Here is a 57,671-nt window from a genome sequence, read left to right as displayed (position 1 = left end):
GATCATCCACCGGCTGCCAAAGAATTCCGATTTTGGGAACCGCGGCATGGCCTCCGGGTTCAATTTCCTCGAATCGTCCCGCCGCCGTAAGTTCCAATGAATGGAAAACCGGCACGTGATAGTCCTTGGAGAAAATCGGAATATTGACCTCGGCAAACCCAGCGTAACGCTGCCGGCTGCCGGACGAGGGAAACGATTGCGTGATGCCCGGCGAAAGTCCCGCCAGCGTCAGCGAATCCACCGAGGTATCCAAACCTTCATGGATAAATTCTCCCCCCACCGCGATTGAAATTGGCCCCGCCGGCAATTCCAGAAATTCCGGCGCCGCGATCACTTTGCCGTCGAAGCTCCACAAATCCGACGAACCTTTTTGGAACAAGGTTGCCGAGATCGCATTGAGGGTCGCTGGGGAATTTCCGCCCAGCCCGAAGTAATTGAACACCGGCACTGCGTTGCCATTTGCATCCGTCAGGGTGCTCAATGGCTGGCCCTGCGCATTCACCGCGCCGGTAGGGATAAGCGACTGGTTCAACGCCCCGCCATTGATGGCGTTGCGGGTCAGATAAAGTTGGTCCTCGCGATTGTAAGTTCCGCCCACTTCATAACTGTATTCCGGATTAATGAGGCCCTTGAAGCCGGTCGCCAAGTGATATGAATCAGACGTGGTATCGAAAACACGATTTCCATTCTCAACGAATCGCGTGCGGATATTTGGAGGATTGACCGGGCCACCCAGGTCCGTGGCAAAAGGATTGTAAGGATTGTTTGCCGGGATGACGATATTGGCTTGTTCGAGAAACGGTCCCGGCGCGGGTCCCAATTCCGATTCTGCTTCCGAATGCGCGTAGAGAAATGAACCGAACCAGGTCAGATGATTATCGAACATGTCGTGGTCCAGATTCAACGTCACGTTCTCCTGATCTTGTTTCAACATCGAATACGTGCCGCTTTGGGCGGCATTGAATAGCGGGTATCCATTATTCGCCAGCGAATTGGCCGTCGCCCCGAAAGGAATCGAACTGATTGGAATATAAGGCGCGAAACCCAGTTGCGCCGTCGCTGCCGCGTTGTACGCCGCCACCGAAGTGAATGGGCCGCCCGTGACCACCGGTGGCGTATTCAATCCCGCGCGATAACCCGGTGCGCCCGCCGCAAACGGAGAACCGGCCAAAATATAACTGCCATCCACATCATCCACGCGGCCGGGAAAGGTCGGGCTCGAATTGATTCCCACCGGAAGCAGGCCGGCCTTCTGCAACCCCTCCGGTGTGCTGTCAATGCGATCTTTTTCGAGCAGCGGATCGGTGTGATAATATTGCGCCCCCAGCACGACCCGGGTGTGGTCAGTGGTGAGTCCCATCACCACACTGGTTTTGTGCTGCAAAAATCCGCCGCTGGCTCCGTCCGTCGGAAAGCCCACCTCTTCGCTCGCTTCCACTCCGTTGTAATTCTTTTTGGTGATGATATTGATCACGCCGCCCACCGCATCAGAGCCGTAAAGCGAGGAGGCGCCGTCTTTCAATAGCTCGATTCGATCAATCATTCCTATTGGAATGAGATTGAGGTCCACGCCCTGCCCCTGGCTCAACGCGGAATTCGCCAGCCTGCGCCCATCCAGCAGGACCAGCGTCGGAAGGTTGCGGAACGCCGCGAATGATTCTCCCGTGCCTGGCAACTGGCCGGTGAAAATTGATTGGTTATTGTTCACGCGCCCGACCGCATTGGCCGACCCGACAAAGCCTGGGCTCAGTTTCATCAGCGTGCTCAATACATCCGTCGTGCCCGCCTTCTGGATGTCTTCGGATGTGATCGTCTGGAGCGGCGCCGGCCCAATGGTCTCGGAAGTCGGCGTCAATCGCCCCGTGACGATGACCTCCGGGAGCTTCGTTGGAATGTTGGTGGTGTCGGTTGTTGGCGCATTGGTCAACTGGCCGATTGCTGAATTTCCGGAGAGGAGTTGGACGGCCGCGCCTGCCGACAGAACACCACGCAAGGCGGCACGAATATTTTGCGGCTTCCTGTTTTTTCGATTCTTCATGGCAATGTCTCCCATGTTTCCCGCGCTGACTCACACGGACGGATTTCGCTGGCAACAACTTTTGGCATAGACAGATTAATTGGTTTACAGCGGTACTTCCTTGAACGTCCCGAAACGCTCACCACAGACAATGCGAAATTCCCGGAGCAAAAGTATCAGGTAATAAAAATCCGCGCCGGGCGCGCGTTTCTACCCGATGCCGTCAAATCGCGGCGAAACGGCCAGCTACTGGCTGGGATTTTCAATCTCCTCGTAAAGCCACGCGCGCGCGTAAGTCCAGTATCGCTTCGCCGTCGGTTCCGAAACCCCCAGCGCTCTCGCGGCCTCCAGATTTGTCATGCCGACAAAATAACGAAGTTTCACCAACTCGGCTTTGACACTGTCCACGGCGGCCAGTTTGTCGAGCGCATCGTTCACCGCCAGCAGCACGTCATCGTCCTTCTCCGAAACTGCGTCCGCCTCCAGAAAATCCACCCGCTGCTGTCCTCCGCCGTGGCGCGCCGCCCGCTTGCGCCGTGCTTTTTCAATGAGGATTCTCCGCATCGCCTCGGCTGCCGCCGCGAAGAAATGGGATCGCCCTTCCCATTTTTGATTTTCATCGCCGGTCAGGCGTATCCAGGCCTCATGCACCAGCGCGGTCGGTTGCAAAGTATGCCCCGGCGATTCGTGCGCCATCCGGTGAACCGCGAGTTTGCGCAGCTCGTCATAAACCAGTGGAAGTAATTGATCGGCTGCGTGGGGATCGCCCTGTTCCGCTTGCTGGAGGATGCGCGTCACGTCGCTCATGTGAGCGAAACGCAACCAGTTTTACATCCCGCACTCAAGCTTATTCATTCGATAAGAGCGCTTGAATCCGTTTCCTTGTCCTTGTAATCAAAGCTTGGCACCGCCCGCCTGCCCGGCAGTGGCGACTTTGCCGCCAATGAGGGATTGCGCCTCGCGCGCGAGGATGCGCACGGTCAGAAAATCCTGCCACTCGCGGCCAAGGTCACCGCTATCCACCGCGGGACATTGGCCGTTGATGATATTCTCGGCCTTGGCCAGGGAAGATTGCGCCTCGATGGGTTGTTTGAGTTCCTGTTGGGCCATCGCCTCGATCAGGTACGCGCTCGCCATGCGGTTTCGTTCGCGCTCATGGTTCCAGCCGGGGATGTCTTGCTGCGCGCTGGTCGCGAGTGCCTTGTCGCACCACTCGAGAGCGCCGTTAAATCGTCCCGACCGATATTCCGCCAACGCCTTCGTGAGTTGCCGCCAGGTGAGGTTCCAATCTACATAATCCGCCGCCGCCGCGAGGTCTGACAGCTTGCTCACCTCTTCGGTCTGTGAAGAGTCCGGAGGGGTGAGCAGCGAAAGCATGGCCACTCGTTGCGCGATCATCGGACCGTCTGGATTGACAAATCGTTCCAGCGCTTTTCGGCGGAGCCGCTCGTATCCATCCGCCGAACCTTCTTCAAGAAGTAAAGGAGCAAGTTGATACCATCCGGCAATCGCCGAAGGCTTCAATTCGATCACCCGGCTCAGGTCGCTGCTCGCGTCTTTCCATTTCCCTAATCGTGCCAGGACATTCGCACGCCCGGCATAGAGTTCCGCCCGTTGTGGCTGGCTGCTAAGGTTCTCGCCAAACTCGTCAATCAGGAGATTGCGCCCGAGGGTCGCATCCTCGGTCACATAAAGTTTTACTCCGATCCGGGTGCCGCCGTCGGCATCCTGACAATGCAAGGCGAGAACATTTCGGCCTTTTTTAAGCGCTGCCTGACCCGCCGTTGAACAGGGAACCAACACCTCCACGTCGCTCCAATCAACGGTTGGAGTCAGCAGCACTCCATTCAAATAGACTTGCGCATCCTCATTCCGATTGACGCGCAAGACCAATTTTCCCGCGGGAATTTCCGCAAGATCAAATTCCCTTCGCAACCATAGGTTGGTCAGCGCGGGCGCCGCACGCAGCGAACGGGTTGTATAAGTCGAATTAGCCACAAGCTCGGCGGCAGTGGCCCATCTTCCATCTGGAAAGGTAAAGGCCGCCCAGTTCGCACCCGGTGATTTGCTCGTGTAACGCCATGAGCCCGCCGTTGATCCCGCGTCCATCGGCAGCGGCGACAAGGAAGGACTCGCCAGCGAACACGCCAGCCCATCGGCGGTGAGTTGGGAAACCGCCAATGAGGATGACAGCGCATCGCTCGCGGGCAACTCGGCCGGGTCGAGTAACAAGGCTTCGCGAAATAAAGAAGGATCGTCAGCGAGTGCGCCTCGCCGGCGGATGACGTCATTCAGATGAGCGCGCACCAGAGTGATGTGCGGATGATCCGGCGGCAACAGCCGGGTGATGATATTGAGCGACGCGTTAAAAGTGGATTGCGCATTGGTGAGATCGCCCTGGTCCTGCAGAACGAGCGCAAGGTTGTTCAGGTACACACACCGAACCATGTCCGTGTCCGTATCCGTTCCGGTCGTGTAACGCAAAGCATCGCGGAACGCCTTTTCAGCGCCAGCGAGATCGCCACGGTCACGCAGCACCAACCCAAGATTGCTGGACGACTCGGCCAAATCAACGCCGTGGTCGCCGGGCAGTTTTTTGCGGATTTCCAGGCTCTGGCGAATCCGCGTCTCCGCTTCGGGCAGTTCACCCCGGGTCCACAATGTCAACCCCAGATCGTTGTAAGCCAGTGCCGTCCTTGGATCGTTCGCCGGCGCAATCTTTTGCCACAAACTCAACGCATCCCTTGAGGCCTGAACCGATTTCGGAAAATCCCCCTTGTCGCACAAAGTGGCAGCCAATTTTTGCAGCGACGTGGCCGTATTTGAACTTTCCTTGCCATAGACCTTTTCGTCCAAAGTGACGGCATGGGTCTGCATATCCACCGCTTTGGCATACTCGCCCAAATCCTGGTAAACCCCCCCGATCGTCAGGCACAAATCCGCTTCCACTTCGGGTTGGGAGGAAAGTTCGGTGCCCATGCGTCTCGCCGTCTGGTCCAAAATCTCCCGCAACATTTCCGTGTCGCGACCCTTCGCTTTTTCCGGGCCCACGCCCTGCAACATGTCCTGTAAAAAATGCGCGGTCTGCTGGCTTTTCTTCGCTTCCGTCAACGCCACTTTGTTCGCCTGTTTTTCTTTGAAAAACATGAAGGTCGAAAAACCCAGCCCGGCCAGCAGCGCCAGCAAAACGCTTCCGCCCGCCGCGAAAGCCGCCTTGTTCCGAAAAACCATTTTTTGCAGCCGGTACATTCCGCTGGGCGGACATGCACTCACCGGTTCGTTTTGCAGATAGCGCTTAATATCGGCGGCGAGGCCATTGGCCGTCTCATAACGCCGCGTGCGATCTTTCTCGAGCGCCTTCATCACGATCCAATCCAAATCGCCGCGGATCAGGGAAGTCAATTTCGCCGGTTCCATTTGCCGATGATTGGCCACTGTAGTGAGGTCCGCCTGCAACATCGTGTTCAGCCGCGTGGAAGGCCGCAACGGCTCCCTTTCGCGAATCGTCCGCCGCATTCCGTCCAACCCCGACTGCATCAATTCCTTCGCGTCAAACGGCGTCTTGCTCGTCAACAACTCGTACAGCAGCACACCCAGCGAATAAATATCGCTGCGGGTATCAATATCCAGCGCGCTCATCTCCGCCTGCTCCGGACTCATGTAAGCGGGCGTCCCGATGAACTGCTCAAACATCGTAAAAAGCGTTTTGTCCGTCAGCTTTTGCTCCGTCGCCTTGGCAATGCCGAAATCTATCACCTTGGGAATCGGCACACCGTCATGCAAAGCGATCAGAATATTCGAGGGCTTGATATCACGGTGAATGATGCCTTTTTGATGCGCATGCTGGATCGCCTGGCACACTTTGATGTGAAGATTCAGGCGTTCGGTGGTCGAAAGATGATTCTGGTCACAGTAATCCGTGATCTTGATCCCGCGCACCAGTTCCATCACGAAGAACGGGCGGCCGGCTTCCGTCGCACCCGCGTCCAACACCTTTGCGATGTTCGGATGATCCATCAATGCCAGCGCTTGCCGTTCGGCTTCAAAGCGGGCGATGACATTTTTGGTATCCATCCCCAACTTGATCACTTTCAACGCCACCCGCCTCCGGACGGGCTCCTCTTGTTCCGCCATGTAAACGACGCCGCATCCGCCTTCCCCAATTTGCTGCAGAAGTTTATAACGGCCGATTTTGTCTCCCGCCTTTTCCGTCGAAGACAGAGAGATTCTCACCGTGGCATGAGGTCCCGCCGCGGGCAACGGCATCGGCTCCGCTATCGGCAGGGTCGAGGCAGGTTTCTCCAGAAATTCGCCCGCCTTCTCATGGGCCTTTACCAGCGCCTCGATGCGTTTTCGCAACCTGGGATTGCCCGCGCAAACCTCGTCCAAATGCTTCGCGCGCTGCTCGGCGGGCAATTGGAGGGTGGAGATGAAAATCGCTTCTTCGTGCTCGCTAGGATTGCTCATGGCCTATTAATTCTTTTTATTATCCTAGTAATGCGAAATAACGAGCCAAAAAGGATCAGCCGTATCGAAAAAATAACTGATCCATTCGCCCCTGGAATTGCGCATTGACTGTTGAAGGTCTGCGGTCGGTTTTGACCGCGGAGTCGGCCAAAAAAAAACCAAACCAAAAAGCTATGAGCGACTACAAATTCTCCTGCAGCCATTGTGATCAACACCTAAGCTGTGACGACAGTCTGTGCGGCCGGCAAATTCAATGTCCGACCTGCAACCATCTCATCCGCATCCCTTTGAGCGACACCAATTCGGCCTCCAGCCACAAAACCGTCCAGTCGGGCCGCACTTGGGATACTTTTCTCCCTAATCAATACCCAAAAACCTAGAGCTTGTATTTAATTTTATCAGCGGGCTAAAAATGAGTTCCGCGCAAAACACCAAGCTTTCCCGAAACATCACCGAATCATTTTCGCGACCTTCTTCAAATCGGCGATGAACAGCTTCAGTTGCGCCTTGCGATCATTGGGGTTGGGAGCGCGAAGAATGGAGGAAGGGTGAACGGTGGCAACCGCTTTTTCCGCCAGCGCGGTTTTAACTAATTGACCGCGGCTTTTGCTCACGCGAAAATCTTTTTCCAATAAAGCCTGCGCCGCCGTGGCGCCCAGGCAGACCAGTATTCTCGGCTGGATCACGGCGAGTTCAGCTTCCAACCACGGGCGGCAGGCCGCGATTTCCCCGCCGTTGGGTTTTTTATGAAGGCGCCGCTTTCCCGATGGCTCCCATTTGAAATGTTTGACCGCATTGGTGATGTAAATTTGACGGCGATCAATGCCCGCCTCGGACAGCGCCTGATCCAATAATTTTCCCGCGGGCCCGACAAATGGCCGACCCGCCAAATCCTCGTCGCTGCCCGGTTGCTCGCCGACAAAAACGATTGTGGCAGCTTTAGAACCTTCGCCAAAGACCGTTTGCGTTCCCCTTTTCCATAAGTGACACGCCCGGCATTCGCGCGCGGCTTTTTGCAATTTTGGAATTGTCGGCGATGGCGGAATCAATTCTTTGACAGGAGTTTCACGAGTTTCATCCGCGAGATTTTTCATATAGCTAAGGCAAGCTATTACCAATCTGAAAAAAATCCACCGTGAGCTGGTTCAATGAAAATCGTAGGAACGGCTTCCCTCAAATACACTCGCATCCAATCTTTTATTAGCGGCCCATCATTTCAAGGTGGATATAGCCTTCTATTTACGGGCTTCTACAGGGGTTTTAGAAGTGGTGGCTGGAGCCGGAATTGAACCGGCGACACAAGGATTTTCAGTCCTCTGCTCTACCGACTGAGCTATCCAGCCACACTGCCGCGCGAACGTGAATTCACGCGGACGGGCATATTACGCTTCCCTTCGCGCCGATTGCAAGCTCCTTCGTGCAATTTCCAACTCACCGGTTTGCCGAATCACGCAATATTAATTTCTGCAGCGCGGCTTGCTGTTCCGGGGTCGTGGCGTAGGGCAAAAGTTGTGTCTGATCAGCTGGCCATTGGCCATCGTGCGCCGTTCGAAACGCAGCGAAAACCGGATTCATGGCATCGCTGATTTCCTGATGCAGAAAATCCGTGCTGCCAAGACCGTTTGGACCAATGCCGTAACGCGTATCGAACACATCATCCACTGCCGCTTTCTGCGTGATAATCACGTCCCCACCCATCCCCAGGCTCTTCACCGTACTGGCTGGCGCGATTTCCCACTCCTGCAAAATAGAGTTGTCCATTGGCGAACTAAAATACGTTTGCAACTGGTTGATGTCCGCCGGAAATTGTTGTTCATTATCTTTCATATAAGCCGTCAACGCCTGCTTCAACATACTCGCAGCTTTGTTCTGAGCCTCCCCGCGAAGCGCGCTGAAGGCGATGCGATAATCCGTATCGCTATTAAGATTCCCCTTCACGGCATTCAGCCAATCCTGGTCGGTGAGAAATTGAAATTCCGGGATCCGAGCGTTGGGAGTTTGCTCCAATTTTTGTTTGAGCTTGTTCACTTTCACGAGCCATTGCCGCGCCGTCGCATCGGTCGAATCATTCGCCGCGGCCCGCAGCTGCGTGACTTCCCCGCGCAATTTCAAAAGCTCCGCATCACGAGAATTCGTTTTCGTTCGGTCATTCGCGGCCAATGACGAGGCCAAACGATTCGTCGCGTCGGCGAGTGATTGGCCCAACTGCTGGACCTGGGCCGTGAGCAACGATTGTTGTTGTTGCAGTTTTTGGTTTTGGTCGCGCAGCCGGAAATTTTGTTGCGCCTCAAATATTCCCCCGCCAACGGCGGCAATCAAGGTTGTGGTGACGATGGCTTTTTGAAATGTGGTCATAACGATGGCTTTAGTGGCGGCGAGAATTGCCGCCGTGGTGATGGTGGTTCCTGAAAATGCGGTTGAAGAAATCATCGCCGCCAAACCAGCCGGCGCGGCTTGCACGGAATGAACGGAAACCGCTCCCGCAATCGCCACGCCGCTGAGCACGACGCCGCGTTCGGCAAAAAATTTCCGCAACTTTTCAATCGCGCGCGTCACGCGTTTATGCGCCGCGTCCTCGCGTATGCCGAGAGTGGCCGCTGTTTCCGGGCCGCTTTTATTTTGGTAGAATCGCAAAACAAGCAACGCGCGATCTTGTTCCGATAATTTTGACATGGCGGTTTCCAGATGCGGCGAAAGTTGGGCCCAGGCAGCGGCGGCGTCGTTTTCATTCAAGGTGGATTGCATATAGGCCTCTTGTTCGCGCGCGTGGCGGCGTGCATTGGTGCGAAGCAACCGCGCGGCAGTGAAACGGGTTGTTTCATAAAGCCAGCCCGGCAGCAATGTGCCGGCGCGCAACCCGCCGGCTTTGCGCGCGAGCAGAATGAAGACCGCTTGCGTGACATCCTGCGCGTCGCCGTCATGGCCAGTGCAACGGCGCGCGACAGAATAGACCAGATTGACATGACGCCGCACCAATTCCGCGAAGGCCGCCTGGGAATTATTCCGGGCAAATTCCCGAACGAGTTCCATGTCTGATATATCTGGCATCTGCTGAATTATCTCCGCTGACGGAAAAAGTGGACAAACTTTTTTTGAGTTCTTATTTCCGGATCGCCGCAACTTGCCGTATAGGCTTTGCACCCCGCCGCAATTTGTCGGTTCAATTATTTATTCAAAGCCGCGGTTTCGCTTGGGGTATTCATCCAAAAAACCGGCCTGCTTCTTATGCACAAGGCACTTATGCGCGCGGATTCACTATTCTTAATTTGCCATTTTTACCTTGGCACAGGCCGCGCTAAATATCCCGGTGGGCCGGACGTTGTGACGCCCAATAACCAAAAAAATTATGAACAAAATTATCTCTCTGGCTCTGCTCGCGGGCGGCATCGTGCTCATCATCATCGGCATCAATTCGAGCAACTCCTTTGGCTCGGATGTTTCCCGATTCTTCACCGGCTCACCGACCAACAAAGCGATTTGGCTGCTGATTGGCGGCGTGGTTGCGGCGGTTGCCGGTTTGATCGGCACTTTGCGCGGCTCGAAAGCATAATCTAATTACCAAAAATTTTGCCGTCATTTGGCGGCATCAACCAAAGGAAGAACCAGTATGAATACCACGGAAGCAAAAGGCGATTGGAACATCGTCAAAGGCAAGATGAAACAAAAGTGGGGCAAGCTCACGGACAACGACCTGCAATATAGCGAAGGCCGGGACGAGGAATTATTTGGCCGCGTCCAAAAGGCTACGGGTGAAACCCGAGAGGCGGTCGAAAAAGCCTTGAAAGACGCCGGCTTCAAGAAATGCAACTGCTGATTGGTTGCGCTGCGCGGGTAGTCCGGCTTTGAATCCGGCGCCCGCGCTTTTTTTATTCCAGATTGACGATTCCGTTTGCGATCGCAAATTTCGTCAATCCGGCGACGCTATGGATGTTCAACTTGGACATCATCCTTTCGCGATGCGTTTCCACGGTGCGGACGCCTACGCCCATCTTGCTTGCCATTTCCTTGTTGCTTTGTCCCTCGGCGATCATTGCCAGCACTTGCCGTTCACGATTTGTAAGTTTTACCGCCGTTGGTGATTGTTCCGCGCCCGTCTCGGCCAGATATTGGTTCAACACGATCTGGTTGATGTCGGGACTGAAAAAGGGTTCGCCATTATCCACCGATTCGATTGCGCGCAGCACGTCCGCCGGGGGCGCGTCCTTGAGCACATAACCTTGCGCGCCGGATTGGATGATTTGCAGCACCACGCTTTTGTTCGTGTGCATCGAGAGAATCAAGACGCGCGTGCCCGGAAATTCCTTGCGAATCTGTTTTGTCGCTTCCAAGCCGTTCAACTTCGGCATGTCCACGTCCATCAAGACGACGTCCGGCGAAAGCTCCTTGACCTTGGCCACGGCTTCGAGCCCGTTGACCGCTTCATCTATCACTTCAAGATATTCAACACCCGAGAGCCACGAGCGTATTCCTTTCCGCACCACGGGATGATCATCCGCCAATAACAATTTTATTTTTTTCTTCCGTTTGTTCATGGATACGGTCTGCGCCAGGCATTTGCGAAAAGGTCGCAACATTCAGTTGGCTAAATCCATAGTTCATATTGCCATCCGACAAAGCAATCAAAAATTGGATGCTGCGCCTGTTCATGCGTATATCGGCAGCCTGCGGTTAAAACTTTAATCAGGCCCGCGGGTGCGCCTCGTCGTACGCTCGCTTCAACCGCTCCGTCGTCAGGTGCGTATAGACTTGCGTAGTCACGAGATGCGCATGGCCGAGCAACTCCTGAACGCTCCGCAAATCTGCGCCCGCGTCGAGCAGATGCGTTGCGTAACTGTGGCGCAACTTGTGGGGCGTGAGCTTGGGATCGAGCCCTGCCATCGCCAGATATTTTTTCAAACGTGTCTGCAAAATTCGCGGTGACAGTTTTCCCGCCGCGCTGGTTTCCGCGACGAACACCGGCGCGTCTCCCGCCGGCGCTTGCTCCAGCAGCCTCCAATAATTTTTTATCGCCGTCAGTGCCGGTTCGCCGATGGGCGAGGTCCGCTCCTTCTTCCCCTTCCCCATCACGCGTACCGACTGCTCGTTCCAGTCCACGTCCGACGCTTTCAGCCCGCACAATTCGCTGATGCGCAAACCGCACGAATAAATCGTCTCCAAAATCGCCACGTCGCGATAACACGCGCTTGCGGCAATCGGACGCCCTGCTCCTTTTTTTTTCGGTTGCTCCAAAACTTTCAATGGCGCGCCCAACAAGTCGAGCATTTGCTGGGCGGTCAAAAATTTCGGCAGCCGTTTCTCGAGTTTTGGCAGTGAAAGATTTTTGATTGGCGATGCCTTCACGGCACCATGCCGGATGAGAAATTTATAAAACGTCCTTAACGCACAAAATCGCAGTTGGATCGCCGCGCGACTGAGTTTGCCTCGTCCGAGGAACCGCACGTAGCCGCGAAAATCATCCCGCTGCAACGCGCTCCAGTCCGGCGACTGCTGCCGCTCTTCGCGAAGCCACCGCTGGAATTCCACCAACGCCTGCCGGTAATTGCGTTGGGTGTAAATCGAAGCGCCGCGGTCCGTCGCGAGGTGCGCCAGGAATTTTTGGATTCCCTGGTCAACCGCCGGAGGATTTGATTGAGGTTCCGCTTTCACGCTCAGAAGTAAAGCGGCGGCGCGCGTCAGCCCTCGCCCTCGCGCGGCGGAAACTCGAACGAAACTTTGCCGGTTTTATCCATCACCAGATACGCGGGGAACGGACGCCCGGCCTTGGAAATAAATTTTTCGAGCAAATCCGTCTTGCCATTCGCCAGTAATTTTTCCGCCTGCGCGTGGTCAATCGGCTGCTGCAAAAGTTCCTTGCTGATCTTCTTGAACTTGCACGGCTTAGCGTCGAGTTGCGAATTCTCGCAGATGTAACCCTCTTCCGTATCGAATACTCGCCCGCCGCACTTGGGACATTTGCCGACGACTTCTTTGCCGGTGAAATCAATTTTCGGCATCGGCTCCTTCGGCGCGCCATCTTTGCCTTTGCCCTTCTTTTCACGCGGCGCAAATTCAAAGGCCGTCCCGCCATCCTTCAAGATTAGCCGCGCCTCGAATTTGCGATTATTTTTCTTCGAGACGAAACCTTTCAACAAATCCGTCTTGCCTTCGGTCAATAATTTCACCACCTGCGCGGGTTCAATGGTCTGCTGCAAAATAATTTTCCCGGTCGTGAAGGTGCAGGTCTTGTCCGGGCCAACGGCCTTCTCGCAGACATATTTCATGCCGGTGTCGAACACGCGCGAGCCGCACTTCGGACATTTGCCCAGCGGCTCCTTGCCCGTGAAATCCACCGGCGCGGCGGCCTCGCCATCCTTCGACTGGTCGTTGCCGAAATCGAATTCCGGTTTGAATTCCGGCCCCATTTTGATGATCGCCGCGAAGGGAAAACCCTGCTTGCTGCGGAAACCCTGCAACGGGCCCACCTTGCCGAGCTTGATCAGTTCTTCAACTTCAGAAATTTCCAACTGCCGCCCCGCGACGATTTTCCAAAGCGCAAAATCACATTTCTGGCACTGGAATTTTTTATAATTTTCCAGAATCTCGCCGCCGCATTTCGGGCACGGCACATTCAGCTTGCCGTAATCGCCCGGCACGGTGTCGCTCTCGTGGCTCTTGGCTTTCGCCACGATGTCCCGCGTCGCATCGGCGATTTCCTGCATGAACTGATCGCGCTTCATTTTGCCGCGCGCCATCAGGTTCAATTTGAATTCCCATTCGCCCGTCAATTCCGGCGAGCACAACTGCGGGATCTGCAATCCGCGCAAGAGCGTGATGATCGAGAACGCTTTCGCGGTCGGCTGCAATTCGCGGCCGTTGCGCAAAACATATTTCTCGTAAATCAAACCTTCGATGATCGTCGAGCGCGTCGCGGGCGTGCCGAGGCCTTTCTCGATCATCGCCTCGCGCAACTCCTCGTCCTCAATCAATTTGCCCGCGCCTTCCATCGCGCCGAGCAACGTCGCTTCCGAGAAGCGCGCCGGGGGTTTGGTCTGCTGCCCCTGGACTTCGATGTTCTCGGTCTTCACCGATTCGTTCGCCTCGACGGCCACGAGCGTCGGTGTTTCGTCGGTTTCCGCGTCGCGACCATAGACGGTCATCCAGCCGGCATTGACCATCACGCGGCCTTCAGTCTTGAATGGCTCACTCTCAACACGGGTGATGCGCGTCGTGACCAAAAATTCTGCCGCCGGATAAAACACCGCGAGAAACCGTTTCGTGACCAGGTCGTAAAGTTTCTGTTCAGGCTCGGTCAAATTCTTCGGCGGCGGTCCGATGGGGATAATCGCAAAATGGTCCGACACTTTTGCATTATTAAATATGCGCTTGTTCGGCCTGACCCAGTCGGACTTCAAAATCTGGTCGGCGAACGTACTGTAGCCGGTGGCATCCGCCAGCGTGGCCATCGTTTTCTTAACGGTCGCTACGTAATCTTCCGGCAACGCGCGCGAATCCGTTCTGGGATAGGTCAGGACTTTGTGCTTTTCGTAAAGTGCTTGGGCCAAGCCGAGCGTGTTCTTTGCGGAATAGCCGAAACGACCGTTTGCCTCGCGCTGCAAACTGGTCAGGTCATATAATAATGGCGAAAGCTGCGTCGCGGGTTTGCTTTCCTCGGTGACGATGCCCGGTTTCCCGAGGCATTTTTCACGAATGGCATCGGCGGCATTTTTGTTCCAGAGGCGTTCGGCGCGCTGATGTTCATCACCTTCTTTTTTCTCGCGTGAAAATTTTTCGTCGAACCAGCGTCCGGCATATTGCCCGGCCTTCGCGCCGAAGGTTCCGTGGATTTCCCAGAAATCGCGCGCGACAAATTTTTTGATCTTCTCCTCGCGCTCAACCAAAATCGCCAGCGTCGGCGTCTGCACCCGGCCCACCGTCGTCAGATGAAAGCCGCCAGTCTTTGAATTGAACGCCGTCATGGCGCGCGTGCCGTTGATGCCAATCAGCCAATCCGATTCCGAGCGGCACGTCGCCGCATCCGCCAGCGGAATCATGTCCGCGTCTGTGCGCAGATGCTCAAAGCCGTCGCGGATCGCCGCCGGAGTCATGGATTGCAGCCACAGGCGCTGGATCGGTTTTTCCACGTGCGCGTGCTGGATGATGTAACGAAAAATCAATTCGCCTTCGCGCCCGGCGTCGCAAGCGTTGATGAGTGAGTCAATATCTTTGCGCTTGATGAGCTTCGTGAGCACCTTCAACCGCGACTCGGTTTTCTCGATGGGCTTGAGATCAAAGTGCGGCGGGATGACGGGCAGGTTCGCGAAGGTCCACTTGCCGCGCTTCACTTCGAATTCGTCCGGCACGGACAGTTGCAGTAGATGGCCCACGGCGGAAGACACCACATAACGGTCGCTCTCGAAGAAATCTTCCGATTTCTTAAAACCTCCCAACGCCTTGGCGATGTCGCTGGCGACCGAGGGTTTTTCCGCTATGATCAATGCTTTTCCCATTTTTTAAAATCTTCCGCGCATGCTTCCGAACCGGCTTTCCCTTCCAACCCTATTTATTTGAGTGTGGGAAACTGGCGTAAAAAAGGCCGAATGTCAACCGGCCATCCCAATCAAAATTTTTTCGGCTCGTAAAAATGCGCTGGTTTAGTCAACGCAGACGTAACGCCTCTTCGATCATTTTGGATGCAAATCTTTCCGTTATTTTAATTTTTAACTGACTCCAATCGTCCGACGTCCCTGAACGGTCACCTGTCCCCGCGCCAATGCCGCAATCGTTTTTGGGTACAACGTCCGCTCTGCCTCCTGGATGCGCGCGTGCAGCGTCGCCGGGGTGTCGCCATCCAGCACGGGGACGGTTTGCTGGGCGAGAATCGGCCCGGTGTCCACGCCCTGATCCACGAGATGCACGGTCACGCCGGTGACTTTCACCCCATAATCGAGCGCCTGTTTCCACGCTTCGAGCCCGGGAAACGACGGCAGCAGCGCCGGATGAATATTCACCACCCGTTGCGCAAACGCCCGTAAAAATTCGCCCTTGAGTATCCGCATGAATCCCGCGAGCACAACCAAATCCACTTGCGCCGATTGCAACGCGCCGATAAATGCCTTCTCCGCGTCTTCATCCAGTTTCGTGCGAAATTTCCCCGGCGAAATAAATTGCGCGGGAAGCTGCCGTTCGCGCGCGCGTTCGAGGATCAAGGCGTCCGCCACGTCGCTGATCACGACCGCCACTTCCGCGGGAATCGCGCCCGCCGCGCACGCGTCCGCGATAGCCACAAAGTTCGAGCCTTTGCCTGAACCCAGCACACCGATCCGAAATGTTCGCCCATCGCCCATACGCTTCTCATACAACGCTCTCCCGCCACTGACAACAGGCAAAAATATTTTGTCGCTGTCCGCCCCATATATTAATGCATCAAAATCTTGGACATCCGCGGCGTGTCCGTGTTTCATGTGCGTATCCTTATGGACGAAACGAACTCATTGATCGAACAGCGCAAGGCCAAGCTCGCCGCGCTGCAAGCGAAGGGCATCAACCCTTTCGCCAATAAATTTACCCCGACCGAAACCTGCGATGGCGCCCGCTCCAACTACGTCGAGAACCGCGAGGTCGCCATTGCCGGGCGCATCACTGCGCACCGCGAAATGGGCAAGAGCATCTTCATTGACGTTCGCGACCAAAGCGGTCGTGTGCAGGTCTATGCGCAAAAACAGGCGCTGGGCGATGAGCAATTCGACATTTTCAAACACCTCGACCTTGGCGATTTCATCGGCGTCATCGGCACGATGTTTACCACGAAGACCGGCGAGCCTTCGGTTAAGATGGCGTCGTTTGTTATTCTCGCGAAAGCTTTGCGCCCGCCGCCCGGCAAATGGCATGGGCTTGAAGACACCGAGATTCGCTATCGCCAGCGTTATCTCGACCTGATGGCGAACGAGGAAGTTAAGAATACGTTTCTTAAACGCAGCGCCGTCGTGCGGGAGATCCGCAATTTTTTCCATTCGCGCGGTTATGTCGAAGTCGAGACGCCCATGATGCAAAACATCCCCGGCGGCGCGGCGGCGGCGCCGTTCGTCACGAAGCACAACGCGCTCAACTGCAATTTTTATTTGCGCATCGCCATTGAGCTTTATCACAAACGCCTGCTCGTCGGCGGCATTGATAAGATTTTTGAGATCGGCAAAAACTTTCGCAACGAAGGCCTCTCGCGCAAACACAATCCCGAGTTTACCATGCTCGAGGCGTATCAGGCTTACGGCGATTACGAGACGATGATGGAGCTGGTAGAGTCGTTAGTGACACATGTCGCGGAAAAAGCCCTTGGAACATTGATAATCTTACACGCAGACAAATCTGAAGCTATCGGAATCCTTCAGACGCTTCTTAACAACCTAGATAAATTCGCGACAGAAACAAATTCTAAAGGGGTTGAATCTTCGCACTTAGGAGCTTTAACAGAACTACGAGAATGGTTGAAAGACATTATTGCACAATCTCGAGAAGAACCATTCAATGATTGGGTTCAACGGGCAAATGTATATTTAAGTGAGCAAATACGAGCGCAATACTTCATAATTGCGGATTCATTAAACTGGAAACTGACCGAATGGTCATTAAAGTCTTTCGACCAAATATCAAATAATTATAAAAATGCCATTAATAGATTTGATGCGCTATCAAAGTCCAAAAAAATCGATCTTAAAAGACCTTGGCGTAGAGTAAGATACAAAGACCTCGTGCGCGAAAAAGCGGGGGCCGATTGGTTTGAGATTTCTCCCGAAGCCCGCAAAGAACGCGCCGTTACCCTTGGCGCGGAGATCGGAAAAGAATACGAAGACTTTGAAGTTACCGGCGCGATCTTTGAAAAACTTATTGAGCCGACTTTGATCCAGCCGACGTTCGTCACGCACTTGCCCAAGGAACTCGTGCCACTCGCGAAACTTTCGCCTGACGATCCGAGCACGGTGGAAGTTTTTGAATGCTGCATCAATGGCCAGGAAGTTGCGCCCGCGTATTCTGAACAGAACGACCCCGTCGAACAGCGTGAACGCCTCGAGCATCAGGCCGGCGGCGAGCAGCAAAAACTCGATGAAGATTTTCTTGTTGCTCTCGAACACGGCATGCCTCCCGCGGGAGGCATGGGCATGGGCATAGACCGCCTCTGCATGATGTTGCTCGGTCAGGAAAGTATCCGCGATGTCATCTTGTTTCCGCAGATGAAGCCGAAATAATTTTTAGCCACGGATTGAACACGGAAGAAACACTGATTTTTGGGAAGAAAAAGAGCTAGTATTCCCTCGCTTTTCTCCGCGCCTCCGTGTCTCCGCGGTTAAAAATCCGTCACGAACTCGCGCTCGTATATCGTTTGATGGATTGACGCCAGCCCCACTCTGATACGCACCAGCATACTCCGCACATCGCCACCAGCAAGAGCATCGGCTTTGGCGAACTGATTTTTTCCAGCAGCACGCGTACCGGCACGTTTGAAACCAAAAGCATGGGAATCGCGAAGGTGAAAAACGCCTTGAACAATCCGCCGAAGGCCTCGTCCGGCATGCGCGCGATGTTGAATAAATTGTAATAGCCCCAGACGATTCCCTGCGCGCGCACCGTCCAAAAACTCAGCCCCGCCAGCAGGAACATGAGCGAATAATGAATCAAGATTCCCGCAATGCACAGCAGCAGAAAACTGGCAATCTGCATCGCGCCGGGGACGACATGGAGTTTGTGCAGGCAAAACACCATGATCGCAACGGCTGAGGTGGCATTAACGAATCCGCCGAGGTCCACTTGCCGCAAGGAAATGATGAAGCGCGGGTTCACCGGCAGCAGCAAAAGAAAATCCAGCTTGCCCGTCCGCACCATCTCGGAAAGGTTCGTGCAGTTCACGAGAAAGAACGATTGAAAAATCTGCTGGATGAAATGGCTTGCGCCGACGAGCAGCACGACTTCCCATTTCGTCCAGGTGCCGATATTTTCCGTGTGCAAAAAAATCACGCCGATGAAACTGAGTTGCAGGCCGAACCAAAGAAATTCCACAAGCAGCCAGAGGAGAAAATTCGATTTGAAACTCATCTCGCGAGCGACGGAGTTTTTCCAGAGCGCGCCGTAGATGCCCAAATATCGCCCCAGCGAATTCGCTTCCATCTGCGCTACCTTTGTTTCGTCGTTCGCCATGCTCATCCATTGTTCAACCGCCCACCGCCGAGTAATGCCGGATGCCGCGATACCACGCGACGCGCGCGATCAAATACGCCAGCACCACCCAGCCAAATTGGATGATCAAGCCGCGCACGAGGGCATCGCCGGTGATGCGTCCCATATATATACTCACGGGAAAATACATTTGATACGGAAACGGCGTGAAGGCGAGGACGTGTTGCAAACCCACCGGCAAAATATCCAGCGGAAACAAATGTCCGCTCGCGATGTATTCAAACGCGAACAGGATGAAAATGAAGGTTGAGACTTCGAGCACCCAAAACGCCAGCATCGCCATCGCGTACGAGGTGAAAAATTGCAGCAGCCCGGTCAAGCCGACCGACAGGAAAAAACAGAACACATTGGCCGGCTCGGCTGGCAGCACGAAATATTTTCGGAGGCAAAAAATAAAAATTCCCAGCGGAATTGCCGCGACCATCATGTAGATGAGCCGGCTCGAAAAAAACAGGCACAGGCGGTAATTGAGGTAATTGATCGGTTTGACCAGGAATTGGCTGATGTTGCCATCCTTGATGTCGGCGGCGATTTGCCAGTCGTCCTCGCTGACCGCCGTGAGCGCATCTACGACGGTGATGATGAGATAATAGGACGTCATTTCCGCCAACGAATAAGCGCCCACGTCCGCGCCCGCGGGTTTGCTGGCATAGACCGCGCGCCAGAGATAAATCGTGGCCAGCAGCGGCACGAAGCCGAACACGGTGCGAAACAGAAAATTCACCCGATAGGTCAGGTTGTTCTGTATGCCGATGTTGAGGACGTGCCAGTATTTTTTCACAAACGCGTGCGCAAGTTACCACAAGGCCGCCGCGCGCGAAAACAAATCTCACTCGCGCGATGGATTTTGTTTGCGGAGCTTCCATCGCGTAACTAGCTTTTAATGGTCGGTTGTGAGGGCGCAACGCCACTTGAATTGAACTTGAACCTGAAATCGTTGAACTTGAAAACCTATGAGCAAAACCCCGCTTACGCCTGCCGAGCTGAACGAGTTGGTCGTGGGACTGAACAAACTAGCCCATAATATCTGGTGGACCTGGGACCAGGAAGCACAGGAACTGTTCCAGGAATTGTCGCCGCGCAGTTGGCAAAATCTCTATCACAATGCCGTCGCCGTCTTGCGCGAAGTTTCGGTTTACGAATTGCGCGTCCGGCTTCAGGAAGCCGATTTCTGCGGACGCGTCCGCCGGGTGCTGGATAATTTCAATGCCTACATGAACGACCAAAACACCTGGGCGCAGCAGCACGCGCCCAGCCTGTTAAAAAATCCGGTCGCCTATTTTTCCGCGGAATTCGGTTTTCACGAAACGCTTCCCATCGCCGCCGGCGGTCTCGGCATCCTTGCCGGTGACCATGCTAAATCGGCCAGCGACCTGGGCCTGGGTTTTACGGGCATCAGTTTGTTTTATCGCGAAGGTTATTTCCAGCAAGCCATCAACCAGGACAACTGGCAGACGGAATATTACACGCTGCTCAATCCGAAAAATCTTCCGATCGAGCCCGTGCTCGATGCCAAGGGTGAACCGCTCCTGCTCACGGTGGATATCACGATGACGCAGGTGTTCTTCCAGGTGTGGCGCGTGAACGTGGGGCGCAATCCGGTGTATTTGCTCGACACCAACCGCCCGGAAAATCCGCAGCATTTCAAGGACCTGACCTTGCGCGTTTACGGCGGCGACAGTACCACGCGCATCATGCAGGAAATTTTGCTCGGCATCGGCGGCATCCGTCTTTTGCGCGCGCTGGGTTTGCAGCCGGCGGTGTATCACATGAACGAAGGCCATGCGGCATTTCTTACTCTGGAATTGATGCGCGAAAAAATGGCCGAAGGCAAAAGCGCCGCGGACGCCCTCGCCGAGACGCGCAAGCAATGTATCTTCACCACGCACACGCCGGTCGAGGCGGGGCATGATCGCTTCACGCCAGACTTGATGGATTACGCGCTGCATAAATACGCAAGCATGCTCAAGCTGCCTATGAAGGATTTGCTTGCGCTCGGCCGCGTGAATCCCAAGGACGAACACGAACCGTTTTGCATGACGGTGCTCGCGTTGAAAGCCTCTCGCGCCGCGAACGGCGTGAGCGAGTTGCACGGCGAAGTCAGCCGCCACATGTGGCAGCCGCTTTATCCGAACGTGCCCGTTGAGCAGGTTCCGATCGGCCATATCACCAACGGCATTCATTTGCTCGGCTGGATGAAAGGTCCGGTGCGGCGTTTCTGGAGAAGCAAGCTCAGCCAAACCGCGGCGGGCGGCGCTGAAAGTGGCTCGGGTGATACCACGCGTTTCTGGCAGGGAAATGCGGACACGAGTTGGGACAAGGCGATCAATTCACCGGAATTGTGGAAAAAACTTCTCGATCCGACATTTATTTCCGATGAAGAACTTTGGGCGTTGCGTTATCGCCTCCGCCGCGAACTGATCGAATTCACCCGGCGCCGGCTCGCCATTCAGGGCCAACGCAATGCGCAAGGCGATTTCATTGCACTTGATCAACTGCTCAATGCCGACGCGCTCACCATCGGTTTCGCGCGCCGGTTCGCGACTTACAAACGCGCGCCGCTGATTTTCCAGCAACTCGAAAATATCGTGAAGCTCGCGCGCGACCGCCAGCGTCCGATTCAATTCATCTTCGCGGGTAAGGCGCATCCGCGCGATGACGATGGCAAGCGTTTCATCCAGCATATTATTCACCTCAGCAAATTCAGCGATATGCAGGGGCATCTGGTGTTCATCGAAAACTATGATGTGCACGTCGCGCGCCAGATGGTTTCGGGCTGCGATATTTGGCTGAACAATCCGCGACGGCCACTTGAAGCTTCGGGCACCAGCGGCATGAAAGCGGGCTGTCACGGCTGCCTGAATTTGAGCATCCTCGATGGCTGGTGGCGCGAAGGCTACGACGGCACGAATGGTTTTGCCATCGGCACGGATTCGAATTCTGATTCCGTCGCCGAGCAGGACCGCGTGGACAGCGCGAATCTTTATTCCGCGCTCACCGAGCAGGTCATTCCAACCTTCTTCGACCGCGATGCCGAGGGCCTTCCGCGCAAGTGGATTCAAATGATCCGCCGCGCGATGGCCACGCTGGTTCCGCAATACAGCACCCGCCGCATGGTCAAGGAATATACCGAGAAATATTATCTCGTGAAATAGGTTAGCCACGGATGAAACACGGATTGAACACCGCTAGAAAAGATATTTGGTCATTCCAATCTGTTTTTAAATCAGTGTTTCATCCGTGTTCAATCGGCGGATAAGCAAGTTGTCGCGCTTTCGTCTTTCCTGATTTCTTAATTGGGTTAAGTTGGTTCGTGGTGACCGACATCAAATCCATTAGCGCCGACGGTTTGCGCGCGCGTTTCGCGGACTGGAAGCAGCCCGCCTATCGCGTCGCGCAACTGCTCGAATGGCTTTACGTCCATCGCGTCACGAGTTGGGATGCGATGACGAATCTGCCCAAAGCCTTGCGCGACTTGTTGCGAAAAGAATATTCGCTCAACACGCTCGAACTGGTCCGCAAACAAGGTTCGCGCGACACCACGCAAAAATTTCTCTGGCGTCTCCACGATCAATCGCTGATCGAGAGCGTGCTCATCCCCGCGAATCCCGCGCTTTACGGCGAAGCGAGCGACCGCCATACGCTTTGTGTCTCGACGCAAGTCGGCTGCGCGTACGGCTGCAAATTTTGCGCGAGCGGACTCGAAGGGTGGAAGCGCAACTTGCAGGTGTACGAAATTGTTGAACAAGTTCTCGCGACGGAACGCTGGCATCAGGCGGAAGAATTAAAAATTAAAAATGCAAAATTAAAAAACGCGGAAGCGCCGCCGGCTGAACGCCTCGTCAATAATCTTGTCATCATGGGCATGGGCGAACCACTGGCGAATTACGACAATCTGCTCGCGGCCTTGCGCATCCTCAATGCGCCGTGGGGCGGCGGCATCGGTGCGCGCAAGATCACTATTTCAACGAGCGGACTCGTGCCACAGATTCGCAAGCTCGCGGATGAGCCGTTGCAATTTCGCCTCGCGATTTCCCTTCACGGCGCCACTGATGAGACGCGCAATAAAATCATGCCGGTCAATCGCAAGTATCCTTTGACTGAGTTGACTGCTGCTTGCGAGTATTATCAGCAAAAAAAAGAGCGCATGATCACGTTGGAATATATTCTCATCGCGGGAGTGAACGATGGCTTGGACCAAACGAAACCGCTCGGCGAACTCGCGCATCGCCTTCATGCGAAAGTGAATTTGATTCCGTATAACAAAGTTGAAGACCTCGACTGGCAGCGTCCCAGCGAAACCGTGCAGGAAGAATTTTTGGCCGCGCTCGAAGCGCGCGATGTGACCGCCACTTTGCGCCGCGAGAAAGGCCACGACATTGACGCCGCCTGCGGCCAGTTGCGGCTCAAGACGGAGCGCGAGTTGGCAATCACAGGTTGAAATTGGGCGCGACTGAAATTACTCTGCGTCCGTGATTGCTCTGATTGACTACGGTTCCGGCAACTTGCGCAGCGTGCAAAAGGCCCTTTTGAAAGTGGGCGGCGATGTCCACGTCGTGCAGCGTCCGGAACAATTAAAAGATGCGCGCGCGGTGGTGCTGCCGGGAGTGGGCGCGTTCGACGATTGCCTCAACGCGCTTCAGCGCCAGGAAATGCTCGAGGCTTCGCGTGAATTTATCCAGAGCGGGCGGCCCTTTCTCGGAATCTGTGTCGGCTATCAGGCGTTGTTTGAGAAGAGCGAGGAGTTCAACAGTTGCGCTGCGGGCATGGGAATTTTCGGCGGGAAGGTTGTGCGTTTCACCGAGCAATCCGGCTTGAAGATTCCGCAGATTGGCTGGAACCAGATCGAGATTGCGCAACCGGATTGTCCCTTGTTCAAGGGCATTCGCTCAGGCAGTCATGTCTATTTTGTCCACAGTTTTTTCCCGCAACCGACGGACTCAAGCATCATCGCCACGCGCACGACTCACGGGCAGACGTTCGCATCCGCCGTTTGCCGCGATAATGTTTTCGCCACGCAATTTCATCCCGAGAAAAGCCAGGCGGTCGGACTGCAATTATTAAAAAATTTCGTAGAGTTTGCTGGGAATTAAACCTCCCCTGTAGCGGCGGACTATGATCGCCGAATCCCCATCTTCATTCACTATCCAACCCAAAATTGTTCAGTATTAGTTTGTTGCTGGTGTTTTTTATACCAGCGTGGTTCTATTTTGATATGCCATATACTGAATTTGATGACCCATCGCCAATAGCCGGGTCGGAACAATTCAAAGAGGCGTTGCGCGCTGTCCGTGACAAAGTTCCTGATATGATTCCCTTTGCAAAAATGCTTAGAGCCCATTGCCAAGCCCCTAGACACACCATTACTGCGTCCAAGCTCGCAGAGGAAGTTGGCTATCCAAATTATTCTTCCGCTAACATGCAGTATGGCATTTTGGCTCACCACGTCGCCGATGTACTCCATTACGCGCCTAAGCCCGTCAAGTCAGGTGAGCGCCACTGGTGGCGTACGCTGGCTTATGGCAACGAGGAAATGCTGCATAATGAGAACGGGCATTACGAGTGGATTATGAGACCGGAACTTGTTCAGGCTTTGCAGGAATTAAATTGGGCGTGAAAGCTGAGCAGCGAAATTTTTTGAGATTTGTTCCTCGCGGAAATTATCGCGCCGGGTCTATTAAATAACAATTTTAATGGCCGTTTCACCTTCACTAAAAGCTCGTACAAAATTGAAAATCAAATGCCCTTGTGAGAACTGGCCTTCTCGGCTATGCTGTCTTTGCATTAACAACAGTCTCACCTTGTTAATTCATTACGGATCAAAACAACCAAACTATAGATAATATGGCCTACGAACTACCTCCTCTGCCTTATGCGAACAATGCGCTCGAACCGCACATTGACGCTGCGACGATGGAAATCCATCACGACAAGCATCACAATGCTTATGTCACCAATTTGAACAAGGCGATCGCCGGCAAACCCGGTCTCGAAAGCAAGACCGTCGAGCAACTCATTTCCGCGCTCGACAATGTCCCCGATGATATCCGCGCCGCGGTGCGCAACAACGGCGGCGGCCATTTTAATCACTCGCTGTTCTGGAAGATGCTCGCCCCGCACGCCGGTGGCGCGCCGACGGGAAAATTGGCCGATGACATCAACGCCGCTTTTGGCAGCCTCGAGGTGTTCAAGCAAAAGTTTGAAGCCGCGGGCGCTTCCCGTTTCGGCAGCGGCTGGGTTTGGCTGGTCGTCAACGGCGGCAAACTTGAGATCGCCACGACCGCGAACCAGGACAATCCGGTCATGGGCAAAACCATCGCCACTTGCGAAGGCAAACCCATTCTTGGCTGCGATGTCTGGGAACATGCCTATTATTTGAAATACCAGAACAAGCGCCCGGATTATTTGAAGGCGTTTTGGAACGTGGTGAATTGGCCGGAAGTCGCCCGCCTCTACGCTTCGTAAGAAACTATTTTCGACACGGCGCGTCGTGCACAACGGCGCGCCGTTTTTATTTACGTGGGCAAGTCTTCATACACCGCGCGGATTTTTTCGATACCGTGAATCGCTTCCAGCCGTTTCACGATGAAATGACCACGCGCCATGTCCTGAAAGTGATCTATGAACAGCACGTTCACCAGTCCGCCACCCGCCGCGCCGATCACTGGGACCGCCTTCGCCGCGAGTTCTTCGGATACCACCACGCCAAAGCGGGACGCGATGGCATTGACGAGGCGAATGAGCGCTGGGGCTGCCGCGTCCACCGTGCCTTTTTCCACGAGATAATTTGCGGCGTCCGCCACGGATTTGGTCAATGCTGCACGCGTCATCCAATAGACACTGTCGGCGGCGTTGTCGCTTGAAGTGCGTCCGCCGAGCGCAAAAACTTCCAGGCATTCAAGCCGGGTTTGAAGTTGCGAAATATCATGACCTTCACTGCGCGCGATGTCGGCGATGGAGCGCAACATGATCGCGGTGGATACCGGCAACTCGACCGGCAACGCCGCGAGGCCGAACGCACCGCCGATTCCGCCCGACGCGCCGATCAATAGCTTGTGAAGTTTCTCCCGCGACTTGCGCGGCTTGCGATTGCCGAGGCTCGCGACAGCCACTTGCAGCGATTTCATCAATGCCGATTTCGTCGCGCGGTTGACGATGTTCGACCAACCGGCGGGCAGCAACGCGAAACCTTTTTCGACCGGACCGCCGAGGAGATTTGCCATGCGAATTGTGAAGCCCGGATGTTCAAGCAACGATTTGGCGGCCTGCAAATCTTTCAATTCAGCGCGCGTAAGCGAGTGCATGACTGGCGGCTTGTCCATTGCCGGAACATGCCACCAATTTGCGCAAGGCTCAATGCGCAAAGTGCGGCTCTCTGCGTGCCAATTCCATTATTGGAAAGTTTTTCCGTTCTGTTATATTGATGGCTGAATGAATTTAACTACCGTGCCCGTTGAGATTGGCGATCCCATCAATGCCCGCATTCTTGCTGTTTCCGAAGACAAGCTCCAAGGTTTCCAGCGCGATCCGTTCGGTGAAATTTCCCGTTTGTCGGGCGTCGAGGTTCCGATTGTCATCGAACGCATTCAGGCGATGGTCAAGGCCGGCATCATTCGCCGCGTCCGCCAGACGTTGATGGCGACCAATCTCGCTCCGGGCGCGCTGGTTGCGTGGCAGGTTCCCGCTGAAAAACTCGATGCGGGATTCGATTACTTGTTTCAGAATGATCCCTTTTCCGGCCACGTCGTCCTCCGCTCCGCCGATCCCGCGACGCCCGGTTCCAATTACAAACTTTGGACGACGTTGAAAGTGCCGCAGGGTTTTTCGATGCAAAAGCATGGGGAATTTCTGGCGCAAAAAATCGGCGCGGAACATTTTCTTCTTATGCCGGCCAAGCGACTTTTCGCGCTCGGCGTCGGCCACATCCGCCGCCGCGGGATGTCGCCGGGCAGCAAGGCCGACGAACTTGCCGAGGTCATGGATGTCAACGTCGTGAAGTTGAACGAATCCGAGTGGCGCGTGCTCACCGCCTTGAAGCGCGAATTCGATCCCGAGGAAATTGTCGAAAACATCTGGCAGGCGCGCGCCGACGAAGCCGAAGTTTCGCTCGAGGAATTTTGCAAGATCGCGGACGACTTGAATCGCCGCAAGGTCATTGGCCGCTTCTCAACTTTTTTGGAACACGTCAAGCCGCTCGCCAGTGGAGAGCGCGTTACGCGTTTCAATGCGCTGTTTCATTGGGCCGTGCCTGCGGGGCGCGAGATTGAAGCCGGGCGCGAAGTCGGACGTCATCACATTCTCACTCACGCTTACTGGCGCGAAGGGGGGACGGAATTTCGCAACGTCAATATCATGGGCGTCGCGCACGGCACGGACCGCGAATTGGTGCTGCAACACAAAGCGGCGATTGACGAGCATTTGCGCAGCATTGGCATTCCGCTCAGCTATACCAATGTCTTTTGGGGCGGACGCAGTGAAATCAAGCCTTCGGAGATTTCTCCATTCGCTTATGCCGAGTGGTGTCGTAGCGTGGGACTCGATCCCGAGGAAATGCGCGGCTGATTTGCGGCGCGAAACAATTAGTTGCCTCGCGGGCCGCCGGTTGCCGCTTCCATTTCGCGCATCATTTGTGAAGTCGTGATGTCCATCCACGCATGACCTTTGCCCGGCCCGTAAATAATCCGGCCACGAAACGGGGGATCGGCTTGCGAAAGAAATTGGTCGAGAAGATGCACGGCGTTGTTCAAAAAATAATTGTCGGCGTCGCCGACGGAGATGTGAAGTTTGCCTTGGAGTTTCGGGCCCAGCGTCGCCCAATTTTTTTCGAGCACCAAACGCAGGTCATATTTTTTCCATTGTTCGGCCACGGTGTGATTGATTATGCCGGTCTGCGGATCCCATAAAACGGATGGTCGGTCGTCCGCACCGCGCGGGCCGAAAGTGGCATTCCACGTGCCCCATTGTTTGCCGGACATCGTCCAACTGTCTCCCGCGCCAAGAATATTCTCCATTCGCACTTCACGCCGCATGGTCAGGCGCACGTCACCCAGCACAGTACGGTCACTGGGCCGCTCGTTTCCAAATTGGTTCACATAGGCATTATCGTCCTCGTAAATATTGACCAATTCAAACGCGCGAAAATCCACTGGGTCGGGGCAAAACGTCCAAGTGCCGTTGAAATAATCGGGATAAAAAATTTGCAGCGCGAGCGACACCCATCCGCCGGTGGACAATCCCGAGAGTGTTCGCGCGCGGGGTTTGCCGATGCCGCGAAACATTTTTTCCACGTACGGAATCAATTCCTGCGTGATGGCGTCGCCGTAAGGCCCGTTGTTCGCGGAGTTGACTTGATACGGGTCGCCCAGCGGCCCGGCGCCATCCAACTGCAAAAGAATCATGCGGGGGGTTTTGTCCGCGAGCCAGTTTGCCCTGAACTCGGATTCATCGCCCATCAATTTGTTCACCGACGTGTAACGCGCGCCCCATCCGCCGATGCGAACCCAAAGGGGATATTTGCGATGCGGCTCGCGGGCGAAATCACGCGGCAAAATAATTCCGGCGCGCAGGTAGATCGGACGGCCGTAAAATTGGCTCAGCAATGGTGAAGGGATTTTTATGAATTTCACCAACTTGGCGTCGCGCGGCAATTTTTCAGCGGGAATCTGCCGCGACAATTCCAAAACCTCTTTGCCGCCGAGCGCTGGATCGAGACGGGTTTTTCGAGCCGCGCTGTAAAAATTTCCGGGTGCATCCGGGCTGCGCAAATCTTCGTTCACGCTGAGCAATGCCTGGACAAAATAATCACCCGCAGGAAGCTGGGAAAGATTTGCTATTGGAAACGCGATTGATTTGCCGTCGAGAACACCGGTTGCGCCGGCGATAAAATTGGTCACGTCGCGCGCCAGCACGAAAGGCGTGTTAGTTCCGGGATCATCCAAGGTCGGCCACAGTTCATCGCTTTCATTTCGACTGAGGACGACTAAAAGCCGGCCATTCTGCGGAGCGGTGGCCAGGCCCTTTTTTATTCCCACTTCAAAGCGAAGATTGGTTTCGGCCCGCGATGGCAGGGCCAACATGGCAAACAACACCAGCGAAAAAAATTGCGCGAAAGCAAAACGAAGGCTCGCGAGCTTAGGCTTCCGGCACGGTTTCGACTTTGGCCGCATGAGTCGGATGATAATTTTTCGGCAGTTGCGCCCACGCGAGCAGCGCAGTGATCAAGGCGACGACGGCGCAGGACGCGTACGGCAGGATGGGGTTTTTGACGAAAAGGGTCGCGGCAAAAATCGGGCCAAGGATGCGCGCGAGGCTGCCCATGCTTTGCGCCACGCCGATCGTCGCGCCTTGTTCATTGGAACTGGTGAGGTTGGAAATCATGCCGAACACGGGCGGGCGCGTCATGCTTGAGCCAATGGCGAGCAAGGCGAGCAGCAAATAGATTTGGGTCCAGGTGTTCGCGAAAGGCATCGGGCCGAGGCTGAATGCGACGCACAATAAACTGACGGCAACCAGTTTTGGTTCGCCGAGCAGCTTGACCAATCGCCCGGTCGCGCCGCCCTGGAACACCGCGCCGACAATTCCCGCGAACATGAACAGATGCGCCGCGACTTTGATGCCATCGGTGGTCTCGGGGTCCACGCCGAATTTTTGCAGCACGAGCAGGCTGAGTGTGGTTTCGAAACAGGTGAAGCAAAAGGTCGCGAGAAAAAACACGCTGATCAACAAACCCACTTTCGGCTTTTGCATAGTGTGAAGCCATTGATCGAGATGCGGGCGCGGCGCGACATGTTCGGAGCCGGGCTTGCGGCTTTCCGGCAGGATGACGGTCGCGAGAATAAAATTGATCGCACAAAACGAGGAAGCGACCCAACCCGGGCCGGCCGGGCCAAAATATTGCCGCGCTTTCGCGCCAAAGAATGGGCCGAGAATAAACCCGAGCCCGAACGCCATGCCGATGAGGCCCATTTTTTTCGAGCGCTGCTCGGGCGGGGTGATGTCGGCGATGTAGGCCTGCGCCACACCGATGTTGCCGCCACACAAGCCGGCGAAAGCGCGCGAGAGAAATAAAACCAGGAGACCGTTGCGGCTGGGCAAACCCGAACCCCAGGCAAAAATCGCGTAGGAAATGCAAGCGCCCGCGGTGCTGGTGAGGATCACGGGCCGGCGGCCGATGCGATCCGAGAGGCGGCCCAGCACGGGCGCAAAGACGAATTGCATCAGCGAGAAGGTGGACATGAGCGCGCCGATCTCGAGGCCGGTGGCCGCGAAATTTTTGGCGTAGATCGGCAGCAACGGAATGACGATTCCGAAACCGATCAGGTCAATGAAAACGGTCAGAAAAATGATGAGGACGGAAGGTTTTCTCATGCCGGGGAAACGGCGCGCTGCGAGGCATGGCCGGAATTATTTTTCAAATACATGAGGAGAGTCTATTTACGAACGGCAGCGAGTCAAGCGGAGCCGATCGGACAGCAAAACAGGATTTGGGTGTGCCAAAACATGTGCCAGTCGGAAGCGGCAATCTTTGCGGAAATTGATGCGAGTCGCAGACCCGCGCTCCCAACGGATTCGGTACTCTTAGAACGCTTTCAACCGGAAAAATTTTGGCGAACTGGAAACGGCGTTGGTGTACGGGCTCGTGGCGCCGGAAATATTGTTCCAGGCACCGGCGGGAGACGGCGCTGATTGGAGGATGAAATTCGCGCCGGGCCAGGTTAACACCATGTTCGTGCCGCTCATGTGAAATGCCACCATGCCGCCGCTTGGCGCCGCCACCAGATTGGTGGCCACCATGTAGTCGCCGCGCGCATCAATGATCTGCACGCCGATGGAATAATTCGTCATACTGCGATAGGCGTGGTTGGCAAAAATTTGAAACGTGCCGTTGTTTCCGTTTGTGGCGATGGGCGTGACATTGGTCACGGTGAGCGTGTTGGTGTTCGTCATGGAATTGGCGATGACGATGTTCGTAATGGTCGTCGAGCTATTGGCGGTGGCATTATTGAAGCCAAGGGTGCTGAAGGTGCCGTCGCCCCAATAAACGGTCACGGTATTGATCGCGGTGGAGTTCTGGAACGTGCCGAGGAGACCGTTGAAGGACGTCCCCGAGCCGGTGAGATTTCCATTCGTGAAATTCAGCGATTGCGAGACGTATAACAAGGCGATGGCGTCATCAATGGTCGTGCTGCCCTCGCTGGCGAATTCGCCGAAATAAATATTGGAATCTCCGCCGGGTGTGCCGGCGCCGGTGGCGAGATAGGTGGGCAGCGAGAATGGCGTGGGCGTCGGAAAAATCGTGACGATGCCGTTGAGTGTGAGACGGGCGATAGCGCTGCCGAGATATTCGGTGAACCACATATTTCCATCCGGTCCGGTAATGATGTCATAGGGCTCCGGGAAGTTGGCTGCGCCCGGATATAAGGGAATGGTAAATTCTTTGATGGAGGTTCCGTCCGTGGTGATGCGCCCGATTTGATTCGTATTGAATTCGGTAAACCACATCGCGCCGTCCGGCCCGGTGACGATGGTGAGCGGCTGGCTATTGGTTGAGGGAACCGTATATAAAGTGGCCACGCCGTTCGTGGTCAGCTTGCCCACCTCGCCGTAAGTCGCCTGGGTGAACCAAAGATTTCCATCCGGACCGCTCGTCAAGTCATACAATTCGGCGTTCGTTCCCGGCGCGCCGAAGCGTGTGCTGGTTTCAAACGGACCGTATTCCTGATAAATCACCTGCCGCAGGTTGTTGGTCGGATTGTAAGGATTAAATTTGGCAATTTTGCTGAGCTTGTATTCGATAAACCAAAGATTGCTGTCTGGCCCGACAGTGATGGTAGCGGGAGTCGCGTCAATATTCGTCAAAAGATATTCCAAATAATTGCCGTTGGTCTGCATGCGACCGATGGCGTTCGCGCCCTGCTCGGTGAACCACATGTTGCCATCCGGCCCGGTCACGATGCCGCGCGGCAGGGCGTTGGGATTATTCGTCAGGCCGACTTCGCCAAATAAATTATCCGTTGGATTGATGCGTCCGATGACGCCATTGTCGCCGGCAGATTCGGTGAACCAATAATTGCCGTCCGGGCCATAAGTGATGCTGGTGGGGGTCACGGGCGCCTGCCGCGTGATGGGAATCTCCAGAATGTTCGTTTGCGCAAAAGCCTCGGGCGCGGCACACGCGAAAAATCCGCAAAGCGACACCGCCGCGGCGCGCGCGATCACGGCGCAAATTTTGAAAGGCTCGTTCCGTCCCTGGCTAAAAAATAATTTCAACGCTGACATTTAATTTTCTTAGGCTTTGCGGCCGCGAACCTTCACGGCGTTTTCTCCGGCGTCATGGACGCTGCGTATCACATTAAACGCCGTCCGGCGAAGGGCAAGCGAATTGTGGCGTGGTGCAGATGACGGCAGGTAGAGGACTAAGGGACGGACGGGACAAATGAGGTTTGGAGAGGTTGGTTCCAGGGAATGCGGTGGCCTCGCTGCGCTCGGGATAGTGGGCTTGGATGAGTTGCAGGTTCCCCCGCTGAAGCTGGAGATTAATGAGAAGCGGTGGGTTTTTCGGGAGGTTATGGACGGGTGGAGCGGGTGGGTTTGTTTACGGCTCGCGAGTACGCTCGCCCTCCCTTAGTTGGGGCGCGATGGGTTGGCGGAGCCGACGGTGGAGAGATTAAACGGTGAAAGGGATGGAAGAATGGCTCGTTTTGAGGTCCAAGAAATTTTCATTTTGTAACCTATGGAAGGGTGGACTGGGTTTGAGGGATATGGCATGGTGGGGACGGTTCTTTGATAGAACATGGAACGGCTAAGGACGGATATATAAATGGCGGGATGGATAAAAAACGCCATTTGGTTCGGATCTTCAAGATGCCAAACGAGCCAAAAAGTTCGGATAAGTTCGCGTTGGCTCGGATAAGTTCGCGTAAGTCCGGATAAGCTCGCTTAACGGAGGGAAAAAATATTTAAGCGGCAGCACCGAAAGTTGGTTGCCGATAACGCTAAACCTTCGCGGCCTGGCAATTCGCAAAAAGTTTAAAAACTTATGCGTTTGTGAACAACTTGTGAATGCGTGTTATTAAGATTTGGCCATCGCGCGAGGATTGAATTTGCTTCACTCCGCAAATTTCGTTTTGCTTGTGGGATGATTGACTCAGCATCCGAAGGCGCGGACGGCGCACCTGACTTGAAAAAATCCCGCCGCAAGAAATCGGGATTTTCCGAGGCTGCGTCGCGCGTTGACCGCCTGCCCCCGCACTCGCCCGAGGCGGAGCAAGGCGTCCTGGGTTGCATCCTGCTTTCCCCGAACGAATGCATCGGCGAGTGCGTGGAGAAATTCAAATCCGGCGCCGAGGTTTTTTATGATCTGCGCCACCAGGTGGTTTTTGAAACGCTCACGGAGATGTACGACACGCGCGAGGCCATTGACATCATCACGCTCCAGCAACGTCTCAAAAATAAGCAACGCCTCGAAGAAGTCGGCGGGCTGGTGTATCTCAATTCCCTGCCCGACACCGTCCCGTCCGCGGCGAATTTAAGTTACTACCTCGACATCGTTCTCGAGAAATTTGTCCTGCGCAAAATGATCCAGACTTGCACGGATGTCGTCGCGCGGGTGTACGAGCATGAGGGCGAAGTGGACGGTTTGCTCGATGAAGTGGAACGCGATATTTTGCGCATCAGCGAAACGCGCGTCGAAGGCAAGACGGACAAAATCAAGGAGCTGGTCAAGAAGGCGATCAGCACGATTGAAGATTATCATCAGCGCCAGGGAATGCTTACGGGTGTCGCCACCGGATTTCCCGATCTGGACAAAATGACCAGCGGATTGCACGGCGGTGAAATGATCGTCGTCGCCGCGCGACCGAGCATGGGCAAAACTTCGCTCGCGATGAATATTGCCGAGCACGTAGCCATCGAGGAAAAAATTCCCGTGGGAGTTTTCAGTTTGGAAATGACTTCGGACTCGCTGGTGCTGCGCATGCTGTGTTCGCGTTCCCGGGTAAACCTGCGCAATGTCCGCGAAGGCTTCCTTGCCGAGCGCGATTTTCCGAAGCTGACGGGCGCCGCCGGCAAACTGGCGAGCGCGCCACTCTTTATTGATGACTCTTCCGGGTTGTCCATTTTGCAGCTTCGCGCCAAGGCCCGGCGGATGTCGCAGCAATTCGGCATTAAGCTCTTTGTGATTGACTACTTGCAACTCCTCCATTCTACTGCGCGCCGGGCAGAGAACCGGCAGCAGGAGATTGCGGACATCTCGAATGGAATCAAGTCGCTGGCGAAGGAACTGGATGTTCCCGTCATCGTCCTAAGCCAGTTGAACCGCGAACTCGAGAAGGACAAGGACCGCAAGCCGCGACTTTCGGACTTGCGTGAATCCGGCGCGATTGAGCAAGATGCCGACCTCGTGTGTCTGTTGTATAAGCCCAGCCGGGACGATAGTGATGACGCCGCGGGCGGCGAGGAGCAGGATGCGGTGCCGGTGAACCTGCTGATCGCGAAACAACGCAACGGCCCGACCGGGGATGTCCATTTGACGTTCCTCAAATCGTACACGCGGTTTGAGAGTGCAGCGAAAGTCAGTGATGAAGATGTGCCGACTGAAAAATAAGTGATGAAATTGTTGATCCGCCACGGCGGCCTCTGGCTGCTATTGTTCTTCTGCTGGCTCCCGGCGGCATCGGCCCAAACTGGTTACGAGAAAATCGCCGCCATCGTCGTGACGAACGTCGGCCCGCAGGTCGCCAGTGACGAACTCATCCGCGCCAACATCCACGTCAAGACGAACGACATTTATATCGCGGCGAGCGTGGACCACGATGTCCTGAATCTTTACGCCACCGGTTTCTTTTCCAACATCCGCGTGACCGATCAGCGCAACGATCAGGGCGTGGTGCTGACTTACATCCTGCAGGGCAAGTTCCGGCTCACGGGCATCACCTTCCAGGGGAACACAAAATTCACGACTGCGAAGTTGATGAAAAAATTGACGTCCAAAATCGGCGACCCGTTGGACGAGCGAAAACTTTTTAACGACTGTTTGGAGATCCAGAAGGCTTACGAAAAATCCGGTTACCAGCGGACGACGGTAAAATATGTGCTCGGCAATTTTGATTATGAAGCCGGCCGCGCGAACGTCACTTTCCAGATCCAGGAAACGCCGAAGATCAAAATCACGGAAGTGGATTTCAACGGCGCGCATGCCTTCTCGCTGAAAAAATTGCGGCACGTCATCAAGACTCGCAAGCACTGGATGTTCTCGTGGCTCACACGCAGCGGCATCTACAAGGAAGACCAGTTCGAGGATGATAAGGAGAAGCTGATCGAATTTTATCACAACGCCGGCTACATTGATTTCGAGATCAAGGAAGTTCGCTTCATCAATCCCACCCCGAAGACGATGCGGATCGAGTTCGTCATTTTTGAAGGCCATCCTTACAAAGTCGGTTCGGTGACCATCAAGGGAAACAAACTTTTTACGACCGACCAAATCATCCAGGGCCTCAAGCGCGAACATGTCGAAAGCCGCTCGAAGGAAAAAATCGGTGTCCACGGTCTTGAAGCGGACGTGGGCCTGACGTTCACGCCGGACCATCTCGAACATGATACGAAGGCCATCGAGGATTTTTACGGCGCGAAGGGATATATAAATGTCCGTGATCAAACTCCCAACCTGAACGTGACCCGCATCCCGAACACGGATACTGGCACGATGGATTTGGAATATAACATCGAAGAAGGCGATAAGGTTTTCATCGAAAAAATCCTGATCAAAGGCAACGTCAAGACAAAGGACAAAGTCATCCGCCGCGAATTGGCTGTTTCTCCCGGCGATGTTTTTGACATGGTGCGCATCCGCCGCAGCAAGGAACGTCTTGAAGGTCTCTCGTTCTTCGAGAAGGTGGATACCAAGCCTGCTGGAACCGATGTGCCGAACCACGACGACCTGATCGTGGGCGTGGATGAAAAATCCACCGGTAATTTCACCTTCGGCGCAGGCTTCAATACGGTCGAGAGTATTTTTGCTTACGCTGAAGTCAGCCAGGCGAATTTCGATTTGTTCCATCCGCCTTACTTCACCGGTGGCGGCCAGAAATTCCGTTTGCGCGTCCAACTCGGCACGGAGTTGCAGGATTATTTGGTCTCGTTCGTTGAGCCGTGGTTCCTGAACCGCAAGCTCGCCCTGGGTGTTGACCTTTATCGCTCGGTGCAAAACTTCGTGAGCCTCGATAGTCTTTATGATGTGGCCCGCACCGGCGCGAAGGTGAGTCTGACGCGCGCGCTCGGCAGCGATTTCCTGATCGGCAGCGTTAGTTATAATGTGGAAGACATTGGCATCTTCAATGTCAACACCAACGCTCCCACTTCCATTCTTCAAAACGCGGGCGATACGATCGTTTCCCGTTTCGGCGCGTCCCTTACCTATGACACGCGGAATTCCTACGAACTCGCCAACAAAGGCCAGGAGACGCAATTAGCCGGGACGATGTCCGTGGGCGACCGCAATTATTACCGGCTCGAATTGAAATCGTCGTGGTTCTTCCGCGGCATCGCCAAAGATCACACGCTGGAAATTTCCGGCAAAGCGGGCGTGACGCAATCGGTGAGCGGTGGCGATGTTCCTTTCTACGATCGCTTCTACCTCGGCGGTCAGGATTCCTTGCGCGGCTTTGACTACCACGGCGTCAGCCCGCGCGAAGTTTCGCAGGACGGTCAGTTGTTTGAACCCATCGGCGGCGATACTTATTGGTTCGCCTCCGCGGAATATACCATTCCGATCATCAGCCGCCTGAGCTTTGCATTGTTCTACGACATCGGCAATGTCTCCACTCGCGCCTACAGCAACGGTGGCCAGGAAGTGCAGGGTCGAAGCTTCATCGCCCCCGGCCAGGTTCTGCCGCCGTTCTCTCCGCCGTTCTCGTTTGGTGCGTTCCCGGCGGGCAACACCGGGGCTTACAGTGACGATTTTGGTTTCGGCATCCGCCTGAGCATTCCGACGCTGGGGCCGTTGCGATTGGATTACGGCATCCCGCTTCATCACGACACGTTCAACGGCAACGGCGGAAAATTCCAATTTGGGGCTGGTTTCAGCCGTCCGCTTTGATTAGTTTAAAGGTATATATGAAAAGAATTCTTAGCGTAACATTGCTTTTTGTTTTTTTGGTTTCTGCGGTTTCACCAGCGATGGCCCAGGGGCGCGTCGCGACGATTGATCTGCGCAAGGTGTTTGACAAATACTGGAAGCGCGAACAGGCCGAGGCTGCCCTCAAGGAACGCGGCACGGGCATGGACAAGGAATACAAAGGTTTTCGCGATGACTACGTCAAGCAGCAGGACGAGTACACCAAGCTCGTCGCCGCGGCCAATGACCAGTCCGTGACCGCCGAGGAACGCGACAAGCGCAAGACTGCCGCCGAGACCAAGCTTGCTGAAATCAAGACCACCGAAAACACTATGCGGCAGTTTGAAGAAAATGCGCGCGAGCAGCTCGACACTTCCAAGAAGCGCATGCGCGATGACATTCTCAAGGACATCCGCGCCGCCATTTCCGCCAAGGCCAAGGCCGCCGGTTACAGCCTTGTGATTGATTCCGCCGCCGAGAGCATCAATCAGACTCCCATCCTGCTTTATAACAATGGCGAGAATGATATGACCGATACCATCCTCTCGCAACTCAATGCCGGGGCTCCGGCGGGAACTGTTACCGATTCCTCCTCGAAGTCCGACGACACCGGCACGAAGAAATAATTTTCACGCGCCGCCGGGCACGTTATTTTTGAAAAATAATGATGTGCTGGATCGGCAGCACTTCGAGAGTTTGCACCCACTTGACCGGGAACGCCGACATTTCCTTGCGCACTTGCGCCTCGGTCATTTTGTGCAATGGCTTGATGCGGACTTGCGGATCTTCGCCGCGGAACTCCACGAACACCAGCCGTCCGCCCGGCTTGAGCGCGCGCAACATCGCCGCCGTCATTTCCGCCGGATGATCGAACTCATGATAGACATCCACCATGAGAATCAAATCCACTGACGCGGGCGGAAGCTGGGGATCGGTGATGGTTCCGAGCACTGGCTTTACATTGTGAATGCCCGCCTCCGCCATTTTATTCGTCATCAGCTGCAACATCTCCGGCTGAATGTCTTCGGCGTACACGATCCCGCCGGGCCCGACTTGTTGCGCAAGTCGCCGGCTGTAATAACCGGTCCCGGCGCCGATGTCCGCAACCGCATCGCCCGGTTTCAAATGCAAGGCAGCCACCAGCAATGCCGGATTTTCCTCAGCCTCGCGATCGGAACGTTCCAGCCACGATGCGCCTTCATGCCCCATGACCTGCGCAATCTCGCGGCCTTGATAAAATTTGCCGATGCCGTCCGGGTCATGCTTCGCGCGCGTTTCATAAGGCGGCACATTGGTCGCGGAATTTTCCTTCCCATCGCCGCCGCGCACCGGCACGGCCAATGAGAACACGAGCGGCAATAGAAAAAATCGCATCCACCAGAATCGAGGCAGGATTTTCATTTGAGAAATGTACGGGCGAACAAGCGGGAGAGCAACCCGTGTGTTAAACTTGCAAGCTGCTTCCATTTCATTCGCGAAGATGCTGTGGTTCGGCACAAAAAATCCGCGAGGCCCAGGTTTTTTCGCCCACTGGCCAAAATTTCGATGGTAAATTTGAAGTGCAATTCCTTGTCGGCCATTTCTTTTCTCCTTCATGCCTGGCAAATTAAATCATTTGATCTAAAAACGGTATAAATAGCCCTTCCAAAGCCTGACGAATGAGCTGTCGAATTAGCTTGCCTTTGACCTGCAGCTTGCGTCAAATACGCGGCTCTTAACGTATGGAAGAGATTCAGCGTCTTGCAAAAGTGGCCAGACGCGATACGATAAAGAATGCGAAGCGCAGATGCTTCGAATGCTATTGAAAATAATTTGGTTGCCTCGGTAGCTCAGTTGGTAGAGCAGTTGACTCTTAATCAATTGGTCCAAGGTTCGAATCCTTGCCGGGGCACCATTTCTCTCAAATATTCTCCGTTGCAGACTCGCCCTTGCAGCGCGATTGTCGTTGTCTTGCATGAAAATGCTCAAAATTTTTTCCGATGCGCCATTAACCGATTCGGCCTTGAAACTGTTGAAAACAGGCGTCGGTACAAACGAACTTATTTTTCCTTCAAAGCCCGGGAATTCTGTCCTCGCGAAATCGGAGGCTGATCCCACGTTCGCCGAAGCCGAGGTTGCCTTCGGACAACCGGACCTGCTGAACATCGCGGGCTCTTCGCGGCTCCGGTGGATGCACCTGACCAGCGCCGGTTATACGCGTTATGACACCCCGGAATTTCGCTCCCTTGCGAAGACGCGCGGATTAATCGCCACAAACAGCTCCACGGTCTATGCGCAACCCTGCGCGGAACATGTCCTCGCCTTCATGCTAGCCCAGGCGCGAAGACTGCCCTCGGCGCTGGGCTCGAACTGCGCCAGTGGGTCGCCCGAGTGGGTGGATTTTCGCGGCACTTCGACTTTGTTGTTGCGGCAAAAAGTTGTGCTGCTTGGATTCGGCGCGATCGCGGTGAAGCTGGCGGAAATGTTGCGGCCATTTGAAATGGACTTGGTGGCATTACGCCGCCAGGCGCGCGGCGATGAAACAGTGCGCATTATTTCCGAGGCGGAATTACCGCAAGCACTGGCCGATGCCGATCACGTGGTAAATATTCTTCCCGCAAACAAAGACTCGGCGCATTTTATTTCCGCCGAACGGCTGGCGGCTATGAAGCCCGGCGCGATCCTTTACAACATCGGCCGTGGCGCGACGGTGGATCAATCCGCCCTGGCGAATTCCCTTCACTCCGGCCATCTTGGCGCCGCGTGGTTGGACGTGACGGAGCCCGAGCCATTGCCGCCCGGACATCCGCTTTTATCCGCGCCGAATTGTTTTATCACGCCCCACATTGGCGGCGGACAACGCGCCGAAGCCGAAGCGCTGGTGTCGCATTTCCTTGCAAACCTGTATCGTTATTGCAATGGCGCGCCACTAATGGACCGAATCATGTAAAGAGCCGCGACCGAGATCAAGACTCCAGCTTTGCATCCAACGTAATGTTCGCCTTCAACACCCGCGACACGGGGCAATTCGCTTTGGCATCGGCGGCAATTTCCGCAAATTTTTGCGCCGTTATATTTGGGATTTTTGCGGTCATCACGAGGTTGATCGTGGTGATGGTCCAGTTACCGTCCACCTGCTCAAGCGTCAACGCGGCCGTCGTGGAAAGTTTATCCGGAGTGAAACCCGCTTTGCCCAGGCTGGCGGCGGTGGCCATGGTGAAACAACCAGCGTGAGCGGCGGCAATAAGTTCCTCGGGATTGGTCCCCTTCACATCCCCAAAGCGCGTGGTAAAAGAATAGGGCGTGTCCGTGAGGACGCCACTGTCGGCGGTAAGACTGCCCTTGCCGGTTTTCAAATCGCCGGTCCAGACTGCGGATGCATTTCGTTTCATAATGTATTGGTTGTAGTCGTTTTTGTTTCCGAAATTCGAGTCTAACCCAACCTCGGCGAATTGCCAAACGGCATCCCTATTCTTTCAACGTCCGAATAAAAGCGATCAATGCTTGCGTATCCGCCGCGCTGAGTTTCGCGCCGAATTTTGGCATCTCTCCTTTGATGCCATTTTGGATGATGTTCGTGAGGCGTTGATCGGACTTCAGCACGCCATGTAAATCAGGGCCTTCATCACCTCGGGCATCCGTGCCGTGGCAATGCGCACAATTCAGCATGAATAATTTATAACCCTGGTTCCCTGGCGTGCCCATAGGCGGAACCGGCAACACGTCCGCGAATGCCGCGCAAATCATCCCGGCGGTGACAATCCCAAGCGACAGCAAAAATTTTGCCCCACGCAGCAAATAATAATTTTGATTCATGCGTCGCAAATTTTTAGCCGAGTTTGGCATCCACGATCGCCAGCGAATGCGAGCTCTCCATATAACTCACTTCGGTGATGCCAAGAACCGTCGGCAAAATTTCCGGCGCGACTTTCATTAGGCCAGGCTTGGGCGCTGCGCCGGGAGCGGGTTGCGGAAACGCGGTCGAGGTGGCCGTATGAAACGTCACGTTGCCCTCTACTTTTTTCATCGTCTGATGAATATGCCCGTTCAAAACCGTGACTGAGCCAAAACGCTTCATCAGGTCAAGCGCGCGTTGAGCGTCCTGCGTGCCCCAACCCCACTGCGGATAAATCGTCCACAACGGCACATGCGCAAAAACCACAATCGGCGTGCTATTGGAAAGCGCACTGAGATCATCCTTGAGCCACGCAAGTTGATCTTCACCCAATATGCCCAATCCGCCCTCGGCTATATTCATCACGTTGACCAGTCCGATAAAATGAACTCCGCGCTGATCAAAACTAAACCACCCGCTGCCTTTCGAGCCTTTGCCGTAACGCGCCAGATAACCTTTGCCGTTGTCATTGATGACATCGTGTTCGCCCGGCACATAAAAAATCTGGCCCGCGCGCGCGATCTTGAGTAGTTGATCGAGCGTGTCGAATTCCTCCGGCTCTGCCAGATGCGAAAGGTCGCCCGTGTGCAAAATAAAATCAGGCGCGGTAGGCAAGGAGTTGATCCTGGCAATCGCCTGTTTAAGCGTGCCAATGACATCCGTATTGGCCGGCTTGTTGAAACCGATGTGACTGTCACTGATTTGAACAAAGCTGAAATCACCCGCGGCCGCAGTCGAAATGTCCGCTGCCACGGCGTTGGCCGGACTCAATATTTTCGAGCCAAGCACGCCGCCGGCGACGGTCCACAACATCCCCGTCCCCGCCCACGCCATGCACTTGAGAAAACCCCGGCGATCAACACCGTCAACGGTATGATCGTGATCCAGATGTTCGGTTTCGGCTGCCAGATGACGCACTTCTTTGATTTTATTTGGTTTCTTGTTCATAGATTTTTAAATTGGTCTGCTCTCCAGACCGGGCCTTCATGGGATTTATTCCCGGCTCGGAGAATTTTATTTCAATGGCAAATCCCTTCACCATCCATCCGACACACTTGAGACTTTTTTTCATTGGTAAATTTCTCCGGCACTGATGGAGACCGAATATTGCCACCATTTATTCCTGCAAAATATCGGGAATAAAAATAGACGGAAGTTTGGTCTTGCTATACGACGACATGGGCAAAAAATGGTCCCGGTGGACGAGCGCGAACGATTGAACTTATTTGAACAAACGGTGCTGCCGCATTTGGATGCGGCTTACAATCTCGCGCGCTGGCTGGCGGGAAATGATCACGACGCGCAGGACGTGGCGCAGGAAGCCACGTTGCGGGCGTTCCGCTTTTTCGGAAACTTTCGCGGCGAGAATGCGCGCGCGTGGCTGCTGACCATCGTGCGAAATACTTTTTACACATGGCTGCGAAAAAACCGCCCGCAGGAAACTATGGTCGAGATCAATGATGAAACTTTGGCAAACGAAGATGCACTGATCGAAACGAACGCCGTGAGCAATTCCACCGCCGATGCCGAACTGGTGCGGCAAGCCATTGCGGAATTGCCGGTGGAGTTTCGGGAAATCGTCGTTCTGCGCGAAATGGAAGGATTTAGTTACAAAGAAATCGCCGAACTGGCGGACGTGCCGATCGGAACAGTCATGTCGCGGCTGGCGCGAGCACGCAAGCTTCTTCAACACCGGCTGGCCGCGGAATTCAAACCGGGAGGCCCATCGTGAATTGCCGCGACACCAACCTTCTCATTAACGCCTATGCTGACGGCGAGCTGGATGCGGCCAGAACTTTGGAACTAGAACAACACGTCCAGAGTTGCGCTGAGTGCAAGTGTGCATGGGAAAATATTCGCGCGCTGAAAAAATCACTCAAGCAGGACGCACTTTATTTTGCTGCGCCGGCAGACCTGCGGCAACGCATCAAGGCTTCCCTGCCCTCACCCGCCAAAAGAATCTCCACCCGCGCGGCATGGAGTTGGAATTGGCTGACGACGGCATTCTCGGGAGCATTCGCCGTTTGCCTGGCGCTCTTGCTCACCATGACGATCCCACATGGACAGGAAAATCGTCTGGCCGATGAAATTGTTTCCGAGCACATCCGTTCGATGATGGCAAATCATGTCATGGATGTCGTTTCGACGGACCAGCACACGGTTAAGCCCTGGTTCAACGGCAAGGTTGATTTCTCACCGCCCGTGCGCGATCTGGCGGCGCAGGATTTTCCGCTCGTCGGCGGGCGATTGGATTATCTCAACGGTCGAAATGTTGCGGCATTAATTTTTCAACATCACAAACACATCATCAATCTTTTCATCTGGCCAAGTAAACAAACTTCTTCTCAACCCGCGGCGCTACCGTCGCGGCAAGGTTTTCACTTAGTCCACTGGTCAGATGGCGACATGATCTATTGGGCGGTATCAGATCTCAATGAAACTGAATTGATGGATTTCGCCCACGCTTTCAATACCGCTTCGCACTGAATTTTTCACGCTGAGAGCTTCGTTTAAAAATATTCTGGGCTTGCCAATGTGACCGGCCAAGGCAACTTATCCCGCATGCAGTCGCCCAACTCGCCGGTTGAAAAATCGCTATCGTCCTCGTCTGAGTTGGCCTTCGCAAAATTTTTCCAACGCCGCGGAGAAGCCGTCGGAATCGGTGTGCTTCTGCTCATGGCCGTTTATTTCCTTTGGGATTCGTGGCGCAAATGGCCGGATCCTATCGTGGATTTTGGGCAGCAATGCTACGTCGTGTGGCGGGTCTCACAAGGCGCGCTTTTGTATCACGATTTCGTCTGGAGTTATGGGCCCGCGTCCGTGTTCTTCAATGCCACGCTTTTTCAAATCTTCGGCCCGGGAATTATGGTGCTGGTCGCCGCAAATTTGATCATCTATGCCGCGTTCGCAGTGCTCGTGTATCTCGCGTTCCGAAAAGCGTGGGGCAAGCTCGGCGCGTGGGCGGCGCTGGCGTTTTTCCTTTCCATATTTTCCTTCCTCCATTTGCTTGCGGTGGGAAATTATAATTATGCGACGCCCTACTCTTCCGAGAGCACACACGGAATGCTCCTGATTCTCGTGGCTGTGTTGATAACCGCCAAATGGTGCCGCGAGCCGTCAACGAAACTCACGTTTGCTCTGGGTTTATGCGGCGGAATGGCGGCAGTCATAAAACCGGAATTCATGCTGGCGGCTGGCGCGTTGGGCGCGGCGGGTTTGGCGTTGCGGTTCGCACAAAAAAAGCCCGTGACCGTTGCGGAATTTTTTCTGCTCGCGTTGGGCGTGGTGTTGCCAACGCTCTTTTTTACCGTCTGGTTCGCCCGGCGCGAGAGTTGGGCGCTTGCAATCACGGATGCGTGCCAGGCATGGCTCGTTATTTTCGTCGGACACATCCAAAGCGAGTCGGGCCAGCAACTAAGCCTTTCGGGATTCGATCACGCGGGAACAAACGCCTGGCATGAAATTTCTGCGGGTGCGGTGGCATTGCTTCTACTTGCCGCATTATGGTCCGTCGGATGGTTGTTTAACCGCCGGCGGCGCACGATCGCGCTTCTCATCTCCTTTGGAGCCATCGGATTCCTGGACAGTGTGATGAAGAACAACCGCTGGTTCTCCGTGGGAAAATGTTTGCCTTTATTGATCACCGTTGCGTTCGTGTGGATGCTGATCAGGCTTCGCCGGGAAATTCGCGACGAAAAACGCCCGCGCGAAAGTACCGTCATGGGATTTTTGCTGGTATTGCTGGCGGGCACAATGCTGGCGCGAATGCCTTTATACGCCCGCGTTTATCACCTGGGTTTTTTTCAAGCGGCGCTCGCGGGAATGGTCGTTGCGGCCATGATGGTTTCTGAACTGTCGCATCTCACGGGCGAGGGTTGGAGAGGCCGGATGCTGACCACCTCGCTTGCTGGCTTGGTGCTTGCATCCTATTGCGTAGCTTTCGCCAAGACCTCTCACGCCATTCGCGCCGATCAGACGGAACCGGTGGGCGAAGGCCGCGACCGATTTTATTCGACATCGCGGACGATTGACGGAACGGGCGCGGTGGTGAATTGGGCGGTGGAACAACTGCGCGCGGTTCCCGCAGACGCCACTGTTCTGGTGCTGCCCGAAGGCACGATGATCAATTATCTTTCGCGGCATCGTACTGTTGAACCGGGATGGATGCGCGGGGATCACGAAGTAGAATTATTGCGCCAGATGCGGCTGAAGCATCCGGATTTTGTCGTGCTGATTTCACGCAACCTGGAGGAATTCGGCAAAGGACGTTTCGGAACGCCCGGAAATTTTGGTTATGATATTTGGAAATGGGTGCAGGATAATTATGTCGTGGCGGCAAGCCTCGGCGCTGATCCACTCGCCGAAGACGGTCACACGGGCGCGACTATTCTGCGGCAGAGATAATCGTCATTCGCCAACTCGATAATCGGACGCGTAAATCAGGATGCGAATGATCGTGATAGTTGTCAGAAGAATCACGATGGCCAGCGGCATCACTCGCTGGGGAAGACGGTTGAGGAATTTAATACCAGGAAAAAATTCCCAGCGTGCGACGCCCAAACCGCGATTTATTTTGCGGGCAATCAGGAAGGCATCAAGGCCCATTGCCGGACAGAGAAACAAGCTCGATATTCCGTTCGTGGCCCAATGGCCAAGGAGAAAAAATCCGATGAGAAAGACTCCCTTGTTATCTTGCTTGCAATACATTTGCCCGGTGCCGGGAAGGATGAATCCCAACACTGCCGCGAAGAAAGTTGATCGAGGCGGGTGGTTCATTTCGTGACAAAAGGCGAGAGCAGGAATTGAAGTCCCGCGTGAATCACTTTCACCGCGATGGGTTGAAACCAGGAAATTTCGCTGCGCCAAATATTATAATTCCCCGCCACTGCGGAAATGACGAATGCCACGAGACAATAACAGCGGAGCGCGTAAGCCGTATCACGGCGACTGATCAAAAAAATCGCAACGAGCAACGCAGGGAATACGTACGATGTGCTGCGGATGACGTCTTCCACACATAGCCCGCCCATGATGCTAATCCCTGCTGCGCCGAGAAAAAACAGGAGCAGAAATACTTCGCGGCGTTGCCAAAGCGCCACAGAAGCGACGAATATCAATAGCCAGCCGCCTTTGAGCGCCAGCCAGATTCCGGCGTGATAGTATGGCAAATTGGCAAGCAGGTTTCCAAAGCCAGTGCCCGCCATCGGCGAACTCAGTCCGGCGAATTTCACTAACAGCGCGCGACCAACGCAATACGCCGCCATCCCACCAACAACCGCAAGTGAATCAGCACGAAAAAATCGCGGACGCAACGGTGCATTTGGATCCGTCGAATACAGACTTTGAACCAACAAAATAGGCGCGGCGATGAATGCACGTTCGTCGGTGAAAGCCGCTGAAAAAACCAGCACAGCGCGGAAAAACCAGTGAAGACCAGGCAACATCGCCAGCGTGAGTTGGGCAAGGGCAATGGCATCGTAGTACATCGTGAATCCGAAGGAACCCATGTAAGTGCAACTCACGCCCAGCGCGGTATAAAGCCCGCAGACGCGATCGCCGGTGACGCGTGTGGTGAAAATACACGAGACGAAAATAATTCCACAGATGGCGATGGCGGTTAACACCGGAAGAATCCAGCGTTGTTCGATGGGCCAATGAACGATGTGCAACAATACGGGAACCGTAAGGCGAAAATTAAGTTTTGCATCGTGGGTCCACGGATCGTATTGACTGGCCAGATTGAGGAGCGGGTGCTCGATTTTTTTGAAATAGGACGGGTAGTAGTGGTTGTTGTTGACTTCGTAAAGGCGGTCGTCCACGCCAGCAGAGAAAAGCACGGAGAAAAGCACGGCAAGAAAAAGCGTTTCGAGATGCCAGTAGCGTCCAGCAACGAAATTTTCCGAGCGCGTAAAAATGCGCGCGAGCAGGTTGCTAAGGTAATCTGAAACGGGCGATTCGCGATGCGCGGGTGCGGACATACGCCGTTCAAATTAGTCTTGCCCGATTATGGCTCCGGCGGAACGAATTGCTCGAGCGTGCGCTTGGCGATGAGCAAACCGGTGTCCTCAAGTTTTTGCCCGACCTGGCGGTTCGTCGCGGCAAGCTTAACATCTTCCGGCGGCGTAGAATCGTGATCGCGATAGACCGGGTCATGCCAGCCTTCGATGTTCAAATCGGAATCGTAACCGGCACGCAGCAACGCATGGATGATCTCCGCCCAATTCGATTGGCCAAATCCCGGCATCCGATGTTCCGCAACGCCTGGATGACAAATGCCGTAAGTTTCAAGCAAATGGCGATTGATGTAGGCGTCCTTGGCATGCACGTGAAAAATGCGCGTGCCGAATTTGTGAATGTTCGTGATGGGATCAATGAATTGGCAGATGAGATGGCTGGCGTCCCATTCGATGCCGATGTTCTCGCATTTGGTTTCGTTGAAAAGGCGTTCCCACATCGCGGGCTGCGAAAGCATATTAAAACCCATGATCGGCAAGTGATAATTGCTCATGGGGCAATGCTCGAAGGCGATGCGCACACCGCGTTCAGCGCCAATGTGGGCAATGGGTTCCCAAAATTCCAAGAGGCGCGGAAGAAATGGCTCGAAAGGTTTGTAAACCGGATTTTCACCGCGCGGATTGACGGTCATCTCGATCACGGCTCCGGGAAAACCGGCGACCGTTTTGATGCCGAGATGCGCAGCGACTTCGATGGCGCGAAGAAAGGTGGCGCGGGCATATTCGCTTTGTTTGGGATCGAGCGGATTTTTATACAATGCGCCAATGGCGGAAATTTGGATGCCGCGAGACTTGGCTTCCGCACCAAATTGATCGGCGAAGGAACGCCAGTCGCTCTGGTGCGGGCCGGCGGGACTGATGTCGAAACGATTCCACTCGATGGAACGAAAGCCATGCTGGCGCGCCCAATCAAGCCGCGGCAAGCTGGCGTCGGTCATGAAGCCAATGCGCATAAGGCATGATTCACGGAGATGCGCGGCGAGGGAAGAAAAATTTGACGGTGCTTTCAGCGGAATCGAATTCCCTCACCCGCTTTTGGCGGGGCGAGAGAGATGACGCCCTTGGTTTGTGTATAAGCGTAAAATAAAAAACGCCCACCAAAGAAGGCGGGCGTTTGCGCTTTAAAAAATCCTGAATGCTTATTTGGCCAATTCAATCTTTGTTGGCGTGATTTGTTGTTTTCCGTCCACTTCGGCGACTGTGCCCGTCACCGTGATCTTCTTGTTCTCTTTGCAAAGGTTTTCATGGAAGTCTTTGCTGATATCATTTTGCACGAGGTAATAGGTGATGGTCTTGCCGTCCTTTTCCACCTGCAAAGCGTTCTGGCACTTGGCGGTTTCGTGCAGGGAACATTTGGCGCATTTACCTTCACCGGTGATGGTCTGGACTTTGTCGTCCGCCACGGCGGACAGGGTCATCACGAGGAAAGACAAACCAATAATTGCAGCAGCGATTTTTTTCATAATTTTAGTGCGGGTTCGCGATGGTTGTTCGGTTGTGAATATATGCTAAGGGACTATGCGTGTTTGTCAATTTTGAAAGGTCATGGAGATTTTTCGTTTCCTCACGGGCGAAAGCACCCATAGAATGCAGCAAACCCATTTTGCATAGAGGAACCCATCTTCGAGCATGAAAATTAATTTCAAATTTGCCTGGACATCACTTGCGCTGGCATTCGCCGGAATTTATTTGAGTGGTTGCGCTTCGGCCGGCTGGCAGGGCTATCATGGCTCGCCGTTCAGCGATAATGTGTATCACGGCGGCGCGCAAAAAATTCCTGGTCGCGTGCAGTGCGCCTATTACGATCGCGGCGGCGAAGGCGTGGCCTATCACGACTCCGACGCAAGGAATAATGGCAGCGGTGGTTTGAATCCCGCGAATGGTTCGTATCTCAATGAATTTCGCATGCGCGAAGGCGTGGATATTTCGTACACCAAATTTCACGATGCGATTGATAACAATCCTTACAATCTCGTCGCCCCACCTGAAGGGCAATTATACGTCGGTTGGACGGAACCTGGCGAATGGTTCAACCTGACGGTGAATGTCGAGCGCGCCGGCACTTACGCGGTTGACCTTTTATATACCTCCAACCGAGGCGGGACGATTTCGCTGGAGCGTAATGGCAAGCCGTTAAGCGGCCCGATCATGATTCCCTCGACCCGAAATGCCGCAGAGCCGATTGCGTGGCGTCAATGGCATCATTGGAATATGTTGACGAACGCGGCTGACGTCAACTTGCCGAAAGGAACCAGCGTGTTGACGCTGCGAGTGTTGGCGGAGGGGAATATGAATTTTGCGTATTTGGATTTTAAGCTGAAAGAAAGACAGAACTAATTTTAACCGTGAAGCCCGGAAGCGCGGAGATCGGAACGGATACAGAACGCCTCAGTGATTGAATTGGATTTGTTTGCTGACTTTGCCGAGGCGTTTTTCCCAGTCACCTTTATTCGCCAGCGGGTCGGCATCGGTTCCCCAAAGTTTTTTGACAATTTCCCGTTGCGGCGCGAAGGGACATTTTGATTTGGGATTTTTATGGGCGTCGTCAAGCTGGCGCAAGGCAAGTTGCGCGCCGGTCATGAGCGCGGGTTTGTCCGGCCGCGCGAATAGCTGGTTCATGCGATGCGCCGCCTCGTCCAGCGCGCCCCAGCGTTCGGCCTCGGTCTTGCCCCAAAGCGTGGGCTGCGTATCAAGGCGCGTGAGATTCCAAAATGCGATGCGGATCTGGCGGATCGGTTTGCTCGCGTGCGTCATCACGTCGCGAAAAAGATCCTCGAGTGCGGTGGTGATGACGGAATTGCGAAACTGCGGATGCTTGAAACGATAGTTCGCGCCCACTTCGCTGAAATCATCAAACCGAATGGTCACGCTCATTTCGCGCGCTTGTAATTGCTCACGCCGAAGCTGGCCGACAAGGCGAATGGCTTCGCTCAAGGTAAAAACCAGCCCAGCTTCGTAATCGGGTTCGTTATAAGGGAGCGTGGTATTGCTGGAAATAGTAGTGCGATCCTTGGCGTCGAGAATCAACGGCTCCTGCCAGCGGCCATTGGCGAAAAGCCAAAGCTGTTGACCCCAGATGCCAAACCGTTGGCGCAATAACATGGAAGGAAGTTTGGCGACGTCACCAAAGGTGCGGGCGTTCAACGACGCGAGAGCGCGTTCGCGATTTTTGGCGATGCCCGAAAGTTCGCGCACGGGACGATCGCGGAGAAATTCTTTTTCTTCGCCGACAGGGATTTCTATGAAGCCGGGTTTGACGGCATCGGTCGCGAGCTTGGCGAGCCGGGAGGAATTGGCGAGTCCGCCGGAGACGGGTAAACGGATTTGCACGCGGATGCGCTCGCCGATTTCGCGCAGGTAAGCCAGCGGTGTGGTGTGCCGCCAAACGTGTTGATCCATCGTGCTCAGATCGAGAAAGCCTTCGTCAATCGAGATCGGCACCAGCGTGGGTGAATACTCTTCGAGAATGCGAAACATCTCCTGTGAGAGACGGCGATATTCGTCGTAGTGGGGACGGCATTGCACACCTTCGGGGCAGCGGCTCTTGGCCTCGAAACACGCCATGCCGGTCTTGATGCCATGCACTTTAGCCAGGCGATTGGCGGCGATGACGATGCCGTTTCCCCGGCGTCCACCGCCGACCCAGACGGGCCGTTCTTCGAGCTTCGGATTCAACGCCACTTCGCAACTGGCGAAAAAACTATCGCCATCTACGTGGAGGATGCGGTTGTCCTTGCTCATGCGTAAATATTTTACGCCTTCGCGAGAGAACGCCAAGAGGAAATCGGAAACTATTTTACGTCAGCGCAAAAAAAGTTCGGCGGCGCTATCGGCGAAGCGGAGGCCAGCCGAAGTAAGTTGGAAGCGTTCGGAATCGGAACGGGCCCAGCCCCGCGATTCAAGCTGCTGGATTTCGCCGGACCATTCGCGCCGCAAATCCCAGCCAGTGACATTTTGAAATTGTTCAAAGGGCCAGCCAATGTTCATGCGTAGTCCGAAGGCCGCGATTTCTCCGGCACGCGCGCGCGGAGAAAGTTCTTCGCTGGTTTCGATGGCGCGTTTCCCCTGCTCCAGTTGTTCGCAATAACGCTGGGTGTTCGGCACATTTTTTGTGCGGATGCCGCGGACGTATCCGCTGGCGCTGGGGCCGAGGCCGTAGAAGGATCCGCCGCGCCAGTAGTTGACGTTGTGCTGGCAAGCCCGGTTGGGAAGTGCGGAGTGCGGAATTCGGAGTGCGGAATTGGGGATGGGGTTTTTGGATGCTATGGAAAATTTGTTTGCGTTAATGGAAGACACATTGTTTTGGGCGAAGTTGGCGATTTCGTATTGCTGAAAACCAACCTGGGTCGCGTGGCTGATCAATTCTTCGTACATGGCGCAGGCGAGGTCTTCGTCCACGTCGAACTCGCCGGCTTTGAGTTGCGCGTAGAGCGGCGTGTCGTCTTCGTAAATTACTTCGTAGCTGGAAAGATGTTCGCTACCGAGCGCGGTAGCTTCGCGCAAAGTCTCGCGCCAGATATCCAGCGTCTGACCGGGAATGGCGAACATGAGGTCGAGATTCACATTGTCAAAGCCGGCGGCGCGCAAAATATCGAAGGACTTGAAAACCATTTCGCGGCTGTGGATGCGGCCAAGGCGGTCGAGCAGCGCTTCGTTGAGGGATTGCACGCCCATTGAAATGCGGTTGACACCGTGCTCGCGCAAGAGTTTCGCCTTGTCGAGCGAAACGGTGGCGGGATTGCATTCGACGGTCCATTCCGCCGCACCGCTCAAACCGATACGATGCATCGTCTCGAGGATTTGCTGCCATTGCCGGAGATTGAGCAGCGAAGGAGTGCCGCCGCCGAAAAAAATCGTGCGCGGACGAAGATCGGACGCAACCAATTCGAGTTCGCGGATCAATGACTGGACATAGCGTTCGATGAGTTCGCCGTTCGAGGCTTCAGAATAGAAAGCACAGTAATTGCATTTCTGCGCGCAAAAAGGGACATGCACGTAAAGGCTGGAAACCGGGCTGGCGAACGACTCAAGCATGCCCAAGGATAACCTATTTTTTGACGGTCGTGAATAAAAAGCTTTGGCTTAAATCTTGACCCGGCCATAAACCCGGCTACTGGTGGAAAACGAAAAAGCCTCCAGCCGAACGGCGGGAGGCTCTTAGTGTTGAAGTCGGAAGGATGTCTAGGCTACAACTCGCTGGACGTTTTGAGCTTTGGGTCCCTTGTCACTGCTGACCACTTCGAAGCTCACTTCTTCCCCTTCGTTCAAGGTCTTGAAACCAGCACCGAGGATGGAGGTGTGGTGAACAAAGACGTCTTGACCGGAATCCTGGGCGATAAACCCGAACCCCTTTTTGTTATCGAACCATTTGACTTTACCGCTTGCCATAGTTTTCTCCTGAGATGCTTGAGTGCGCGGCTAAAAAAGCAAAAAGGACACATGCTGTGCGTGCAGCTTGTGTCCAAACGAATTACTTCTTGTCGCCCATAATACGACTCAAATTTGTTGGAATACTATAGCTTATCCAACGGCGGTCAAGCATTAGTTTTAGGATTTTAGCGATGAAATGGCTGACGACATCAAGGGCCAAGGCGGCGTGAGTGGAATTGTAAAACAAAATATCACAACCCAGATAGCCGTTCGGAATTCGAGGAATGGTTTATAACGACCTATCCACTCTATTGCTCACCACTCTACAGATGCAGATGTGTCCAAAGCGCCGCCGGAGCGAGTCGCATATTAATATAGAAGGGGCCGAACTCGCCATAGCGCGCGGTCACTTCATCAAAACGCATTTCATAGACGATGTCCTTGATGGGATCGAGTTGGTGGGCCATGAGGGTCACGCCCCATTCCCATTCGTCCAGGCCAGTGGAACCAGTGATCAGTTGCGAGACGCGCCCGGCGAATTTGCGGCCAACCCGCGCGTGACCGCCCATCAATTTTTTGCGGGCATCGAAATCGAGGCTATACCAGTTATCGGCGGCGAGCCGGCGCTTGCTCATTGGATAGAACGCCATGATTTCCCAATCGGGCAGTTCGGGATAGAGCCGGTAGTGCTCGTAATCAGCGCGGCGCTTGGCGGATTCGGCCATCTTCGTCTTGAAGGCGTCGCTATCGGGTGAAAGTTTTTCGTGGTTGATGAGCATGTTGCGGCTCTCTTCCTCCGTCGGCATGTATTCGCTCAATTCGGTGACGCTGATGTAGCTGAACACCGGCGTCAGCGTTCCCGGCGGAAAACAATCTTCAATGTTGCGATGCAGTTGTGCGATCTGGCCAAGCTCGGCGGCTTGCAGCATGAAAACCAAATCCGCCTTGCCACTGATGTTCGTGTAGGTGACGAGGCGCGGGTGAGAGACATTGGCGTTCGCGGCGCAAAGCTTTTCGAGCTTGGCGCTCGCGAGCGCGGAATCGCCGACGGATAGTTGCGACCAGCGGACGCGGTCAATACGGTAAAACAAATGCATCACGTGAATACCTTGATTCAACTTAATGGTGGGAAGAGTCATGGGGGGAATTAAAAATTAAAAATGACTTAAGGAATTGTCTTGCGTGTTAATCAAGTTGCAGTGCCTGTTCGAGAAATTGTTCGAGGTGGTTGAGCACGGCGGCTTCGTTCACGACGAGGTTGGCGCCGGCCTCGCGGGCGGCGGATTGCAGTGTGGCATTTTTATCGTCGGCAAAGGCGATGACGGGAAGATGATTCGTGGTGGAATTTTGGCGAAGCTGCGTGATGGCCTCGGGCACATTGATGCGGCGCGCAACGAGGTCAGTGAAAACGAGCATGGGTTTTTCGCGCACGGCGCATTCGACAAGGGACTCGGTGGCATTCACGGTGACCACGCGATAGCCCAGGTCCTGGAGGCGGTTCACAAGCTGGGTTCCGGGCAGCAATTTTTCGTATAAGACGAGCGCGAGCGGTTGCGTCATGGAAGCAGATTGGGACAGCCGGGGAAAAATTGCAAAAAGTTTTGCGGCGAAGATTTCGGGATAAAGCGTTCACGATACAGCGGCTTTCAAAAGACACTGGAGTTTGGATTTTGCACCTTGACGCGAACGCGGAACTCATTATGCTTACTAGAACGGTACTAGATGGCTGGTTTGCCAGCGCGCGCGAGTCGGAGAATTAAATCTGCCGACTTTTTTGTTCCCCTAACCGGGTGAACCAACGTGCCGTCGAAGATTATATGAACGCAGATTTTTTAGCAGTCCTGGAATTCTGGGAACGCGAGAAGGGCATCAGCCGCGAGATCCTCGTAGCTGCGGTCGAGGAAGCGTTGTTGTCTGCTGCCAAGAAGGCGGTCGGCCCGGCGCGTGAACTGCGTTGCGTCATTGACCCCAAGAGTGGCGATATCAAGGCCTTCGCAAAACTCATGGTCTCCGAAAAAGTTCTTTCCAAGCACGATCAGATCACGGTGTTCGATGCCCGACGCATTAAGGCGGACGCCCAACTCGGCGACGAACTGGAAGTGGAAGTCACGCCGGCGGGTTTCGGCCGCATCGCTTCTCAATATGCCAAGCAGTCGTTGATGCAACACATCCGCCGTGCGGAGAAGCAGTTGATTTTCACCGAGTTCAAAGATCGCGTGGGTGACATTATCAGTGGTGTCGTGCGGCGGTTTGACCGGTCGGACGTCAGCGTGGACCTGGGCAAATACGAAGCGCTCCTGCCGAACCGCGAGCGCGTGCCCACCGAAGAATATCAGATCGGCGAACGCATCCGTTGTTACGTCAAGGCCGTTGAGAACGGCCCGCACGGACCAGAAATCATTTTGTCCCGCGCCGATCCGCGCTTCGTCATCAAGTTGTTCCAGCTTGAAGTTTCGGAAATCAACGACGGCACGATCGAGATCAAGGGCATCGCCCGCGAACCCGGCTTTCGCACCAAGCTTGCAGTCTATACTCGCGATGAAAAAGTGGATCCAGTCGGCGCATGCGTGGGGCTGCGCGGCCAGCGCGTGAAGAATATTGTCCGCGAACTCAACAACGAGAAAGTGGACATCATCCGTTGGGACTCGAACATCAAAGTGTTCCTCACCAACGCCCTCGCGCCGGCGCAGTTGAAATCTTTTGAAGTGGACGAGGCCAATCGCCGCGTCCGCATCGTGGTCAGCGAAGATCAGCTTTCGCTGGCGATCGGCAAGCGCGGCCAGAATGCCCGCCTGTCCTCGAAACTCACCGGCTGGCAAGTGGATATCGAGCCGGAAGTCGTAGTCACGATGGGTTTTGAAGAGAAGGTCGCGCAGGCAGTGAAGACTTTGGCCGCAATTCCCGGCATCACACAACAGCAAGCGGATGTGCTGGTTCACCACGGCTTGACACGTTTGGAAGATTTGTTGCAGGCGGACGATAGCGACCTTGCCGAGATGCCTGAAATCGGCGATCAGGCGGGCGCGATCATGGAAGCTGTGCGTGCTGAAGCCGCGCGGCGGAAATTTAAATTGGGTGACGTGGGTGAAGCCCCGGCCGCCTGAATTGAATGTTTGGAAAATGAATAGCGCTTATGTTACGCTGTTAGGCCTATGAAGGCTTGTTTGCAAAATTGGCCCGTAGAAAGTGACGATATAGATTATGCCCGTTCGTATTTACGACATTTCGAAGAAACTTGGTTTGGAGAACAAAGACATCATCTCCAAGGCCAAGACATTGGGCATTACCGCCGCCAAGGTCGCCTCCAGTTCGCTCGATAAAATCAGCGCCGAATACCTCGAAAACGAGCTTCTTAAGGATCATCCTGACATCGCCGCCCGGCTGAACGCGCCGCCGCCGGAAGCGCCCAAAGCGCCCGTAGTGGAGGAAAAAATCGTAATCATCACCGCTCCTCCTCCGCCTCCTCCGTCCGCGCCCGTTGAAATAGTGGCGCCTGCACCGCCCGAGCCGGTCCACGTCCCAAACGGAGCCGAGCCTGCGCCACTCGAAACCAGGAAAGAAGATATTGCCGAGCCGGTCATGGCGACCTCCGTCGTAGAACCGCCTCCGCCGCCCGCGCCGGTCATTGCGCCGAAGCCGGTCGTCCCGCCGCCGCCTCCGAAACCGCAGGTGGGCGAGAAAGTTGGTTTCATTCAACTGCCGCAAAAGCCCGCACCGAAACCGGTGGAAAAGCCGGCCCAAAAATTTCCCGGACAACAACCGCGGCAGCAGCAGCCTGACCGTCGGACCGACTTTAACAAGCGCGGCGATATTCGAAACTTTCGCGGCGGTCCCATGGCGCCCGCGGGTCCTTCCATGCCCGGGGCAAAAGCGCCGCAAAAAGGTCCGGGCCTCAAAGAATCCGGCCCAAAAATTTCCCTGCCGGCGGATGCCAAGGTCATCATCATCAAGCCGCCCATCGTGGTTCGCGATCTCGCTGAACAGATGAAGCAGAAGCCCTTCGTTGTCATCGGCGACCTGATGAAGCTGGGCGTTTTTGCCACGGTCAATCAGGCGATTGACGAAGCCACCGCCCAAAAAGTTTGCGCACTGCACGGTTTCCGGTTCGAAGTTGAAAAACGCGAACGCGGCGGCGGCGTGGTCCACGCACCGATCAAGAAGGTCGAACTCGACATGGAGGACAAGGTCGAGGACTTGAAACCTCGCGCTCCGGTCGTCACCATCATGGGACACGTCGACCATGGCAAAACGACCTTGCTGGACGTCATCCGCAAGTCCGATGTCGCGGCCGGTGAAGCCGGCGGAATCACCCAGCACATTGGCGCCTACACAATTTCCTTCCCGCATCCGGAGCGGAAAAAAGAACTCGCGCAGGTCACTTTTCTTGATACGCCCGGCCATGCCGCCTTCAGTTCCATGCGCGCGCGCGGCGCGAATGTCACGGACATCGTGGTGCTCGTCGTGGCGGCGAACGACGGCGTCATGCCGCAAACGCTCGAGGCGTTGAGCCATGCGAAGGCGGCGAAAGTTCCGATTCTCGTCGCCGTCAACAAGATTGACCATCCGAACGCCAACCCGCTGAAAGTCCGCCAGCAATTGCAGGACAAGGGCCTCGTGCCGGACGATTGGGGCGGTGATACGATTTACGTAGACGTCTCCGCGCTGACAAAACAAGGCGTGGATAAACTCATTGAAATGATTTTGCTCCAGGCGGACTTGCTGGAGTTGAAGGCCAACCCCAACCGCCGCGCCAAAGGCAACGTGATTGAATCCGGCCTCGAACCCGGCGGCCCGACCGCCACCGTGCTCGTGCGCAAAGGCACGTTGCGCGTCGGCGATGTCATCCTCTGCGGCCAGTTTTATGGGCGCGTGCGCGCGCTTATCAACGAGGAAGCCAAGCGGCTCAAGGAAGCCGGCCCTTCCGTCGCGGTGAAAGTGCTGGGCTTGAACGGCGTCCCCGAAGCCGGCCTCGAATTCAGTGTCGTGGAAGACGAAAAAGCGGCGCGCGACCTGGCCGAACAACGCATGCTGGAAGCCAAGGCAGAAGGCCTGGAGGCGATGCGAGGCAAAGTGACGCTGGAAAATCTGTTTGCCACCTTGCAATCGCAACAGGGTAAAACGCTCAAAATTGTTGTCAAAGCGGACACGCAAGGCTCCGTGGAAGCCATCGTGGAAGCATTGAAGAAAATCGAGTCCGACAAGGTGACTCTGGAAATCATCCATAGCGCGGTCGGCACCATCACCGAATCGGACGTGGCGCTGGCTTCGGCTTCGAGCGCTGTCATCCTCGGTTTTCACACGCGCGTGGACAGTGGCGTGGCGGACAAGGCCAAGCACGAAGGCGTCCAGATCAAACTTTACGCCATCATTTACGAGTTGATTGACGAGGTGAAGGAAGCCATGGCGGGTCTGCTCGATCCGATTCTCAAGGAAGTCATCATCGGCTCGGCGGAAGTGCGCAAGGTTTTCGAATTGTCCAAGGGCGCGCCGGTTGCCGGCTGCATCGTTTCCAGCGGACGCATCGCCAAGGGCAAGGTCCGCCTGCGTCGCCGCAAGGAAATTATTTACGAGGGAATCACTCAGTCATTGCGCCGATTCCAGGATGAAGTC

47 protein-coding genes and 2 tRNA genes (1 of these 49 running past the window's edge) are annotated in these 57,671 nt (G+C 54.8%); 20 read left to right on the top strand and 29 right to left on the bottom strand.

The features are described from left to right. From VH413_14425 to VH413_14400, 6 genes are all read right to left on the bottom strand, one after another. Nucleotides 1-2,038 carry the 5' portion of a TonB-dependent receptor gene (locus tag VH413_14425; GenBank protein HEX3799886.1) on the bottom strand. 1,001 nt of this gene lie to the left of the window's left edge, so 2,038 of the gene's 3,039 nt are visible here — the first part of the coding sequence; the start codon lies at nucleotides 2,036-2,038; the stop codon falls past the left edge of the window. A gap of 225 nt (nucleotides 2,039-2,263) precedes the next feature. Beyond that, nucleotides 2,264-2,824 carry a sigma-70 family RNA polymerase sigma factor gene (locus VH413_14420; GenBank protein ID HEX3799885.1) on the bottom strand — a complete coding sequence of 187 codons (561 nt, stop codon included), beginning with the start codon at nucleotides 2,822-2,824 and terminating at the stop codon, nucleotides 2,264-2,266. An 87-nt stretch (nucleotides 2,825-2,911) separates the two neighbouring features. Then, the gene (locus tag VH413_14415; protein HEX3799884.1) at nucleotides 2,912-6,484 is read right to left on the bottom strand and encodes a tetratricopeptide repeat protein; all 3,573 of its coding nucleotides are present in this window, start codon (nucleotides 6,482-6,484) and stop codon (nucleotides 2,912-2,914) included. A gap of 449 nt (nucleotides 6,485-6,933) precedes the next feature. Beyond that, nucleotides 6,934-7,578: a UdgX family uracil-DNA binding protein gene (locus VH413_14410; GenBank protein HEX3799883.1), complete on the bottom strand. Its 645-nt coding sequence runs from the start codon at nucleotides 7,576-7,578 to the stop codon at nucleotides 6,934-6,936. Nucleotides 7,579-7,751: 173 nt separating this feature from the next. Continuing rightward, nucleotides 7,752-7,827, bottom strand: a tRNA-Phe gene (locus tag VH413_14405). 88 nt (nucleotides 7,828-7,915) lie between these two features. Further along, nucleotides 7,916-9,532, bottom strand: coding sequence for an RNA polymerase sigma factor (locus VH413_14400; GenBank protein HEX3799882.1), 1,617 nt, complete (start codon nucleotides 9,530-9,532; stop codon nucleotides 7,916-7,918). 298 nt (nucleotides 9,533-9,830) lie between these two features. Here VH413_14400 and VH413_14395 point away from each other — a divergent pair, with 298 nt between their 5' ends. Together VH413_14395 and VH413_14390 are read left to right on the top strand one after the other, a co-directional pair. Then, a complete protein-coding gene (locus VH413_14395; GenBank protein ID HEX3799881.1) occupies nucleotides 9,831-10,034 on the top strand; it encodes a DUF3185 family protein in 204 nt (67 codons plus the stop codon). A gap of 57 nt (nucleotides 10,035-10,091) precedes the next feature. Continuing rightward, on the top strand, nucleotides 10,092-10,298 hold the full coding sequence (locus VH413_14390; protein ID HEX3799880.1) for a CsbD family protein: 207 nt from the start codon (nucleotides 10,092-10,094) through the stop codon (nucleotides 10,296-10,298). A gap of 52 nt (nucleotides 10,299-10,350) precedes the next feature. On the opposite strand, the gene VH413_14385 is transcribed toward VH413_14390, so the two are convergent. The 4 genes from VH413_14385 to purN form a co-directional block, all read right to left on the bottom strand. Continuing rightward, on the bottom strand, nucleotides 10,351-11,058 hold the full coding sequence (locus VH413_14385; GenBank protein HEX3799879.1) for a response regulator transcription factor: 708 nt from the start codon (nucleotides 11,056-11,058) through the stop codon (nucleotides 10,351-10,353). Nucleotides 11,059-11,164: 106 nt separating this feature from the next. Beyond that, nucleotides 11,165-12,130, bottom strand: a complete 966-nt coding sequence (locus VH413_14380) for a tyrosine recombinase XerC (protein HEX3799878.1) — start codon at nucleotides 12,128-12,130, stop codon at nucleotides 11,165-11,167. 26 nt (nucleotides 12,131-12,156) lie between these two features. Continuing rightward, entirely contained in the window at nucleotides 12,157-14,970 is a 2,814-nt protein-coding gene (locus VH413_14375) for a DNA topoisomerase III (GenBank protein HEX3799877.1), read from the bottom strand. A 210-nt stretch (nucleotides 14,971-15,180) separates the two neighbouring features. Further along, nucleotides 15,181-15,849: a phosphoribosylglycinamide formyltransferase gene (gene purN, locus VH413_14370; GenBank protein ID HEX3799876.1), complete on the bottom strand. Its 669-nt coding sequence runs from the start codon at nucleotides 15,847-15,849 to the stop codon at nucleotides 15,181-15,183. Nucleotides 15,850-15,936: 87 nt separating this feature from the next. Between purN and VH413_14365 the strand changes: the two genes are divergently transcribed. Continuing rightward, a complete protein-coding gene (locus tag VH413_14365; GenBank protein ID HEX3799875.1) occupies nucleotides 15,937-17,703 on the top strand; it encodes a lysine--tRNA ligase in 1,767 nt (588 codons plus the stop codon). A 109-nt stretch (nucleotides 17,704-17,812) separates the two neighbouring features. Here the strand turns inward: VH413_14365 and VH413_14360 are convergent, their stop codons facing one another. After that, nucleotides 17,813-18,649: an ABC-2 family transporter protein gene (locus VH413_14360; protein HEX3799874.1), complete on the bottom strand. Its 837-nt coding sequence runs from the start codon at nucleotides 18,647-18,649 to the stop codon at nucleotides 17,813-17,815. 13 nt (nucleotides 18,650-18,662) lie between these two features. Further along, on the bottom strand, nucleotides 18,663-19,469 hold the full coding sequence (locus tag VH413_14355; GenBank protein ID HEX3799873.1) for an ABC-2 family transporter protein: 807 nt from the start codon (nucleotides 19,467-19,469) through the stop codon (nucleotides 18,663-18,665). Nucleotides 19,470-19,641: 172 nt separating this feature from the next. On the opposite strand from VH413_14355, the gene glgP reads away from it, so the two are divergent. From glgP to VH413_14330, 5 genes are all read left to right on the top strand, one after another. Continuing rightward, nucleotides 19,642-21,843, top strand: coding sequence for an alpha-glucan family phosphorylase (gene glgP, locus VH413_14350; protein ID HEX3799872.1), 2,202 nt, complete (start codon nucleotides 19,642-19,644; stop codon nucleotides 21,841-21,843). Between the two features lie 161 nt (nucleotides 21,844-22,004). After that, entirely contained in the window at nucleotides 22,005-23,129 is a 1,125-nt protein-coding gene (gene rlmN, locus VH413_14345) for a 23S rRNA (adenine(2503)-C(2))-methyltransferase RlmN (GenBank protein HEX3799871.1), read from the top strand. A gap of 31 nt (nucleotides 23,130-23,160) precedes the next feature. Then, nucleotides 23,161-23,781 (top strand): imidazole glycerol phosphate synthase subunit HisH, encoded by a 621-nt coding sequence (hisH, locus tag VH413_14340; GenBank protein ID HEX3799870.1) that lies wholly within the window; start codon nucleotides 23,161-23,163, stop codon nucleotides 23,779-23,781. A 122-nt stretch (nucleotides 23,782-23,903) separates the two neighbouring features. Further along, a complete protein-coding gene (locus VH413_14335; GenBank protein ID HEX3799869.1) occupies nucleotides 23,904-24,305 on the top strand; it encodes a hypothetical protein in 402 nt (133 codons plus the stop codon). A 227-nt stretch (nucleotides 24,306-24,532) separates the two neighbouring features. Continuing rightward, nucleotides 24,533-25,153, top strand: coding sequence for a superoxide dismutase (locus VH413_14330; GenBank protein HEX3799868.1), 621 nt, complete (start codon nucleotides 24,533-24,535; stop codon nucleotides 25,151-25,153). 50 nt (nucleotides 25,154-25,203) lie between these two features. Here VH413_14330 and VH413_14325 read toward each other — a convergent pair whose 3' ends face one another. Next, nucleotides 25,204-26,010, bottom strand: coding sequence for an EcsC family protein (locus VH413_14325; GenBank protein HEX3799867.1), 807 nt, complete (start codon nucleotides 26,008-26,010; stop codon nucleotides 25,204-25,206). A 109-nt stretch (nucleotides 26,011-26,119) separates the two neighbouring features. On the opposite strand from VH413_14325, the gene VH413_14320 reads away from it, so the two are divergent. Beyond that, nucleotides 26,120-27,250 carry an Lrp/AsnC family transcriptional regulator gene (locus tag VH413_14320; protein ID HEX3799866.1) on the top strand — a complete coding sequence of 377 codons (1,131 nt, stop codon included), beginning with the start codon at nucleotides 26,120-26,122 and terminating at the stop codon, nucleotides 27,248-27,250. A 17-nt stretch (nucleotides 27,251-27,267) separates the two neighbouring features. Here VH413_14320 and VH413_14315 read toward each other — a convergent pair whose 3' ends face one another. The 3 genes from VH413_14315 to VH413_14305 form a co-directional block, all read right to left on the bottom strand. Further along, nucleotides 27,268-28,854 (bottom strand): alpha/beta hydrolase-fold protein, encoded by a 1,587-nt coding sequence (locus VH413_14315; protein ID HEX3799865.1) that lies wholly within the window; start codon nucleotides 28,852-28,854, stop codon nucleotides 27,268-27,270. Further along, nucleotides 28,820-30,055 carry an MFS transporter gene (locus tag VH413_14310; GenBank protein ID HEX3799864.1) on the bottom strand — a complete coding sequence of 412 codons (1,236 nt, stop codon included), beginning with the start codon at nucleotides 30,053-30,055 and terminating at the stop codon, nucleotides 28,820-28,822. The genes VH413_14315 and VH413_14310 overlap by 35 nt, the downstream gene beginning before the upstream one ends. A 210-nt stretch (nucleotides 30,056-30,265) precedes the next feature. Then, nucleotides 30,266-31,906: a hypothetical protein gene (locus VH413_14305; GenBank protein ID HEX3799863.1), complete on the bottom strand. Its 1,641-nt coding sequence runs from the start codon at nucleotides 31,904-31,906 to the stop codon at nucleotides 30,266-30,268. A 919-nt stretch (nucleotides 31,907-32,825) separates the two neighbouring features. On the opposite strand from VH413_14305, the gene dnaB reads away from it, so the two are divergent. From dnaB to VH413_14290, 3 genes are read left to right on the top strand one after another with little or no spacing between them, the layout of a single operon-like run. Beyond that, complete coding sequence (dnaB, locus tag VH413_14300; GenBank protein ID HEX3799862.1) at nucleotides 32,826-34,292, top strand: replicative DNA helicase; 1,467 nt, start codon at nucleotides 32,826-32,828, stop codon at nucleotides 34,290-34,292. A gap of 3 nt (nucleotides 34,293-34,295) precedes the next feature. Beyond that, on the top strand, nucleotides 34,296-36,785 hold the full coding sequence (bamA, locus tag VH413_14295) for an outer membrane protein assembly factor BamA (protein HEX3799861.1): 2,490 nt from the start codon (nucleotides 34,296-34,298) through the stop codon (nucleotides 36,783-36,785). 17 nt (nucleotides 36,786-36,802) lie between these two features. Further along, nucleotides 36,803-37,429 (top strand): OmpH family outer membrane protein, encoded by a 627-nt coding sequence (locus tag VH413_14290; protein ID HEX3799860.1) that lies wholly within the window; start codon nucleotides 36,803-36,805, stop codon nucleotides 37,427-37,429. A 22-nt stretch (nucleotides 37,430-37,451) separates the two neighbouring features. Here VH413_14290 and VH413_14285 read toward each other — a convergent pair whose 3' ends face one another. Continuing rightward, a complete protein-coding gene (locus VH413_14285) occupies nucleotides 37,452-38,204 on the bottom strand; it encodes a class I SAM-dependent methyltransferase (GenBank protein ID HEX3799859.1) in 753 nt (250 codons plus the stop codon). Between the two features lie 417 nt (nucleotides 38,205-38,621). On the opposite strand from VH413_14285, the gene VH413_14280 reads away from it, so the two are divergent. Continuing rightward, nucleotides 38,622-38,697 (top strand) — tRNA-Lys (locus VH413_14280). Between the two features lie 60 nt (nucleotides 38,698-38,757). Next, complete coding sequence (locus VH413_14275; GenBank protein ID HEX3799858.1) at nucleotides 38,758-39,732, top strand: D-2-hydroxyacid dehydrogenase; 975 nt, start codon at nucleotides 38,758-38,760, stop codon at nucleotides 39,730-39,732. Nucleotides 39,733-39,748: 16 nt separating this feature from the next. On the opposite strand, the gene VH413_14270 is transcribed toward VH413_14275, so the two are convergent. The 3 genes from VH413_14270 to VH413_14260 all read right to left on the bottom strand — a co-directional run bounded on the left by VH413_14270 (nucleotide 39,749) and on the right by VH413_14260 (nucleotide 41,625). Continuing rightward, the gene (locus tag VH413_14270) at nucleotides 39,749-40,174 is read right to left on the bottom strand and encodes an OsmC family protein (protein ID HEX3799857.1); all 426 of its coding nucleotides are present in this window, start codon (nucleotides 40,172-40,174) and stop codon (nucleotides 39,749-39,751) included. A gap of 76 nt (nucleotides 40,175-40,250) precedes the next feature. Further along, nucleotides 40,251-40,598 carry a cytochrome c gene (locus VH413_14265; GenBank protein ID HEX3799856.1) on the bottom strand — a complete coding sequence of 116 codons (348 nt, stop codon included), beginning with the start codon at nucleotides 40,596-40,598 and terminating at the stop codon, nucleotides 40,251-40,253. Between the two features lie 13 nt (nucleotides 40,599-40,611). Then, a complete protein-coding gene (locus VH413_14260; GenBank protein HEX3799855.1) occupies nucleotides 40,612-41,625 on the bottom strand; it encodes a metallophosphoesterase in 1,014 nt (337 codons plus the stop codon). A 241-nt stretch (nucleotides 41,626-41,866) separates the two neighbouring features. Here VH413_14260 and VH413_14255 point away from each other — a divergent pair, with 241 nt between their 5' ends. From VH413_14255 to VH413_14245, 3 genes are all read left to right on the top strand, one after another. After that, nucleotides 41,867-42,409, top strand: a complete 543-nt coding sequence (locus tag VH413_14255; GenBank protein HEX3799854.1) for a sigma-70 family RNA polymerase sigma factor — start codon at nucleotides 41,867-41,869, stop codon at nucleotides 42,407-42,409. Then, nucleotides 42,406-43,164 carry an anti-sigma factor gene (locus tag VH413_14250; protein ID HEX3799853.1) on the top strand — a complete coding sequence of 253 codons (759 nt, stop codon included), beginning with the start codon at nucleotides 42,406-42,408 and terminating at the stop codon, nucleotides 43,162-43,164. The genes VH413_14255 and VH413_14250 overlap by 4 nt, the downstream gene beginning before the upstream one ends. A gap of 75 nt (nucleotides 43,165-43,239) precedes the next feature. Beyond that, nucleotides 43,240-45,081, top strand: coding sequence for a hypothetical protein (locus VH413_14245; protein ID HEX3799852.1), 1,842 nt, complete (start codon nucleotides 43,240-43,242; stop codon nucleotides 45,079-45,081). A 3-nt stretch (nucleotides 45,082-45,084) separates the two neighbouring features. Here VH413_14245 and VH413_14240 read toward each other — a convergent pair whose 3' ends face one another. From VH413_14240 to VH413_14225, 4 genes are all read right to left on the bottom strand, one after another. Continuing rightward, nucleotides 45,085-45,453 (bottom strand): hypothetical protein, encoded by a 369-nt coding sequence (locus tag VH413_14240; protein ID HEX3799851.1) that lies wholly within the window; start codon nucleotides 45,451-45,453, stop codon nucleotides 45,085-45,087. Further along, nucleotides 45,450-46,655 (bottom strand): hypothetical protein, encoded by a 1,206-nt coding sequence (locus tag VH413_14235; protein HEX3799850.1) that lies wholly within the window; start codon nucleotides 46,653-46,655, stop codon nucleotides 45,450-45,452. Before VH413_14235 ends, VH413_14240 begins: the two co-directional genes overlap by 4 nt. Before the next feature lie 26 nt (nucleotides 46,656-46,681). After that, complete coding sequence (locus tag VH413_14230) at nucleotides 46,682-47,644, bottom strand: sugar phosphate isomerase/epimerase (GenBank protein ID HEX3799849.1); 963 nt, start codon at nucleotides 47,642-47,644, stop codon at nucleotides 46,682-46,684. A gap of 186 nt (nucleotides 47,645-47,830) precedes the next feature. Continuing rightward, nucleotides 47,831-48,154 (bottom strand): DUF6370 family protein, encoded by a 324-nt coding sequence (locus VH413_14225; protein ID HEX3799848.1) that lies wholly within the window; start codon nucleotides 48,152-48,154, stop codon nucleotides 47,831-47,833. Nucleotides 48,155-48,320: 166 nt separating this feature from the next. Here VH413_14225 and VH413_14220 point away from each other — a divergent pair, with 166 nt between their 5' ends. Next, nucleotides 48,321-49,028, top strand: a complete 708-nt coding sequence (locus tag VH413_14220) for a carbohydrate-binding protein (GenBank protein ID HEX3799847.1) — start codon at nucleotides 48,321-48,323, stop codon at nucleotides 49,026-49,028. 51 nt (nucleotides 49,029-49,079) lie between these two features. Here the strand turns inward: VH413_14220 and VH413_14215 are convergent, their stop codons facing one another. The 5 genes from VH413_14215 to VH413_14195 form a co-directional block, all read right to left on the bottom strand. Continuing rightward, the gene (locus VH413_14215) at nucleotides 49,080-50,432 is read right to left on the bottom strand and encodes a DNA polymerase IV (protein HEX3799846.1); all 1,353 of its coding nucleotides are present in this window, start codon (nucleotides 50,430-50,432) and stop codon (nucleotides 49,080-49,082) included. A 60-nt stretch (nucleotides 50,433-50,492) separates the two neighbouring features. Next, nucleotides 50,493-51,725 carry a radical SAM family heme chaperone HemW gene (gene hemW, locus VH413_14210; protein ID HEX3799845.1) on the bottom strand — a complete coding sequence of 411 codons (1,233 nt, stop codon included), beginning with the start codon at nucleotides 51,723-51,725 and terminating at the stop codon, nucleotides 50,493-50,495. Between the two features lie 147 nt (nucleotides 51,726-51,872). After that, nucleotides 51,873-52,079, bottom strand: coding sequence for a cold-shock protein (locus tag VH413_14205; GenBank protein ID HEX3799844.1), 207 nt, complete (start codon nucleotides 52,077-52,079; stop codon nucleotides 51,873-51,875). Nucleotides 52,080-52,384: 305 nt separating this feature from the next. Further along, the gene (locus VH413_14200; GenBank protein HEX3799843.1) at nucleotides 52,385-53,200 is read right to left on the bottom strand and encodes a chlorite dismutase family protein; all 816 of its coding nucleotides are present in this window, start codon (nucleotides 53,198-53,200) and stop codon (nucleotides 52,385-52,387) included. 46 nt (nucleotides 53,201-53,246) lie between these two features. After that, nucleotides 53,247-53,621, bottom strand: coding sequence for a response regulator (locus VH413_14195; GenBank protein HEX3799842.1), 375 nt, complete (start codon nucleotides 53,619-53,621; stop codon nucleotides 53,247-53,249). A 257-nt stretch (nucleotides 53,622-53,878) separates the two neighbouring features. Here VH413_14195 and nusA point away from each other — a divergent pair, with 257 nt between their 5' ends. Together nusA and infB are read left to right on the top strand one after the other, a co-directional pair. Continuing rightward, nucleotides 53,879-55,165 carry a transcription termination factor NusA gene (gene nusA / locus VH413_14190; protein HEX3799841.1) on the top strand — a complete coding sequence of 429 codons (1,287 nt, stop codon included), beginning with the start codon at nucleotides 53,879-53,881 and terminating at the stop codon, nucleotides 55,163-55,165. A 97-nt stretch (nucleotides 55,166-55,262) separates the two neighbouring features. Beyond that, nucleotides 55,263-57,671 (top strand): translation initiation factor IF-2 (infB, locus tag VH413_14185; protein HEX3799840.1); only part of this gene is annotated, 2,409 nt, incomplete at its 3' end.

The organism is Verrucomicrobiia bacterium (assembly GCA_036268055.1).
In the GTDB taxonomy this organism is placed as follows: Bacteria; Verrucomicrobiota; Verrucomicrobiia; order Limisphaerales; family Pedosphaeraceae; genus DATAUW01.
This window is presented reverse-complemented; position numbering and strand designations above follow the sequence as displayed.

Excerpts from the sequence above, each read along its gene's own strand:
- VH413_14215 (HEX3799846.1), bottom strand. The coding sequence starts at position 50,432 with ATGAGCAAGGACAACCGCATCCTCCACGTAGATGGCGATAGTTTTTTC.
- VH413_14290 (HEX3799860.1), top strand. The coding sequence starts at position 36,803 with ATGAAAAGAATTCTTAGCGTAACATTGCTTTTTGTTTTTTTGGTTTCT.
- VH413_14195 (HEX3799842.1), bottom strand. The coding sequence starts at position 53,621 with ATGACGCAACCGCTCGCGCTCGTCTTATACGAAAAATTGCTGCCCGGA.
- VH413_14400 (HEX3799882.1), bottom strand. The coding sequence starts at position 9,532 with ATGCCAGATATATCAGACATGGAACTCGTTCGGGAATTTGCCCGGAAT.
- VH413_14230 (HEX3799849.1), bottom strand. The coding sequence starts at position 47,644 with ATGCGCATTGGCTTCATGACCGACGCCAGCTTGCCGCGGCTTGATTGG.
- VH413_14235 (HEX3799850.1), bottom strand. The coding sequence starts at position 46,655 with ATGTCCGCACCCGCGCATCGCGAATCGCCCGTTTCAGATTACCTTAGC.
- VH413_14320 (HEX3799866.1), top strand. The coding sequence starts at position 26,120 with ATGAATTTAACTACCGTGCCCGTTGAGATTGGCGATCCCATCAATGCC.
- VH413_14315 (HEX3799865.1), bottom strand. The coding sequence starts at position 28,854 with ATGCGGCCAAAGTCGAAACCGTGCCGGAAGCCTAAGCTCGCGAGCCTT.
- VH413_14205 (HEX3799844.1), bottom strand. The coding sequence starts at position 52,079 with ATGGCAAGCGGTAAAGTCAAATGGTTCGATAACAAAAAGGGGTTCGGG.
- VH413_14200 (HEX3799843.1), bottom strand. The coding sequence starts at position 53,200 with ATGACTCTTCCCACCATTAAGTTGAATCAAGGTATTCACGTGATGCAT.
- VH413_14265 (HEX3799856.1), bottom strand. The coding sequence starts at position 40,598 with ATGAATCAAAATTATTATTTGCTGCGTGGGGCAAAATTTTTGCTGTCG.
- VH413_14420 (HEX3799885.1), bottom strand. The coding sequence starts at position 2,824 with ATGAGCGACGTGACGCGCATCCTCCAGCAAGCGGAACAGGGCGATCCC.
- VH413_14330 (HEX3799868.1), top strand. The coding sequence starts at position 24,533 with ATGGCCTACGAACTACCTCCTCTGCCTTATGCGAACAATGCGCTCGAA.
- VH413_14260 (HEX3799855.1), bottom strand. The coding sequence starts at position 41,625 with ATGAACAAGAAACCAAATAAAATCAAAGAAGTGCGTCATCTGGCAGCC.
- VH413_14220 (HEX3799847.1), top strand. The coding sequence starts at position 48,321 with ATGAAAATTAATTTCAAATTTGCCTGGACATCACTTGCGCTGGCATTC.
- VH413_14360 (HEX3799874.1), bottom strand. The coding sequence starts at position 18,649 with ATGGCGAACGACGAAACAAAGGTAGCGCAGATGGAAGCGAATTCGCTG.
- VH413_14245 (HEX3799852.1), top strand. The coding sequence starts at position 43,240 with ATGCAGTCGCCCAACTCGCCGGTTGAAAAATCGCTATCGTCCTCGTCT.
- glgP (HEX3799872.1), top strand. The coding sequence starts at position 19,642 with ATGAGCAAAACCCCGCTTACGCCTGCCGAGCTGAACGAGTTGGTCGTG.
- VH413_14365 (HEX3799875.1), top strand. The coding sequence starts at position 15,937 with ATGGACGAAACGAACTCATTGATCGAACAGCGCAAGGCCAAGCTCGCC.
- VH413_14275 (HEX3799858.1), top strand. The coding sequence starts at position 38,758 with ATGAAAATGCTCAAAATTTTTTCCGATGCGCCATTAACCGATTCGGCC.
- VH413_14410 (HEX3799883.1), bottom strand. The coding sequence starts at position 7,578 with ATGAAAAATCTCGCGGATGAAACTCGTGAAACTCCTGTCAAAGAATTG.
- VH413_14385 (HEX3799879.1), bottom strand. The coding sequence starts at position 11,058 with ATGTTGCGACCTTTTCGCAAATGCCTGGCGCAGACCGTATCCATGAAC.
- hemW (HEX3799845.1), bottom strand. The coding sequence starts at position 51,725 with ATGCTTGAGTCGTTCGCCAGCCCGGTTTCCAGCCTTTACGTGCATGTC.
- VH413_14415 (HEX3799884.1), bottom strand. The coding sequence starts at position 6,484 with ATGAGCAATCCTAGCGAGCACGAAGAAGCGATTTTCATCTCCACCCTC.
- VH413_14395 (HEX3799881.1), top strand. The coding sequence starts at position 9,831 with ATGAACAAAATTATCTCTCTGGCTCTGCTCGCGGGCGGCATCGTGCTC.
- VH413_14285 (HEX3799859.1), bottom strand. The coding sequence starts at position 38,204 with ATGAAAATCCTGCCTCGATTCTGGTGGATGCGATTTTTTCTATTGCCG.
- bamA (HEX3799861.1), top strand. The coding sequence starts at position 34,296 with ATGAAATTGTTGATCCGCCACGGCGGCCTCTGGCTGCTATTGTTCTTC.
- VH413_14240 (HEX3799851.1), bottom strand. The coding sequence starts at position 45,453 with ATGAACCACCCGCCTCGATCAACTTTCTTCGCGGCAGTGTTGGGATTC.
- VH413_14375 (HEX3799877.1), bottom strand. The coding sequence starts at position 14,970 with ATGGGAAAAGCATTGATCATAGCGGAAAAACCCTCGGTCGCCAGCGAC.
- VH413_14335 (HEX3799869.1), top strand. The coding sequence starts at position 23,904 with ATGCCATATACTGAATTTGATGACCCATCGCCAATAGCCGGGTCGGAA.
- dnaB (HEX3799862.1), top strand. The coding sequence starts at position 32,826 with ATGATTGACTCAGCATCCGAAGGCGCGGACGGCGCACCTGACTTGAAA.
- VH413_14270 (HEX3799857.1), bottom strand. The coding sequence starts at position 40,174 with ATGAAACGAAATGCATCCGCAGTCTGGACCGGCGATTTGAAAACCGGC.
- VH413_14255 (HEX3799854.1), top strand. The coding sequence starts at position 41,867 with ATGGTCCCGGTGGACGAGCGCGAACGATTGAACTTATTTGAACAAACG.
- VH413_14325 (HEX3799867.1), bottom strand. The coding sequence starts at position 26,010 with ATGGACAAGCCGCCAGTCATGCACTCGCTTACGCGCGCTGAATTGAAA.
- VH413_14390 (HEX3799880.1), top strand. The coding sequence starts at position 10,092 with ATGAATACCACGGAAGCAAAAGGCGATTGGAACATCGTCAAAGGCAAG.
- nusA (HEX3799841.1), top strand. The coding sequence starts at position 53,879 with ATGAACGCAGATTTTTTAGCAGTCCTGGAATTCTGGGAACGCGAGAAG.
- VH413_14225 (HEX3799848.1), bottom strand. The coding sequence starts at position 48,154 with ATGAAAAAAATCGCTGCTGCAATTATTGGTTTGTCTTTCCTCGTGATG.
- VH413_14310 (HEX3799864.1), bottom strand. The coding sequence starts at position 30,055 with ATGAGAAAACCTTCCGTCCTCATCATTTTTCTGACCGTTTTCATTGAC.